Here is a 57,671-nt window from a genome sequence, read left to right on the forward strand (position 1 = left end):
GATAAGCAACAGCGCAAAGCATGGATTGAACTAAAGTAACGTTGACCGTTTCACACTGAACAATAAAGTAGGAAGCCCGCTGATATCAGCGGGCTTCTATTTTGGGAGATCTAAAACTTAATGTTGGGCTCACAATCTAGTGAACTGAGAGAGACAAAAGTATCTGTTTTGGCATAGTACAAGCCACAGGTTTCACCTCTTATCTGCAACGTATATTGGTCTGGAAGATCCGTATAGCTGCCATCCAACAGTTGATTGTTGTTCCCTTTTACTCGTCCTTTTTCAATCAACAAATGCGGTGAGGATTCAAATACGTTATTTGCGATTCTAGGTGCTGGTGTCCCTTGGATTTCTGCGATCGCGTTTTGAATCTCTATGACTGTTTCCGGAGAGTTCTTTTTACTCAATGCTTCAACGGGTTCTTGTGACATAGCTTGGCATCCTATCAAAGAAATCGAAGTGCTTAAGAAAAGCGCAACCCGAATCAGCATTCGTAAAAAGTTAGTTGATCTCAACATGAATTGCCTCTGTTCGTAGCGGAGAGCGAAGATCGCTTAACTCCGGAGATGAAATGTTACGCGGCATGGCGTTGAAACTTGAAGGGGATACTGGCGGACAGGTTCCAGTTTCCATGTAGTTTAATGCCGCAGAAAGCATACCTTCAGATGGATCGCCTAATGGTTTTGTTAGGTCGTCATTGACCCAGCAACCTTCCACTCTATTGTTTAAGCCTAGCTCGGTATTGATTTGGCTCTTTGGAGTAGGAATAAAACCATCAGCGAAGTCGCCAAATTTTTTCTCGTTCGCCGACTTGAACTGAATAGTGTAGTACATAGTGCCGCAGTTTTGTTCTGGTGAGAACCCGTACGGTTTACCTGTGGTTGTTGAGCCTATTTGGATAACCTCCACATCAATGCCGCGCAAAGCGTTGATTAGCAGTTCACTTGAGGAAGCCGTGCCTCCTGAAGTCAGCACATATACGCGCTTTTTGTTCAGTGTCGGAAGCACTTGATCCGAATATTTCTGTGCTGCCCAGTCTATTGCTAGATTCGTAAAGCGATAGATGTTATCCCCATCTTTAATGGTACGCATCACTTTGTCATTATGAATCAACTCACTGAAGACTCGGTTCTGACCAGCACCGCTTAGCATGTAGCCTACTTGCGAGGACTGAAGGACTAAGCCACCGCCGTTGTAACGTAAATCAACGACGATCTCGTCAATATTCTCTGCTGAGAGCGTACTAAACGCCTCAATAAGCGGGGCTTGAGCGCTTGGTTCAAAGGAGTTGTATTGCAGATAGCCGATCCGCATACCATTGTGTGTAATCACTTTGGCATTTTTAACTGGAGAGGTCATGACATCAGAGGCGGTAAGCGTCACGGTTTTCTCTAGACCGTCAACACTCTCAAATGTGAAGGTGTAATCTTGATTGATGTCAGGGTTAAAGAGCGTTTTGTTAATAAAATCAATGTCGGACTGACTATCGGTGTTAACCAAATCAATATTATTGATTTTTAGAAGCTTATCACCGCGAGCAATGCCGTTTCTATCAGCTGGAGAAGCTTCTTCAGTATAGGAGATACGAACGTCTCTAGGTTGTACGCCGCGTAGGAATGCCCAGTTAAAACCAAATCCAGCGACTAAACCAGATTGCGATGATTTCATCTCATCTTCATAAGGGACGGTAAAGTGGAAGCGATCTTTCGGTTTACCAGTCGTGGTAGTAGCAGAGGTGACTAATGTGTTGAAGTAATCCGTCACGGTTTTGTAGTTTGCTGGATTATTATCAGGAACTTCGTCATACCAAAGGTAAGTTTCGTTAGTAAAAGCTCTTAAAAAGAGTTTTTCGTGTAAAGCAGAACCTAATTTATCTGGATAGGCGGCATAATTGTTATATGGGTCTCGACCCACTCGTGGGGTTTCACATTGGTTGACAAACGAGCTTGATGGTTGGCTAAAATCACCGGCTTTCCATGTTGGTCCGGTTGCGCTGCTAGTTGACGGAGTAGATGAACCATCACCGCCGCCACCGCCACAACCTTGTAATAATGCGAGAGTGACTGCCGTTGCTAAAGAATACTTAAATTTCACTTTTCTATGTCCTTATAAATAATAGAATTATAATTATCTGTTTTGCTTTTGTTTTTATTAGCTAAGTGAATGTATTAATTTAATTCGTTCGTCTGCAAATTTATAGTTAAAGAGTGTGAGGTAAATAACGTAAAAATGTTTATCTTTTATTCTTATAAATCCATTAGTTATTCCTTAAGTTCCTTAGTAGTTTCAGCGTAATAATAAGGAAAAAACAAAGATGAAATGGAGGGTTCTCTTAGTCGACTAATTGTTGTTTGCTAAATAGAAAGTAAGTTTCGGGACGGGAAACTCTACTTATTAGAGATTTGGCGGGAATAAATAATGCGTTCTAGGTTTGGGGTAAATTTTTAATCTGATGTTTTAATTTATTTTAGTCAATTGGGCGACGTGCTTTAACAGGCTTCCATCAATATCCGGCAAGTCATCTGCGAAAAATATCTGAGCGCCAGGAGTGCAGCGCATTAATATATTTGTTAGTTCACCTTCGTTGTTGGAAGTGTTAACTGCGTTAAGTTTCGCTAATTTATTACAAAGCTCGTCCTCTATTTGCACTTTTTGCTCTTCGGTGAGCCTAATGCGACCCACACACACACCTGGGTTGATGTTATGAGAAAGCGACTCTTGTTGAAATCGCTCTTTGAATAAGGTGTCTAATGCCGTACCTTCTTCCATAATAAATCGACGACCAGAACGGTAAAACAAGCCGTCTCCGAAGTTTTCGACGTATCCTAGAATTTCCGCGATACGCAAATAGAATCGTAAGCTTGTATCAGAAAGTCCGTAAGTTTGGGCTATCTCTTGCGGTTTAATATCGCGAGAAGTCAGCATATAAATAAAATCAAGTAAATAGGGATGCTCAACGAAAAGGGCGCTCTCTTCATCTGTTAGCATTTGCTCGTTTTGGTGCTGAAGCTCGTTGGCTAAGGTTGCGAGTTCGATGAGATCGGTATTCAGGTAGTTCAGATAAATAAGTACTTTATCCAAACCTAAAGCTGGATTATGTAGGTGGCGTTTTATACTAGATAAAGGGATGCCACTTTTCTCTGACAAGGAATTATAGCAAAGCCCTTCTTCTTTAATCTTTTGTCGTAGCGCTGCGAGTAAAAACTTTGGTCCAACATTCATCCTTGAATATCACCTTATTCGTTATTCCGTTTACTGGCTGATATTTTGCCTTTCAAGCAGCAGGTTTCGAATCGCAGTGCCTGCTTCTAGAATGTGTTTTTTCAGCAGGTACTTGGCGCCTTCTATATCGCGATTTTGGCACATTTCAAACAAGCTTAAGTGCTCTTCTTCTGCCTTTTTAATGCCTGTTGTAAACAATAGCTGCATGCGTATGTATCGGTCACACTTTGTGTTCAGGCTGTAAATGACGTCCATAGTTTCAGGCATGTTGGCTGGCGCATATAGGGCTTTATGGAATTCGTAGTTGTAGTTGCTCCATTCTTCTACTTCGTCGCCACTGTTCACTACTGACTCGAAACGTTCGCGAACTTCGCGCGCGCGTTCAAGGTCAGCGTCCGTCATGTTTTGAATCGCACGCTCTAAAATGTGGCACTCCACGACAGCGCGCAGTTCAAATAGCTCATTGATTTTTTCTGGAGATAGCTCGGTGACCGTCGCACCTTTGTGAGGTTCAAAGCTAACGAGTCCTTGTGCTTCCAATTGAACTAAAGCTTCACGCACAGGAATGCGGCTAACATTAAACTCTTTTGCTAACGCATCTTGACGTAAAGGTTGACCAGTTTTTAACTCGCCCTTCAAGATCTGAGTTCGAATTGCTTCCTCAACGAGCTGAGTGCGCGTTTTAAAAACAGGTTTCTGTGACATTGAAGTCTCCCGTGAAATTAATATTGTATCCAATCCATTTTACTTTAGTAGTTTATTGTTTTTCTGGCACAAACCAACTAGGAAAGAAGGTTTTGAGAAGTAGAGTGAAATAAAAGGCATCAGTTGATGCCTTTTTGAGCCATTTGGTGATCTTATTGGGACACACTGCCATCTATGGCGCGTTGAATACCCAGTGGGTTCGACGCTTTTAATGAATCCGGCAATAAAGATTCTGGTAAAGCTTGATAAGCGACGGGACGCAACCAACGATGAATAGCCTCTGCCCCGACAGATGTTGAGGCAGAATTGGTTGAAGCCGGATATGGTCCACCATGAACCATAGCGTAACCAACCTCGACGCCAGTTGGCCAACCGTTGAATACAAGGCGTCCGGCGATTTCTTCCAAACTTGGAAGCAGTTGCTTGGCTTGTTCTTCGTCTTCAGCGGTAGCGTGAAGGGTTGCGGTGAGCGAGCCAGTCAGTGAATCACTCAGTTTCAACATGTCATCGAAATCTTCACAGATTACGATTAACGATTGAGGACCAAATATTTCTTCCTCCCATTGTGGGTTTTTACGCCAGTTTTTACTGTCCGTCACGAACAGTACTGGTGCGACATTGGTCACTTCTGCTTGTTCAGAGCGAGTTACATTAATGCCCGTTTCGGAAGCTCGTTTGTTAACTTCTGATTCATACGTTTCTCGGATTCCTTGCGTTAGCAAAGTGGCCGTTGATTGTTGTCGAATTAACCCTTGAGCAGTTTCGATAAAGGCTTGCGTTTCTGGGCTATTCAAGACAAATACAACGCCTGGTTTTGTACAAAATTGTCCACAGCCCAAAGTCATAGAAGCCACAAACTCTTCAGCCAATGATGCGTTTGCTCGTATGGCTGAAGGGAGAATAAATGTTGGGTTAATCGCCCCTAGTTCGCCATAGAAGGGGATTGGCTCTGGTCTTTGCTGAGCTAGGTTAAACAGCGCACGGCCACCACCGACTGAGCCTGTAAAACCAACCCCTTTAATTTTTGGATGGGTAACGAGTGCTTGGCCAAGTGCGCGTTTGTTGCCTTGCAATAGCGTGAAGATGGCTTGCGGTAAGCACTCTTTCTCAAGTGCAGCCTCAATACACTCAGCAACAAGTTGACTGGTGCCAGGGTGGGCGGTATGGCCTTTTACAATCACAGGACAGCCAGCTGCCAGTGCCGAAGCCGTATCACCACCTGCAGTAGAAAATGCGAGCGGAAAATTAGACGCACCAAACACGGCGACAGGGCCAATTGCGATTTGCTGACGACGAATATCTGGTTTCGGCAGTGGTTGACGGTCTGGGTTTGGCGTATCGAAAATTGCTTGATGGTGATTACCCGAGCTCACAACCTCGGCAAATAGTCGTAATTGGTTGGCGGTACGTCCTATTTCACCGCTTAAACGTGCTTCGGGAAGGGCAGTTTCTAAATGAGCACGAGCAACGATTTCTTCACTCTTCACTTCCAATTCAGAGGCGATAGAGCAAAGTAAGCTCGCTCGCTTTGCATTGCTTAGTTGGCGAAACTCACGCGCAACGTTTTGGGCGGCTGAGGCGGCTTGATTAACTTCTTGCTCCCCATGCACCGGAAACGCTGTGGGTAGAGGCTCACCAGTAAAGGCGTTGACTGCGTAAAAAGTGGTTGGTTCTTGTGGGTTCATCATTCTTCCTTACTATCCTTATTATTTCACTTCAAATCCGTACGCATATGGGTCTTCATCGTCTACCCATATCGTGTTGTGACCGTATACTTGTGCCCATCCTTCAATACTTGGCAAAATAGCGGCTTTGCTATTCACTTCGGTAATGCCTTCTATACGTCCTTGAAATAGGCTGCCGATGATACTTTCGTGAACAAAGTCTTCCCCTTGATTGAGTTTGCCTCTTGCATGCCATTGCGCCATGCGTGCACTTGTTCCCGTACCACATGGCGAGCGATCCAACGCTTTGTCGCCGTAAAACACAGCATTTCGAGCGGTAGCGTTTTCTTGAGTGGGCTCTCCGGTCCATAGCACGTGAGAAACACCGCACACTGTTGGATCTTCTGGATGTACGCACTCAACCGCTCGAGATACCGCTTCGCGAACTTTTGGAGAAAGCATCAAAATTTCATCTGGAGAGTAGTGTTCAAGTCCGGCGTAGTTTTCTTGAGGGTCGACGATTACGTAATAGTTTCCGCCATAAGCAACATCGACAGTGAGCTCACCTAAGCCTTCTATGTCCACGGTTACGTCTTGGTGGGCAAGGTAAGCTGGTACGTTAAATATCTTTACCGACGTGACCTTGTCACCTTTTGTTTGGTAGTGCACTTCGATTTGTCCTGCTGGGACATCAAGTATCAAACGACCTTCTTTTTTGGGAGTGATAAGGCGATTCTCGATAGCGGTGGTGACGGTTCCAATGGTGCCGTGGCCACACATTGGTAAGCAGCCACTGGTTTCAATAAACAGAATAGAAGCGTCTGCGTTATCACTGCAAGGAGGCAAGACAACTGACCCCGACATCATTGAGTGTCCGCGAGGCTCAAACATGAGTGCCTGACGAATCCAATCATAATGCTCAAGAAAGTATTGGCGCTTTTCGCTCATGGTATTGCCTTCGAGTGGAGGCACACCGCCTGCTACCAGCCTAACTGGGTTGCCGCAGGTGTGGGCATCAATACAGAAAAAAGTTCCTTGTCTCATTTTTCGCTCCTTGCTGAAAAAATGGTTGAATTAAACAATAGTGATGTTAACGTAATGTAAAATATATTGTATACAATCTACGTTTTCAAGTGTGACTCGGAGCATATTTATGTTGGTCAAGGATGAAACTAAAAAGGAAAGGATCGCTGTGATAGGTGCGGGGATTATTGGCTTATCAATTGGCTTGAAATTGCAGCAGCAAGGTTATCAAGTCACGATTTTTGATCCCAATGGCGTGGGGAATGGATGCTCTAAAGGAAATGCAGGTCATATCGCGACTGAGCAAATCTTCCCTCTTGCAACGCCAGCGCTGCTTCCACAATTACCTAAAATGCTGCTAGATCCCAAAAGTCCGGTTTCGATCCGTTGGCAAGATATTCCAAACACAATCGGGTGGATGATTCGTTTTCTATTACAAACAAAGCCATCAGCCGCGGAGCGGGCAAAAAACGCGATTAAGAGTCTTAACGAGCGGTCAGTGGCAAGTTGGCGTGGCGTGCTTGATTCAATCGGAAAAGCGCATCTAATAAAAATGAATGGTTCATTGCTCACTTTTGAAAACGAGAAACTGTTTCAGAATTATCAAAGCACGCTTAACTCACTGGTTAAAAACGGTGTGACGTATCAAGTTTGGACACAAGAGGAGATTCGAGAGCGGATACCTGATCTCAGCCATAAGGTTCGTGTCGGAGTCTTTTTTCCCGAAACAGGTCATACGCTAGACCCTTATCAGCTCTGTGCTGAGCTAAGTGAAGCCTTTGAAGTTCTTGGCGGTAAGGTTTTACAAAAAGGTGTATCTGCGTTGGCGAAAAATGGCGATGTGCTGGTTGAGTCTCAAACTCATTCATTTGACCGAATCATTGTTGCCGCTGGTGTACATTCTAAGCCTTTGATACGGCAACTAACCGGAGTCAAAGTGCCTATTCAAGCCGAGCGTGGTTATCACCTAATGGTGGATGACAAGCGTGAAGTATTGCCATTTCCTATTAGCTCTGCCGATAGAAAATTCATCATGACTCCGATGTCTGGTGGGTTACGCTTGGCAGGCACTGTTGAGTATGCCGATGTAGAGTCACCACCCAATATGAAACGTTCAGAAATGCTTTTTCAGTTAGGTGATGAGATGTTTGAATCGGGGTTACATCCACTCAAGCAAGGAGAAAAGTGGATGGGGAATCGGCCTTCAACAGTCGACTCGTTACCGGTTATTGATAGCATTTGGGATGGAAATGTATTACTGGCATTTGGCCACCAACACCTTGGATTAACTCAAGCGGCGATTACGGCAGATCTCCTTTTAGAGCTTATCGAAGGAAAGCCGACATCGATTGATCTTTCACCTTTTTCATTACAACGATTTGCCTGAAAAATTTAATATTAAATATTGTATAAAATATATTAAATGCTAATGTTAACTTAATTTTAACAAAAACTGGTATCCAACAGCCGTACTCGGATGCCTCCAGAAAAACAACCAAAAGGAGTAAAACATGTCACGAATGACCAAAGCACCATTGGCGCTGTTGATTTCAGGAATGCTGTTGGGGACCTCTGCTTATGCTGAAGACAAATTGACGGTCGTATCTTGGGGTGGTGCATTCACCAAGAGCCAAGTGGAGGCATATCATAAGCCTTTCATTAAAAAAACAGGTGTTGAGATCGTATCCGAGGATTTCAGTGGCGGATTAGCCGAAATTAAAGCGCAGGTGGAAGCGAACAACGTGCGCTGGGATTTGGTTTCTCTCGACAAGCCGGACATTGTTCGTGGTTGCGCCGAAGGGTTACTAGAACCAGTGAACCCAAGTATTTTGCCTCCGGGCGCAGATGGAACACCAGCACAAGAGGATTTCATTGATGGTGCGATTCACGAATGCGCAATCAATACCATCGTAGTGTCCACTGTATTAGCGGTGAACGAAGACGCGTTTAAAGGTAAGGCTTTGCCTAGCAAGTTGACCGATCTCTTTGACCTAAAAACTTTTCCAGGTCGACGTGCATTGCAAAAACAACCTCAGGGTAATCTTGAGTGGGCACTATTGGCTGATGGTGTAAAACCAGAAGAGGTCTACAGCTTGCTCGAAACCGAAGCCGGGCGTGAGCGTGCGTTTGCTAAGTTGGATACGATCAAATCAGAAGTGCTGTGGTGGACAACCGGTGCCCAGCCACCTCAAATGCTTGCTGACAAAGAAGTGGTGATCGCCTCGGCGTTTAACGGCCGAATTCACAATGCCCGTAAAGATGAGGGTCAACCATTTCGGATTATATGGGACCGTCAAATGGGTTACATGAATGGATGGGCAATACCTAAAGGGAGTGAGAACACAAAGCTTGCATTGGACTTCATCGCTTTTTCTTCAGGAACAAAACCATTAGCTGATCAAGCTAAGTACGTTGCCTACGGGCCTACGCGTAAATCCTCTTCGGCGGAGGTGAACCCAGACATTTTAGCGAACCTTCCTACCGCACCTCAAAACTTCCAAACCGCCTTCCTGATTAACGATGAATGGTGGTCAGACTACGCGGATGAACTAAATGAAGAGTTCAATACCTGGCTGCTTAACTAGGCGTTAATTTATGTATGGGGCCGAGTTTTCATCCATAAGCGAGGTTCCGTACTTTTTCTCAACTGTATTTATGTTTTCGGAGAAATGATGAAAGTCATCGAAGCACAGCAAGTCGCGCAATGTTTAACAATGAAGTCTCTTATTGAAACGATGCGTGAAATGTACTCGCGGCCAGCAACAATACCTCAACGCCGAGTCATGCCCTTAGAAGAGGGAGAATACGAGGCGTTTGCGCTACTTCCTGCTTGGAACCAGGAGTTAATTGCGGTGAAAGCCTTTACATATTTCCCGCATAACCCCGAGCAAGGCAAAGATACGCTTGCATCTAAGCTACTTGTTTTTAGACGAAACGATGGTGAGCCGCTCGCACTCGTGGACGGTAAAGTTTTAACGTTTTGGCGCACCGCCGCAGCTTCTGCGTTGGCAGCGGACTATTTAGCGCGTCCCGATGCTGATCGTCTGTTGATCTGCGGAACGGGCAATCTTGCGCCTTATTTTGCGTGGGCATACGCTGCGGTTCGCCCACTTAAGCAGGTTTATATTTGGGGGCGTAACTCAGATAAAGCCGAGGCGACGGTAGATGCCATTGTGTCATCTTCAGAGTATCAGTCGCTTCCTGATGAGCGTCGGTTTCGCGTTTCAGTCGTAGAAAATGTGGACCAAGTTATCAAACACGTTGACATCATCAGTTGTATCACTGCATCAGCTGAGCCTTTGTTTAATGGCGCGGACGTGCAGCCGGGTACCCATATTGATTTGGTCGGTAATCATGACTTGGATAAGCGTGAATGCGACTCCGAAGCAGTGCAACGAGCGCAGGTGTATGTCGATAGCCGCATTAACGTATTAGCCGAAGCGGGCGATCTTCTCATTCCAATTCAAGAGGGCGTGTTCACGTCAGACGATATCAAAGGGGAGTTACCGCAGCTTTGCGCCCAACAAATCTCAGGACGTCAAAACGATGAGGTCATTACTTTATACAAATCAGTTGGCAGTGCTTTGGCTGATTTGGCCGCTGTAAAGGCGGTGTTGTTAGAAAATGGCATAGATAGCCATGCCTGAGCATTTTTGCTCGTTTGTTTAAATTGCATACAATATACATATAAGGAAAGTAGTTCATGAAAATTGATTGGAAAGGTGTTTATCCGGCGGTCAGTACGCAATTTCGTCAAGATCAGTCAATTGACTTAGACGCAACGCAAACCGTTATAGACAACCAGATTAAAGATGGTGTGAATGGTATTATCTGCTTGGGTACCGTCGGTGAGAACTGTGCGTTGTACCCGGAGGAGAAACGCCAGGTCTTGCAAGCGGCAAAAGAAGTCGTAAATGGCCGTGTGCCTTTGATTGCTGGTACAGCAGAGTCTATTACCACAGCAGCTGTTGATTACATGCAGGATGCGTACAAAATTGGTATCGATGGTTGTATGGTGATGCCTGCCATGGTTTACCGCACGTCTGAGAGCGAAACGTTCGAATATTACCGCACGCTAGCAGAAGCAACGCCAGAAATGCCAATCATGATTTACAACAACCCGGTAGCTTATGGTGTAGATGTAAACCTCGATATCATGGCGAAACTGGCAGAGTTTGAAAGCATTGTAGCTATCAAAGAGTCGACCACTGATACTCGTCGTATCACCGAGCTTTACAATAAATTTGATGACCGATTTACCGTGTTCAGTGGTGTTGATGACATCGCTCTTGAATCATTGATGCTAGGTGCGACCGGCTGGATTTCTGGTTTAACCAACGCATTCCCAGAAGAATCCGTCGCGATTTATAAACTGGCAAGCCAAGGTCGTTATGCTGAAGCGTTAGAAATCTACCGTTGGTTCTTACCGCTACTGCGTTTAGACACCATTCCTACGCTGGTTCAGTGCATAAAATTGGCCGAGCAAGTCTGCGGACGTGGCTCTGAACAGGTTCGTGCGCCACGCCAACTCTTACAAGGTGAAGAGCGTCAACAAGTCATTCAAATGGTTGAACATGCGTTAGAAACCCGCTTAGACCTATCCAAATACAATCTGTAATTGTGCTGTTTAGTAGAGCGTTAACTGACGCTCTACTTATTCGTAATATTCAAAAAATGAGAAGAGGGAAGTCATGAGCACGGAAAACAAGGACTATGTCAGCTTTCAACACGTTAAGAAAACCTACGATGGCACGAATTTGGTGGTGAAAGACTTCAACTTAGATATTGCTCCTGGAGAGTTTGTTACTATGTTGGGGCCGTCAGGATCGGGCAAGACCACTTGCTTGATGATGCTAGCAGGCTTTGAAACTGCGACCGGTGGAGACATTTATATTGATGGCGTTCCTGTTAATCATCTCGCGCCGCACAAGCGCGATATTGGTATGGTGTTTCAAAACTATGCGTTGTTTCCACATATGACCATTGCTGAGAATCTTGCGTTTCCTTTAAAGGTGCGAAAACTCGACAGTGACACGATTCAAAGCAAAGTTCAGAGTGTATTAGAAATGGTCGAGCTTGAGCATGTTGCGACTCGATACCCGAAGCAGTTATCAGGTGGTCAACAACAGCGTGTTGCGTTAGCGCGAGCATTAGTGTTTGAGCCTAAACTCGTGTTGATGGATGAACCACTAGGCGCGTTAGATAAGCAGCTGCGTGAGCAAATGCAGATGGAAATTAAACATTTGCATGAAAAGCTTGGCATTACCATTTTGTATGTGACGCACGATCAAGACGAAGCTCTCACTATGTCCGACCGTATTGCGGTTTTTAATCACGGCGAAGTGCAACAACTCGCGACACCAACCGAGCTTTATGAATCTCCGAGTAATACGTTTGTTGCGCAGTTTATCGGAGAAAACAACCAACTCTCAGGTTTAGTCAAAGAGTGGGACGGAAAGTATTGCCAAGTGCTCGTTGGGAAAGAGTTATTTACTGCGAAACCTGTCAGAGTCTCTGAGCAAGGGCAGAGAACAACACTTTCCATTCGACCAGAAAAGATTGTTATTCAACCAGAGAAAGCGTCTTGTGAGAACCAAGTCTCGGGCGTCCTACGAGAATTGATTTATCACGGTGATCATTATCGTCTGGTAGTCGAAGTAGAGAGCGTTGGTCACTTCATCGTTAAAGTACCTAACGATAATCGTAAACACTTGCAGTTAACGCCTGGCTCAATTTGTCGTATTGGTTGGCAAAGTGACGATTGCCATGCTCTTGATGGGACACAAACTCAAAGTAGCGAGGTAGCAGCATGAGTCGAGAGCTAACCGCATTAGATTCTGTATTGGAAATCGAACGCCAAGTTCATGAGCAAGAAACCAATTTGAAAGCGCAGTTGCAAAAGGCCGAGCGCCGAAAAAAGCTTCGCTCCATTATGCTCACAACGCCATTGGTGTGTTTTGTTCTGCTTACGTTTGCTTTTCCTATCCTCGACATGCTTTATCGAAGCGTGGATAACCGAGAAATATCCCTGTCACTACCACAAACTATTCAAGCCTTAGAAAGTTGGGATTATCAAGGTCAGCCTCATCAAGAAGTCATTGAGGCATTCTCTGTTGAAGTACTTGCGCTTTATCAAAGCAAAGAGCTGCCGAAAATAGCCAACCGGATGAATATTGAAGAGTCAGGTATGCGCAGTTTACTCATGAAAACCGGCAGAAAGTTGTCTCGTTTGACGTCGCTGCCGAGCTCGGTGACACAGTTGGCTAAGCTGGATAAGCGATGGACTAATCCTAAATATTGGGCGGCGTTTAAGAATCTTAGTGGCGCATTAACATTCAGTCACTATCTTGCAGCGCTAGACTTGCAAGTGAATGAGTTTGGAGACATTGAGCCCCAACCAGAAAAACGCCAAATATACGTCGACCTTTTCTTTAAAACTTTTTGGATGTCTATTTCAATCACCTTAATTTGTTTGGTGATGGCGTACCCCGTTGCTTACCTGCTTGCCAATTTACCTGATAAGCGCGCGAACTTACTTTTAATCATTGTGCTGCTGCCATTTTGGACATCATTATTAGTCAGAACCACGTCTTGGATTGTTCTGCTGCAAAACCAAGGGGTCATTAATGATCTCCTTATTTGGTCGGGTTTTACTTCTGAGCGAATTCAGATGATTCACAATACCTTCGGAACGGTGGTGTCTATGGTGCACATTCTGTTGCCTTTTATGATCCTGCCTCTGTATAGCGTAATGAAAGGAATTAGCCCAACTTATTTCCGTGCCGCTCGTTCTCTAGGCGCGACGCCTTTCATTGCGTTCATCAAAGTTTATATGCCGCTTACTTTACCGGGGATAGGTGCGGGGGCTTTGCTTACTTTCATTCTTTCTATTGGTTTCTACATTACGCCCGCTTTGGTTGGTGGAAGAAGCGGACAGATGATCTCCAATATGATTGCCTATCATATGCAGACATCACTGAACTGGGGGATGGCTGGCGCATTGGGTGGACTGCTTTTGTTCGTTGTACTGGTTCTGTTTTATATGTTCAACCGTGTGGTTGGCATTAACAACCTTAAGGTAGGGGGATAACCATGGCATTACCAAACTATGCATCAAAAGTAGAGCGAGTTGCTTACGCAGGTTACTTAGCTTTTTGTGGGGTGGTGCTGTTCTTTTTAATCGCTCCAATTCTGACCATCATCCCGTTATCGTTTAATGCAACGCCTTACTTTACTTTTACCGAGGGGATGTTAAACCTTGACTCGGCAGCGTATTCTACTCGCTGGTATCAAGAAATGTTTACTAGTGATCAGTGGCTGTTGGCGCTGAAAAACAGCACGTTTATTGCTTTTATGGCGACACTCGTTGCAACAGGGCTAGGAACTCTGGCGGCGTTGGGTTTAGCAAGTAGTAACTTGCCTTTTCGCAATACGATTATGGCGCTGTTGATCTCACCCATGATCGTACCAGTCATTATCTCTGCTGCTGCGATGTACTTTTTCTACACACGCCTTGGCTTATCACAAACTTATTTAGGCGTCATTTTGGCACATGCTGCGTTAGGTACGCCTTTTGTCGTCATTACCGTTACTGCGACGTTAAGCGGCTTTGACCATAGCTTGGTAAAAGCGGCGGCTAGCTTAGGAGCAAACCCTGTTTATACTTTCAGACACATTACCTTTCCGCTGATTCGTCCGGGGATGATATCTGGCGGCTTGTTTGCTTTTGGCACCTCGTTCGACGAGGTTGTGGTGGCGTTATTCCTGACTGGGGCAGAACAAAAAACCGTTCCGAGGCAGATGTGGTCAGGAATTCGAGAGCAAATTAGTCCGACCATATTGGCGGTCGCTACGTTGCTTATTTTTATGTCGGTGTGTTTGCTCGTGACATTAGAAGTTTTACGTAGACGTAATGTACGCATTCGAGGCATTCAAGAATAACCAGACTTTTTCTTTGTTGGTCACTTTGCACTTTTGTTTAGGGGCACCTCAATTTTTGATCAAATGCGCCTCATTGTAGGCGCTTTTCTTTTGTGTTTGTCGTCAGCGATGACTGACATATCACTCTTGTAGCTTAATGCCAGCTTGCTCGAAACGTGCCAAAGGCGACTTGTTTGATTGCTGATACCAACTAGCTGGCATGTTTGATTTAAGTCGCGCTTTTTCTTCCTTGCTAATCACAACATAATGCAAAAACGTATCAAGTGTGGTTCCCATCACGTCAAATGTCATTTCCCCATCTTTGCTGATGGCTTTCAATAACCCAACCACGGCTTCCTCAGGGACTAACGGTTCAACCACCGCCTTTTTTCGCTCTTTTATTGATGTTGAAGCGGGCAGTCTTGCACGTGCCGTCTCCCAGCAAACTTTGTTGGTTTTACTGACAAGGTTGTGCTTGTAGCAGTAGTAACTGAATAAAAAGCGTGGCAGGTTTTGCCAGCGTTCGGCTTGGACTTCTAACCAAAGGTGTTGTAGCTCAATATCAGCGTCGGTCATAGGAGTTGTTTAGCAAAAAGAAAAGAAACCATTTTATAGCTTTTGTGAGGAGCAATAAAAGATATTTGAATGGAAAGATAAACAACTAGTTGATCAATATTACTAAAGCAAATCGATTTCTGGCAAGCTCGTGCAACTGCAACTCGAGTACCAAAAACTGATACCGCCACATCTATTTGTTAACAAAATGTTTCTTCTTGTCTTGCGAGTAGGTTATATGGAGATGCTCTTGCAGTAATAAGGGCAGTGGCGATGCAAAAGACGTAATGCATTTAAGGAAAACTCAATATAGAAGAAATTAGATGGAACTGAAGACTTTGAGTGTCGCGATTGCGACAACATTAACCAGCACTGGCGTATTTGCGTTAAGCGAGCCAGTTTCTCAAGTTACAGAGCAACATGCACATTCGGCTCATACACACGGTGTTGAATCCAATCGAGTTGAATACCAACCAACCGCAACTCTCCCTATTCAGCCCTCCAAGGCAACTCGAGTACAGTCACTTGAAAGCCTTGATGAGTCGAGCACTGCTTGTGATTTGGAAGCATTGGTTACCGAAAGCAGTAACCAATTGATCAGCGAAATTTTAAGTCAGGGCGCGACGTGCGTGAACCAGTTATTCTCTGCTGAAAGTCGGATTCAAGAGTCGGTATTTAGCTCCGATCATATGTACAACATCGCTAAGCACACTACGACGTTGGCGAAGGGGTATACGGGTGGCGGGAGCGATGAACTCGAAACGTTGTTCTTATACTTACGCGCGGGTTATTACGCCGAGTTTTACAATGACAACATCTCATTTATTGAATGGGTCACACCAGCGGTGAAAGAATCAGTGGATGCGTTTGTTAATAACGCAAACTTCTACGAGAACAGCGATCGTCATGGCAAAGTGCTTAGTGAAGTTATCATCACTATGGATAGTGCGGGCTTGCAGCACGTGTACTTACCACAAGTGACCCAGTGGCTTACTCGTTGGAATGATCAATACGCCCAGCACTGGTATATGCGCAATGCGGTTAACGGTGTTTTCACTATTTTGTTTGGTGGGCAGTGGAACGAGCAATTTGTGCAAATAATTGGCAACCAAACGGACCTTGCCAAAGCTTTAGGCGATTTTGCTCTAAGGGCGTCATCAATCGGTGCTGAAGATGAGTTTATGGCCGCGAATGCGGGGCGAGAGCTCGGGCGTCTGACCAAGTATACGGGTAACGCGAGTTCTGTTGTGAAGAGTCAGCTGAGTCGAATCTTTGAACAGTATGAAATGTATGGTCGGGGTGACGCGGTTTGGCTTGCGGCGGCGGACACCGCCTCATATTACGCAGATTGTAGTGAGTTCGGAATTTGTAATTTCGAAACTGAGCTAAAAGGCTTGGTGCTATCGCAAACTTATACTTGTAGCCCGACAATCCGAATTTTGTCTCAGAATATGACGCAAGAGCAACACGCGGCCGCATGTTCTAAAATGGGCTACGAAGAGGGTTACTTTCATCAGTCATTAGAAACTGGTGAACAGCCAGTAAAAGATGACCACAACACTCAGCTCCAAGTCAATATCTTCGATTCAAGCACTGATTATGGTAAGTACGCAGGGCCAATTTTCGATATTAGTACTGACAATGGCGGTATGTACTTGGAGGGCGACCCTTCCCAGCCGGGGAATATTCCCAACTTTATTGCTTATGAAGCCTCTTATGCGAACGCGGATCACTTTGTCTGGAACCTAGAGCACGAATACGTGCATTACTTAGATGGTCGATTTGATCTCTATGGAGGGTTTAGTCATCCAACTGAAAAAATAGTGTGGTGGAGTGAAGGCATTGCAGAATATGTCGCTCAAGAAAATGACAACCAAGCAGCACTTGAGACGATTTTAGACGGCTCGACGTATACCTTAAGTGAGATTTTCGAGACTACTTATGATGGGTTTGATGTCGATCGAATTTATCGTTGGGGGTACTTAGCTGTACGTTTTATGTTTGAAAATCATAAAGATGACGTAAACCAAATGCTGGTGGAAACACGCCAAGGGAATTGGAGCAATTACAAGGCCACGATCACCCAATGGGCGAATTTGTATCAAAGTGAGTTTGAGCAGTGGCAGCAAGCCCTTGTCTCAAATGGTGCACCTAATGCAGTCATAACCGCAAACAGTAAGGGGAAAGTCGGTGAAAGCATTACATTTAGCAGTGAAAACAGTACAGACCCAAACGGGAAGATCGTCAGCGTCTTATGGGACTTCGGTGATGGCTCGACAAGTACACAAACCAAGCCGACGCACCAATATGGGAGTGAAGGGGAGTATTCGGTCAGTCTAAGTGTTACAGACAGTGAAGGCTTGACGGCAACCGCCACTCATAGTGTTTTTATCTCAACGTTGGGCGGTAATGACACATTGCCACAAGACTGCGCGGTGCAAAGTAAAGTAAGCGGTGGACGCCTAACAGCAGGAGAGCCTGTTTGCTTGGCAAATCAACAAACCATTTGGCTGAGCGTGCCAGCGGTGAATGAGAGCTCAAATCTGGCGATAACGACGGGAAACGGTACGGGCAACCTAAAGCTTGAATACAGTAACTCTGGTTGGCCGGATGGTACTAATCTTCACGGGTGGTCAGATAATATTGGTAATGGAGAGTGTATTACGTTGTCAAATCAGAGTAACTACTGGGGCTACGTTAAAGTATCTGGTGATTTTGAGAATGCCGCCATCGTCGTTGATTTTGATGCTCAGAAGTGTCGTCAGTAGGGCATTTTAACTGCATCATTTTAATTTAATTGACCGCCTCGCTAACATCGCGGGGCGTTTTTGTTTTTTACGCCGTTATCTCTATAAAAAACCAGCCCGAAGGCTGGCAAACAAGGAGTTTGAGATGAAAATGAAAACGTTATAAAACTTGCTGATATCCTATTTCTCAATAAGTTGGGTTGTGCTTTGCAGCCAGTTTTTATCTTGCGCATCAAGAAAAGGGCTAAGCGCCTGATAGACACGTGAATGGTAATGATTAAGCCAGTCTAGCTCTGCTTGATCTAGCATTGATAAATCAAGGGCGTTGGTCGCAATTGGAGCAAGAGTGATGGTCTCAAAACCGTAGAACGTGCCGAACTCATTTTGTTCTACTTCTACAACTTTAAGAATGTTCTCTATTCTTACCCCGTACTCACCTTCGCGATAAACGCCTGGTTCATTAGTAATGACCATACCTGGTTTTAGCTCAACCTCGCGGTGGCTTTGCGAGAAATTTTGTGGGCCTTCGTGAACATTCAAGCAAATGCCTACGCCGTGTCCAGTGCCGCACTTGTAATCAATACCATGTTGCCATAAGACGCCACGCGCCATGATATCAAGATTGGCACCCGTAGAGCCTTTCATGAATCGAGTCTGAGTCAGTCGGATGACCGCTTTGAGCACCAAGGTATAATCTTTGCGCTGCTTAATGGTCGGTGACCCGAAGTGGAAAGTACGGGTGATGTCTGTTGTCCCGCCAAGGTATTGGCCACCAGAATCGACGAGAAAGAAGTTGCTTTCATTGACTACTGCATTGCTTTCTTCATCGGCGGCATAATGCATTTTTGCCCCGTGAGCTGCGAAGCCTGCAATAGTGCGGAAACTGTCACTTACATAATGTCGGGTTTGACGGCGATAGTGATTCAGTTGTGCCTCAGCAGATAATTCTGTAACGAGTCCGCTTGGAATTTGCTCCTCGAGCCAGTTCATAAACCTTACTATTGCCACACCATCGTCCGTTAATACCTGCTCTAGGCTGGTTAGTTCGGTCTCATTTTTTATGGCCTTCATTGCCGTTACAGGGCAAGCCATTGGTTTTAGATTCACATTCCGTTCAATCGAACTCACCAATAAGCTGTCTGTGTGGGTAGGGCTAAAAGCGAGCGATAATCCCTCACATTGCTGATTCAAATACTGACTTACGTAGTTGTAATGGCGAATGTGTACACTTTGCTCGGTCAACGACTTTTCAACGTCTTGAGGCAGTTTGGCTTTATCAATAAACAGTGTCGCAAGTGATTGATCTACGATTAGATAGGCTTCAGAAACTGGGCAGTAATTCGTATCACCACCTCGAATATTCATTGTCCACATGACATCATCTAGCGTTGACACTAATAAGCTATCTACTTGGTTCTCGGTTAACCAAGAACGGATTCTCGCTAACTTATTTTCTGTGTCAACGCCAGCAAAAGCGGTGGGGTGCTCGAATACGGGAGCACTTGGGCGAGGTGGTCGTTCAAGCCAAATCGGTGTGAGTAAATCCAGGTCGAGAATGATCTTAATGCTTTTCGTTTCAAAGGCTTGTTTGAGGCCTTGATAAAAAACGTAACTGATGGTGCGCCCGTCAACCGCGACAATACTGTTTTCTGGGAGCGTGGTAGCCAGCCATTTGGCAATTGTCGGCGTTTCTGGTTGTTTGGCTTTAAACAGTTCAAGTCCTGTGCCGTGTAACTGTTCTTCAGCTTGAATATAGTAACGACCATCAGTCCAAAGGCCACCACCTTGTTGGGTAATGACGACATCGCCTGCTGAGCCGGTAAAACCTGAAATCCAGCTTCGCGCTAACCAATGATCCGCTGAGTATTCGCTGTTATGCGGGTCATTGTTGGTCACGATATATGCAGACACGTTGTGAAAGGACATTGCCTCACGCAATAACGTAAGGCGTTGGTTTACTGAGTTAGTATTGTTCATTAAATGGTTCCTAAAGTCATATTTGAGCAATAGATATGATGCTGCTCCGAGCCTGTTTTTATTGGGTTCTGTTGCTCGCATACTTCTGTGGCTTCTGGGCATCGAGTACGAAAAACGCAACCGCTCGGTGGGTTAAGTGGAGAAGGAAGATCGCCGGGCAATAGTTGTATTTCACGGTCACGTGCTAATTGCGGATTAGCTATCGGGACGGCGGATAACAGTGCTTTGGTGTAGGGGTGTTGTGCATCATCAAATACTTTATCGTAACGTCCTACTTCCATAGGTTTACCAAGATACATCACCATAACGCGGTCGCTGATGTGGCGCACCACGCTTAAGTCGTGCGCAATCATTACCAGTGTTAACCCCATTTCTTTTTTAAGATCATCTAGAAGATTGATGACCTGAGCTTGTATGGAGACATCTAGCGCACTAACGGGTTCATCACACACGACCAAATCTGGATTGAGAATTAATGCTCTGGCAATGCCCACACGCTGGCATTGACCTCCGGAAAATTCATGTGGATAGCGGTTTCGCTGGCTCGCCAAGAGACCCACTTTATCCATCATAGCGATGACTCGCTTTTCTACCTCTGCCCGTTTAAGTTGCGGCTCGTGGGTGAGCAGTGGTTCGGGAATGCATTCTGAGATGGTTAATCTCGGATTCAAACAAGCGGATGGGTCTTGAAACACCATCTGAAATTCTCTGCGTCGAGAGGAAAGCTCTTTTTTACTAAACCCGAGCATGTCTTGACCTTTCCAAGTCAACTCGCCATGTGTAGGTTCAATTAAGCGAAGTAAGGCGCGTGCAAGCGTTGATTTTCCGCAGCCTGATTCCCCCACAATGCCAAGTGTTTCGCCTCGATAAACATCTAAGTCGATACCATTGACCGCTTTCACGATTTTACGTCGACTTGGAATAAGGTGACGCGACACAGGAAAGTGGACGTTTAAATCACGAGCAGACATGAGGACTTCTTTTTTATTCATAACGCCTCCTTAAGCTTTTATTTGAATAGGAGTGATAACACTGGGTGCGTTAACGTGACAGGCAATGGACTGGCTCGTGTTTAATGGAGAAAACCGTGGGGTTTCGTATTGGCAACGCGTCTCTCGATGCTCGCACCGCTCTCTAAACGGACACCCTTGATGGTTAATCAACGCACTTGGTGGGTTACCTGGGATGGTTGGTAAACGTGGCATATCTTCAGTGATAGAAGGAATAGCCTTTAGCAGGCCTTGAGTATAGGGGTGCGCAGGTTGAGCGAACAATGTCTCGGTATCTGATTGCTCCATTTTTTGACCACCATACATGACCAATACGCGATCACACATCTCGGCGACGACGCCCATATCGTGAGTGATCAGTAAAATAGCCGTGTTGAACTCTTGTTGTAAGTCTCGTAATAGCGTCAAAATTTGAGCCTGAACGGTTACATCTAACGCGGTGGTTGGTTCGTCTGCAATTAACAGCTCGGGCTTACACAACAACGCCATCGCTATCATGATTCGCTGACGCATTCCGCCAGATAGCTCGTGAGGGTATTGATTCATCCGAGTTTCGGGAGAGGGAATACGCACCGCATCCAACATGTGAATCGATTCAACTTTTGCTTGTTTTCGGCTCATTCCTTTATGAATCATGAGAACTTCACAAAGCTGTTTGCCAATTTTCATGAATGGATTGAGTGACGTCATCGGATCTTGAAAGATCATTCCGATTTTCTCTGCACGGATGCGGTTGAGCTGCTTTTTAGACATCGCGAGTAAATCATCACCGTGGAACATCGCGCTGCCAGACACGGCGCCGTTGTCCGCGGTTAACCCCATTAATGCGAAAACAGACTGGCTTTTTCCCGAACCTGATTCCCCAACAATCCCAAGAGTTTCGCCCGCTTTAATCGAGTAGGAGAGATTACTGACCGCTTGCACTTGCCCATCTGGCGTATCGAAGCGCACGTTCATGTTTTCAATAGATAGCATGGTTTGTCCTTATCGGTCTTTCGGGTCAAGAGCATCACGCAAGCCATCGCCGATGAAGTTAAAACAAAAGAGGGTGGCAACTAAAAACAGAGAGGGAAAAAGCAGCATCCACAATGCAACGTCAATCGTTTTTGCGCCTTCGGAGATTAGGATTCCCCAGCTTGTATCCGGTGGTTGAACACCAAGCCCTAAGAAGCTTAAAAACGATTCGAACATAATGAATCCTGGTACCATTAAGGAGGAATAAACCATCACGATACCAAGCACATTAGGCAGAACATGGCGTCGGACAATTGTCAATTTAGAAACCCCAATAGAGTGTGCGGCTTCGATGAATTCTCGCTTTTTGAGACCGAAGGTGACACCACGTACAACACGGGCAATGCCTAACCAAGATACCATTCCGATCACAATAAAGATCAGATAGATGTTGTTGCCAAAAAGGGTAACAAACAGGATAACCATAAACATAAATGGCACCGAATCGAGCACCTCAATAATGCGCATCATTACGCTATCGACAACGCCGCCAAGATAGCCGGAAATACTTCCCCAAATCGTACCAATAACAACGGCGACTAAGGCACCAACAAAACCTACCAAAATAGAAAGCCTGCCGCCTTGCATCGTGCGAGCAAAGACATCTTGCCCGAGGTCATCAGTACCAAAGTAATGGCCACTGCTCAGTGAAGGTTTCCCTAGCTCGTATGGATCGATGAGCACTTCCCAGTCAATTTCATCATGGCCAAAAGCGGCAAGAGAGGGGCCGAAGGTAATGCATAAGGTAATGAACGCCAAAACATACACTGATGTCATCGCGGCTCTGTTTTTACGAAATCGAGTCCATGCATCCTGCCAAAGACTGCGACCTTCGACGGCTTCAATATTGTCGACGACTTGATCTTGAAGAGCTTGTGTATCCAGTTTTTTTATCGTTAACATGCCGGACTCCTAAACGCGTATACGAGGGTCGATAATCGTATATAGCAAGTCGACCACAAGGTTAAAGAAGATAGTGAGTGAAGCGACAATCAGAGTAATGCCCATTACTAGGCCGTAGTCGCGGTTGAGAGCCCCAGACACAAAGTGTTGTCCCATGCCACCTGTACCAAAGAAAATGTCGATAATCACCGAGCCTGTCACGACAGAAACAAATGCAGGGCCGAGCATCGCAACGACGGGAATCAGGGATGGTCGCAAAGCGTGATGGAATAAAATGTAGGTTGTGGACAAACCTTTGGCTTTTGCCGTTCGAATGTATGGTTGGTTGAGCGTTTCAATCATTGCGCCACGCATGACGCGTGCAATACTCGCAATGGAGCCAATCGCCAGGCTGAGCACGGGAAGAACAAGAAAAGCCAGCTTTCCTCCTTCCCAACCACCAGCAGGGAACCAGCCTAGCTGAATAGCGAAGATCATGACTAAAACTGGAGCAAGCACGAAAGCCGGAACCACAACTCCAGTCATCGAAAGTGTCATCAGGCCGTAATCTAGGCGGCTATTTCGGTTCAATGCCGCAATGGTGCCAAGCAACATGCCAAGTGGAACGGAAATACAAAAGGAGAGTACGCCTAATACTGCTGAAACTGGCCATGATTGTGCGACGAGCTGTGTAACACTGAAGTCTTGATAAACGAAGCTCGGACCGAGATCTCCTTGTATGAAATTACCAATGTAAATCCAAAACTGAGTAAGGAAGGGCTGGTCCAAATGGAATTTTGCTTCGATATTCGCACGTACCACCTCTGGCATAGGCCGTTCCATATCAAATGGCCCCCCTGGTGCAATGTGCATCAGCCAAAATGATACGAGTGCGATGAATAGAAGCGTGGGGATAGCGATAGCTAATCGCTTAACAATGTACCAAATCATGATCCATCATCCTTTGGTCATCCGAAATCACTTCGAACGGTTATGAATAAAAAATGGTCTGAGCTCAGGTTGCCTTCTCCACCGAGAGATATGAGGAACGGCAAGTAAACATTGAACTTGCCGACTCAGACCGAAAACATGCTTTTAGTGGGCTTTTACATAGACATTCTTGCGGTAGTACGACGACTCAGGGTTTGTCAGTTCGTAGCCGCCCACGTAAGGCTTGATGAGGTATTGATCGTTACCCGGACGATAAATAGGAATAATGGCCATGTCTTCAATCAGCATGCTTTCTGCTTGTAGATACAGTTCTGATGGGTTGCTCATGGTCTTTGAGCGAGCCATTAACTCGTCGTATTGCGGGTTGTTATAACGAGAATCGTTGTACTCGCCACTAGAAACGAAGATATCCAACCATGTAGAGGCTTCATTGTAGTCGGCCGTCCAGCCGCCGCGAGTAATGTCGGTCGGCTCTTTAAGTGCGTAGAACACTTTCGGTTCTAGCTGTTTTATCGTGACTTGCGCACCCAATCGGCTTTTCCACATGCCTGCCATGGTGGTTGCCATTTTTACGTCCATCGAGAAAGTTGGTACGGTAAACGTTAACTTAAGCGGATTGCTTTTATCGTATCCAGCTTCTGACAGTAATTGCTGCGCTTTTTCGATACGTTTATGGCGGTTCCAAGTTGCGAACTCAGGAGTGTGAGATTTAAAACCATCTGTTTGAGGTGGCACAAGGGTATACATTGGAACCCCACCGTTTCTCAAAATAGCACTCGTTAACAGTTGACGGTCAATGGCATATGAGAGGGCTTTACGAACCCGCACGTCTTTTGTTGGCCCTTGTTGAGTGTTGAGGTAATAGAATGTGGAGCCAAGAGACGCACTGGTGCTTGCCACTTCTTGTGGGCGTTGTTGAATTAACTTTTTCTTCTGAGCGGCAGGAATGGAAACCGCTTGGTCTATCTCACCAGCTAGGTAGCGGTTTAGCACTACGTTTGCATCACCAATTGGTAGCCAGGTGACTTTTTCCAGCACTACATTGCTTGCGTCCCAATAATGTGGATTTTTAACCATCACCAGTTTTTCGTTAACTTTCCATTCAGAGACAGTAAACGCACCATTTGTAACGATATGCTCAGGCTGGGTCCAACGGTTGCCATATTTTTCTACGGTCGCTTTATGAACGGGGGCAAGTACGGGATGACTTAATAGTTTCGTAAAGAAGGGAATAGGCTCTTCGAGTGTTACCTGGAACGTTTTTTCATCCAGCGCCTTCACGCCCAAGGACTCGGGATCGGATTCGCCCTTCATAATGGCTTGCGAGTTTTCGATATTTGGAATGGCCGCAAACCAAGCGTACGGTGAAGCAGTGCTTGGATTCAGTAAGCGTTGCCAGCTGTAGACAAAATCTTGTGCAGTGACCGTTTCGCCATTTGACCATTTTGCATCACGTAAGTGGAAGGTATAAACCGTATTGTTGTCATTGACTGACCAAGACTCAGCAACACCAGGAATGGTTTTACCTTGCTTATCTTGAATGACCAGACCTTCAAACAGGTCTCGACCAAGATTAAAAGCGGGCTCTGCGGCTTGCTTGGCTGGGTCAATAGAAGTAACTTCAGCCCCATTGTTTAGCGTAATTTCTTGTGTCTCATCGAGGGTCACACCTGAGGGATACGGCGCGGCATAGCTTGATGTTGCCAGTATTGGACTCATCATCGACGCTAACAAAAGCAACTTAGGTAATTTCATCCTTGTTTCACTCTTTTCATCCTGAAAGATGCTAGAAATGTATATTGTATAAATTATCTACACAATCGAGTTTTAACAATGTTGTAACAGGGTGCCAAATGTTGGGCTATTTGGTATCAAAAAGTGAGCTGGGGGATTGATATGGAGCTGGTACTAAGTCTGCATTACGGGGTAGGCTTTGTTTCGCGCAAATAAAAAATCCCCTTCAAGCGCGCGCTAAAAGGGGAGGGTAGTTCGTCTGTTCTTCAAAAGGTACGACGTTAACTGACTAGGAAATGTTTTACGAACTCAGTGATTTTGACCATATCACTTACCGCGATAAACTCTTCTGTCGTGTGTACTTTTGCCATGCCAGTTGAAAGATTGACCGTTGTGAGACCTTTCTTGTTAAAGTTGTTAGCATCGCTACCGCCGCCAGTGCCTTTTGTGAAAGCCTCAATTCCCAACTCTGCAAACGCCGCTTTTATAGCGCTAACGTGTGGGTGGTTTTCTTCAATAACAAATGCATCGTAGGCTCGGCTAGATTCAATGTCGACTTCTGCACCGTGTTTTTCACAGACAGACTCTAATGTTGAGATCATATGATTGACCTGAGCATCTAGTTTATCGCCATTCAGGGAGCGTGCTTCTGCCACGATTTTTAATTCAGGCATGACAATGTTTGTGGCCTGACCGCCATTCACTATACCGATGTTGGCTGTCGTTTCTTCGTCGATGCGAAGCAGCTTCATTTGGTTGATAGCATCTGCCGCCACCATGATCGCACTGATGCCTTCTTCTGGCGCAAGCCCTGCATGTGCTGGTCGACCTTTGATTGTTGCCACGATTTTTTGCTGGCCTGGGGCTGCGGTCACAATAGTGCCAATAGGACCACCCGTATCTAACACGATTGCTTCCGTTGAAGTGACGTGTGACATATCGAAGTATTGTGAACCGAATAAACCGCCTTCTTCATACACGGTGAAAGCAAGCTCTAACGTTTTGTGCTCAAGGTTTTCCGCTTGAATACAACGAACGGCTTCCATGATGGCAGCAATACCAGATTTATCATCGCCACCAAGAATCGTATTGCCTTCTGAACGGATAACGCCGTCTTCGATGATTGGCTCAATGCCAATACCTGGAGTGACCGTATCCATATGACAGCTCATTAGGATAGAGCCGTCTTTTTTGCCGTCTAAACGGGCGTACACGTTAAAACCGTTAGAAATATGCTCAGGCACTGGAAGCTTGTGCACGGTAAAGCCTAGCTCGCCTAGCTGTTCTGCCAGTGTTTCTGCAATTTGTTTTTCGTTTTTTGATTCGCTGTCGATACGTACTAGTTGGCAAAAGTGTTCAACTAGGCGTTCTTGATTGATGTGTGTCATTAGATGTCTCTTTTTCTGATCGAGCGTGAAGCACTGTGGCTAGGGCTCGATAGGGAACAGAGCACCACTTATGGCACAGTTACTTTTGAATAAAACTGAGGTGAATCAATAAAGGAGTATCCATGACACGATTCTGACCGATGAGCCTTTCGAACTGTATGAAGCGTCACGAAACATTACTTTTGATGTTTTGCAGGATCAAATGAATAAATCGGATAGAGATAGGGTGCAATAGACTTTCCATCCCCTTTTACTTTTTGAGCTACGTTGCCAAGATAAAATGCCAAAGTAACAACTTGTTTACATTTTGTGTGTTGGCGTAAAGCCGAAAATATCAATCTAATATATTGAAAATAAGCAGTTTGTTTGATGTTTACGAAAGTGGGTTCGATGTGCCTACTGTGTGTAACATATATTTTACAATTGTGCGTAAAAATCGCCAAGGTAAAGATTTCTCCCCACGTATTCCAATTTCTCAAGACCTGCGCCAAGTTAGAAAAATAAGTCCAAACAAAAGCTACTGAGACAAGGAGAAAGTCATGGTTGATGCATATAACCCACTAGGAACAGACGGATTTGAGTTTGTTGAATATACCGCTGCTGACAACAAAGGCATTCAACAGCTTAAAGATCTGTTTATATCGTTAGGTTTTGCGGAAATTGCAAAGCATCGCTCAAAAGAAGCGTGGTTATATCGACAAGGTGACATTAGCTTTATTGTGAATGCGCAGCCGCATAGCCAAGCTGAGGGATTCGCCAAAGTCCACGGTCCGTCGGTTTGTGGCATGGCATTTCGAGTGAAAGACGCGACCGTTGCTCTGGCGCATGCGTTAGAGAATGGCGGTAAAGAATATAAAACGGAAATTGGGCCGATGGAGCTAAGCATTCCTGCTATTTATGGCATCGGTGAAAGCTTGCTTTATTTTGTCGATCGTTATGGAAAGCAGAGTATTTATGATGTCGATTTTCGTTTTTATGATGATGCTGATGAGCGTTTATCAAAAGCGAATGTTGGTCTTTACGAAATCGACCACTTAACGCACAACGTTAAGCAAGGCAACATGGATGTTTGGTCTGGTTTCTATGAGCGCATTGGTAACTTCCGCGAAATTCGTTATTTCGATATCGAAGGTAAGCTGACTGGTCTTGTCAGCCGTGCGATGACCGCACCTTGCGGCAAAATCCGAATTCCTATCAATGAGTCGTCAGATGATAAATCACAGATTGAAGAGTTTATCCGTGAATACAATGGTGAAGGCATTCAACATATCGCATTGACCACAGACGACATCTACGAAACGGTCAAAACATTGCGAGAGCGAGGCATGGACTTTATGCCAACGCCAGATACTTATTACGAGAAAGTCGATCAGCGTGTTGAAGGCCATGGTGAAGATGTAAGCAAGCTTCGTGATTTGCAGATTCTTATTGATGGTGCGCCAACGAAAGATGGCATCTTGCTACAAATCTTTACTCAAACCGTTATCGGCCCTGTGTTCTTCGAAATCATCCAACGTAAAGGCAATGAAGGCTTTGGCGAGGGTAACTTCAAAGCGTTGTTTGAATCGATAGAAGAAGACCAAATTCGCCGAGGAGTATTGAGCGATGCATAAATGGATCACATTCCCTCACCGGGAGGGAGTGTGCTCTAAACAAGCGCATGCTGACTTCCCGGAAGAGGCAATTTATGAACGTGAGGCAGGTCGAAGTGGTTTCTTTGGCCCCGCAACACATTTTCATCATCAACATGCCCCGACGGGATGGTCTGAGTGGGAGGGCGAGTTACGTCCACGAGCGTTCGATTTTAATCTAGTCGAGAAAGCCAGCCATATTACCCCTTGGGCAGTCCCGCATCTATTACACAACGCGAATTGTAAAGTTCGTGTTTGGCGTATGGATGAAAAAATGGACTTCTTGGTGAGAAATGCAGATGGCGACGAACTGCTATTCATCCACCAAGGTACGGCAGATCTCTACTGTGATTATGGTCATTTGAAAGTGAGCGAAGGGGATTATGTCATGATCCCGCGCTCAACGAGCTGGCGTTTAGAACCAAGCGAGTCGATGTTCATTTTGATGATCGAAAACACCGATGCGGCCTATACATTGCCCGAAAAAGGCATGGTTGGAAACCACGCGGTGTTTGATCCAGCGGTTTTGGAAACGCCGTCGATCAACGATCAGTTCCGTGATCAATATTCTGAGAATCAAACACAGGTTCAGGTGAAACGCCACGATAAAGTCAGTGTTATCACTTACCCATTCAACCCGTTGGATGCGATTGGCTGGCATGGTGATTTGGCGGTAGTAAAAGTGAACTGGCGTGATATTCGTCCACTTATGTCACATCGTTACCACTTACCGCCTTCTGCACATACTACATTTGTAGGAGCAGGATTTGTGGTGTGCACCTTTGTTCCTCGTCCGATTGAAAGTGATCCCGGAGCGCTCAAAGTACCGTTCTATCACAACAATGACGATTATGACGAAGTCTTGTTCTACCATGCCGGTGATTTCTTCAGCCGTGACAACATTGAAGCAGGCATGGTGACATTCCATCCAGCAGGCTTTACACATGGCCCTCACCCGAAAGCTTTCAAAGCAGGGCGAGAGCATAAGAAGACTTTTACCGACGAAGTCGCGGTCATGATTGATACGCGTCACGCACTTCAGTTTTCGGATGAGCTGGAAAAAGTAGAAAACAAAGAATACGTCTATAGCTGGCAAGAGAAGTAAGAGGCAAGGATGAAATTAGCAACCAAGAAAAATGGCACTCGTGACGGTTTGTTGATGGTCGTGAGCAAAGACTTAACGCGCTGCGTACCTGCGACAGAAATATTCCACCCAATGAATTTGGCACCGACGATGCAGGTGGCACTTGATAACTGGGATGCGCTAGCACCGCAACTGGAAGAGCTATACGTTGCACTGAATAATGGCACAGTTGCAGGGTATGAAGAGTTTGAAGCGCACTACTGTGAGTCGCCGCTTCCTCGCGCTTATCAGTGGGCTGATGGCAGTGCTTACGTAAACCACGTTGAGTTGGTTAGAAAAGCTCGCGGCGCTGAAATGCCTGAAAGTTTTTGGACGGATCCGTTGATGTACCAAGGAGGCTCTGATGCCTTTATTGGTCCTTGTGACAACATCGAGTTTGCCAGTGATGAATGGGGTATTGATTTCGAAGGCGAAGTTGCTGTGGTAACTGGTGACGTACCAATGGGCGCGAGTGTTGCAGAGGCTCAGGAGTCTATTCGTTTGATCATGCTGGTGAATGATGTCTCACTGCGTGGCCTAATTCCGGCAGAATTAGCTAAAGGGTTTGGTTTTTTCCAATCTAAACCTTCTTCTGCGTTTTCTCCTGTGGCAGTAACACCTGACGAACTCGGCGATGCGTGGTACGAAAACAAAGTGCATTTACCATTGGTCTCGACCTACAACCACAAGCCGTTTGGTCGCCCGAATGCAGGTATCGATATGACGTTTGATTTTGCAGACTTAATTGTTCATGCGACTAAAACGCGCCCGCTATCCGCTGGGGCGATTATTGGCTCAGGTACGGTATCTAATAAGCAAGGCACCGAACATGGCACTTCGATTGAGGAGGGTGGTGTTGGTTATTCATGTATCGCGGAAGTTCGCATGATTGAAACCATTCGTGATGGTAAACCGTCGACTAACTTCATGTCGTTTGGAGATTCAATCAGATTGGAAATGTTCGATGCGGATGGCAATAACATATTCGGTTCGATTGACCAACAAGTTAGCCAATATCTCAAGCATTAAGAGCGCCAGTTGGGAGATGATATGAGCGATGGCATGATTTTATACGGATACTGGCGATCATCGGCGGCGTATCGTGTGCGTATTTGTTTGAATCTTAAAGAGTTATCGTATGATTCAAAATCGGTACACTTGGTGCGCAATGGTGGCGAACAACACAGTGACGAGTACCATGAGTTAAACGCTTCTGAACTGGTTCCTGTGCTGGTGGATGGGGAGGTTCAGTTAACCCAGTCACTGACCATCATTCAATACTTAGAAGAACACTATCCGGATGTCACTGTGATCCCCGAGCAAACGCCGCTTCGATACCAAGCGCTAGCTTTGGCTCAGGATATTGCAATGGAGATTCATCCCCTGAATAACTTAAGAGTTCTGCAGTATTTAGAGGGGGAGTTAGCTTGCGAGCCAGAGCGCAAAGTCGCTTGGATTCATCACTGGATTCACAAAGGTTTTACAGCATTAGAAGAGAAACTTCAGAAACATCGTAAACTAAATGGTGATTGTAAGTTTAGCCTGACAAGCTCGCCATCTATTGTCGATATTTGTCTGGTACCACAATTTTATAACGCACAACGCTTTGGTGTAGATACTTCTCTTTACCCAACCATTAACGCTGTTGTGCAAGCATGTAATCAATTGCCTGCTTTTATTGATGCGATGCCAGAGAATCAGCCAGACGCTAATAGTTGATTCTTAGCATCATAATGTATTAACAAAATTTAAACGAGCCAATCCGAGTGTGTGATTGGCTCGTTTTTATTGGGGATCCAAATTTTCTGTTTCTCGCTATCGTCGTGGCTCCTCAAAATTGCGAGGTTTTGTTGCTCTGCATAGCATTTCCATTTACGCTTTGAGCAACGAGTTGTTTTGGATGCACTTTATTTATGACCAACATTTTTATCATTGTTGTTCTTCTGGTTTTATTCTTCTTTGTTATTCAAAAGTACGTGATTAAGCACGACGACACGCGTGATTATCCTTATCGCTCGAAAGGACCGCTACTCAGGGGGCAAGAGAGCGCATTCTATAATGCGTTGAGGGCAGCGGTAGGTGAACATGCGGTGGTATTCGCGAAAGTAAACATGTCCAGTTTGGTTACGCCAAAAGAAATCAAAAATAAGAAGCAGTTTTTTGTCGCGAACAATCGCATATCTCGAAGTTATTTTGATTACGTTATTTGTGATCCTAGGACGCTAGAGCCGCGTGTGATCGTTGAATTGGATAACGGGCAAGAGTTAAGCAAGGGCAAGGTAGAAAGACAAAAGTTACTGATCCATGTTTGTAAGACAGCAAACCTACCTTTAATCGGCGCTTCGATAAAGCACAGTTATCAAGTTGGGCGATTACGTCGTTTGCTTGCGGCACATATAGATTTGATTGAGCCTGATAAAGAAGTGCGCTTTTGCAAAAAATGCGGCAGTCCGATGATCATTAAAACCGCAAGCCAAGGTGAATTCAAAGGTCGACGCTTCTTTACTTGCAGCCGCCAACCAAATTGTACTTACACCGAGAATTACAATGTGGTGTTTGATTCGGACGACTAAAGACGACAGTTGAACAGCAAAACGGATGAGGCTTTGATTCGAGATGATCAAAGCCTTTTTTGTATCAGTCCCCAAGGCAAGACCTATACTTTGAAAAAGAGTGCAGAATAGGGAAGCCATATGCGATACGGATGGATTTTGTCAGCGTTGTTCATCGCATCTAATGTTAGTGCGATACCTAATTTGAAACCACTGGAGTGTGAGTTAACGGAGACACCCCAAGATCATTTCTTGTTTTACCGAGAGCAAATGGTTTACCACAGTGAGCAGTTTGTCATATTTCAAAACTTCAAAGGCAGGGTGAGCACTCAAGTGGATGTCAAAACAGGAGAGTTGATCCGTACAACCTATATCGGCGAACCATTTAAACCTAAATATCAGATTTTGTTTGGTACTTGCCCCAATGTATCGCAAACCTTACAGATTTGGATGCTCAGTGAAGTGCCTTACGACAATTAAGTGAGATAATAAAAGTTATATAGATCACACTTTTAAACCCTACAGGCCCAGTCCTTGTCGATAAAATCATCTGAAAACGCGTGTTGAGTTTACATTTTCGCCAAACGGTTCAAAGTTGGCAAATTTGTGCTTGCACCGTCGTTCGCTTATAGCTAATATCCTCGTCGTTCCAGAGAAATGCGTCCGTAGCTCAGCTGGTTAGAGTATCGCCTTGACATGGCGGGGGTCGGTGGTTCGAGTCCACTCGGACGCACCATTCTGAATTGAATGGTTAGGAACACAAAATTTGGGTCCGTAGCTCAGTTGGTTAGAGTACTACCTTGACATGGTAGGGGTCGGCGATTCGAGTTCGCCCGGACCCACCAAATTTTAGAAAAAGCCCACCAAACGGTGGGCTTTTTTGTATCCATAATTTGTTGATACTCAGATTTAAACACCTTACTTTTCCTTTGCACACTTTCTACAAATACTCCGCATTGCCATCAGTGTAAATTTGAGTGGTTTTACAAGAATTTAACTCGTTCATCTAAACATTCATTGGAGCCCATTTCGAATTCGCGGCAAATCCAAGGCCTATTTTCATAAATCGTACACATTAATGTGTCTCTGTCTAAAGCTGCACACCAACCATCATTTAGCCGCATCATGGTTTCGCCTCCATACTGGTCACGTGCAATAAACTCTTCAGGTACGCCAGTATCTGAAATAATTATAACCTCGAGACGGCAACAACAAGCCTTACAGTTAGAGCAAGATACATCAGAGGGCAGGGGAGAGGGAGTTTTAGTTGGTATAATCATGAATAACTACAATTTGGTCAATTGTGCATGGTACCGTAAATTTAACACGAATGAACTTTATTTCTAAAATAGAACACCCTATGAATGGTAAACCTAGTGAACGCATTTTATGCGTTCACTTGCGCGCCTTTCCGAGTAAGTCGGTAGAACTGACAGTGATTCACACCAATTAACCTTATAGTCAGTATAAATTTGAACGCCGATTTTTTGTTATACACGTACTTTACACAAGATCTGCTTCTGTAAAGTTTGTTTTAAATGTGAAAGCAAATGGCGTATCTCCGTTTTCGCGCAAATGCTGAAGGCGTAACAAGGCTTCTTGTGGTGTTGGTATATAACCGTCTTCTACCCACCACAGAACATAGCTATCCTCCGCTAAACGATGAAACCATTCGCTTTTTCGGCGCATGAAATCTCTATGACCGGTACGAAACATAAAGTTTTTAAGTGAGTCAGTACTTTCCCAAATAGACATGTTTACAATCATGTTCGGGTCATCAAATAATTTAATGCTTGTTGCATCGCCGGAGTCGTCTTTTAGACGCCAGATAAAGCCTTCACTTTCTTCAGCTATACCATTAATTAAGTCCAAATTGTCTACGAACTCTTTAATTTCTGGTGCATCCAAAGGGTATTTAGCAAGCGCAATATTTAATTGAGCTAATTTCATTTCATGACCCTCCCTGGTCGATAAGCCTGTAATGCTGGTCAAAAGCTCTAAGTATCTTTTCCTATTTTATCATGCAGTGTGTTGCTAGTGCCTTCAAAGGTCAATTAGAAAGTTAGTGACTGTGGCGAGTCATTGGATGGCAAAAAAGTCGTTTTATACATTGGTTATGTTGAGCATAAGCCCTTCTTTTCTCGCGATTATCGTCGGTAAGTCTCACTCAAGAGAGTTGCTATCTTGGATATGCAGCAGTACTCTCATTTTCTGTGGCAAGCCTTGCGCTTCTATACTTCTTATTGAGATTCGATCCTCACTTTTTGGTGTGTGAACGTGAGATAGTGTTCATGTCACTCTTTAATTTAAGTTGTTTGGCTGAACGTTAGGAGGAACTTTGATTACAAAGATAACAAGAAATGCCATTTTGCTTGGCCTAGTTCCCATTGCAGTTTTTGTTGTGGCTTTTAATTCAATAGCCAATTTTTACATCAGCTATATCAAAGAGACTAAAATAGACACCTATGTCGATTATTTACACCAACGATCCATGTATTTGGATGAGGCGATTGTAAAGCAGGTTTCGCAGTTAGATTTCACGTGCAGTAATAGTGATGTTAGAACATTACGCGACCCACGTTTTTATAATCGTTACATCCGTTTTATTGCGATGGAAACGAATGACGGTAAAACATGCTCCACGATTGGTCGCGAAGTATCTCATTTATCCAATGCGCAACGATTTCAGCTTGGCGAAAACTTTTTTGCATCACTTATTTTACCGGAACACCAAGATCAAGTTGAGTGGATGGTCATTTATGAAAATGAACATGTTGAAGTTGTCTGGGTTCTCGATAATAGTTGGGTCAAAGAAGTGATAAAAACGCCTTGTGAAGACTGTTTGTTCGTCGAGTTTATATATGATGAGCCTGTATTTGGAGATTTAACAATAAGTCGAGGAAAACCAGCCATTGCAGCAGAAGAAGCGGCAGTTTCAAAAGAGTTATTCTTCTCGGCTGATTCTCAAGCCAATATGCTCATCAAAATACACAGTGGCGAGAAACTGAAGAGCTATGCTCAGGAAAGAGTCTTTCTATGGGGAGGCCTAGTCAGTGTGCTTATGGGGCTGGCTCTTGCGTTTGTATATGTGTCCAGTAAGAGCTTGAGAAAGTCTATCAAAGGCTTGATCCAGAATGGGATTAATAATGCGGAATTTGTCCCTTATTACCAAGCGATAGTCGATAGCCGTGATGGTGTAACAGTGGGGTATGAAGCACTGATTCGGTGGTCTCGCCGTGATGGTATGGTGCCGCCAAACATGTTCATCGGCGCTGCAGAAGAAAGTGGTCTGATTGTCCCAATGACGAATCAGCTTATTCGTAAAATCATACAAGATCTTAGTGTGTTACCCGAGCATGTGTGGGTCAGCATCAATATTGTTTCTTCCCATTTAGAGTCAGGTGAACTCACTAAGTTACTGTCAGAACTGAATTGGCCATGTCCGAAGAGAGTGCATTTTGAGTTGACCGAGCGAATTCCTGTAAAAGATACAGAGGCAGCGAAAAAAGAGATTTTGTATCTGGCGAATAAAGGCTACAAGTTCAAAATTGACGATTTTGGGACTGGGTATGGCGGCTTTTTTTATTTGCAAGATCTGGGTATCCGATGCTTGAAAGTGGATAAGATGTTCATCGACCCAATAGGCTCTGATGACCAAAAATTGAAAGTGTTGGATTCTATTGTCTCGGCAGCAAAGAAAGCGGAATGTGAGATGATTGCAGAAGGTGTAGAGAGCGATGCTCAAGTCGCGTATTTGGCTCAGCATTCTATTTACCTTATTCAAGGGTATGTCTACGCTAAACCAGAGCCTATTAACAACCTTGTGATGACTTAAAGCAAGGCATAATGGGGCGTATTCATTATTAAAGGTGTCTTTCGGCACCTTTTTTATTGCTGAACCTTTTTGGGTTCACTGTTCCATAAAAAGCCTGTTGAAGTCTTAGAATTCAAACAGAGTTTACAGAGAATATGAACGCCCGATTTTAGCATCGGGCGTTAGGATTTTACTTAGGAAGAAAGGGCGGCTTTTTGGGTTTTTAATGAAGCGATTAATTGAGGAAGCAATGACATAACAATCATCCCTAGCATCAAGCTGTATTGGAGAGGGGTGAAAGTCTCACCTAATAGCAGCAAACCTGACACAATGCCCGCAACGGGGTTGGCAATGCCACCAAAAGTAAAGTCAACGACCGACATACGCTGCAATAGCCAAACATACATGCCGTAGCCTAATGCAGTGTTCAGAATGATCACCCACAGCAGCCCAAGGGTGTTCGTCATTGATAAGTTTTGAATGGCTGTAACGTATGGCTCTGGATTGTTTATTGCCAGCACGCTTGTTGCGACAGACATAATCACACCACCCAAAATGAGCTGCCATGTTAATACTGTCCACCAATGCATTTTCGTTCCTAGTGACTTCGTTACGCTACTGCCTACCACAATACACATGATGGCGGAGATCATCGCCAGCAAGCCCATAGGGTTGAGCGAAATAGAACTAGGATCAAATAAGAACCAAGCCAAAGCAATCAAAGTCGCTCCACTTATTGCCTGTATTGCGCTTGGCTGGCGCTTATAGACTGCCCAGCCAAACAGCATCGCAAAAACGGGCACTGATACCATACCGACACCTGAGATCGCAGAAGGAAGCGTCAACGCCATGACAAAAATGAGACCAAAGAAGCAAGCGATGTTGATAGTTCCTAAAACAAGCAGCACTTTCCATTCACTCTTTTTCGGGAAAGATGGCTTTATTGCGAGGAGCAAAAGACCCGCAGGCAATGCTCTTAGCGCACCAAGTAAAACGGGAGGCCAGTCCGGAAGCGTAAACTGAGTAACAGCATAAGTTGTCCCCCAAAAAAAAGCCGGGATCATTGCAAGCAAAATGTTCATGTTAAATATCTTTACGTTGAGATAATTAATTGTAAAGATATCGGTAAGGTTACTTTTTGTAAAGTATCTTTATGTTAAAATAAAAATTAAATGACGTTTGGAGAGAAACCATGGACGCAATTGATAGAGTGGTAGAGCAGTGGGCTAAGGAGAAACCAGAGCTCGACACTGAACCGATGGCAATTATGGGTCGGCTAATGCGAATTGCTAAGCACATGGAGTGTCGGGTCGCAGACCTACATAAGAAGTACGATCTTAAGATGGGTGAATTTGATGTGTTGGCGACACTTCGCCGAGCAGGTTCACCATATTGCCTTACTCCCTCGGCGCTAATTGATTCGATGATGCTCACTTCGGGCGCGATGACGAACCGATTAGATAAACTCGAGAAGAAAGGCTTTATTACCAGAACACACAGTAAAGAAGATAGACGCAGTGTCACCGTTGAGTTAACCGAAAAGGGCTTAACCTTAATTGACAAGTTGATCCTAGAGCATGTAGACGTTCAGCAATCGCTGCTACATGGTTTAGAAGGTAGTGAGAAAGCGCAGGTTAACCAGGCGTTAAGGCTACTATTGCCTTTGTTTGAGTAAAAGATACAGGAAGGGTGGGACGGAATGAGAAGCAAAGAGTTAGAAGGTTATTTAAGTACCTTTATGTGTGCAGAGAGTGATTTCCCATTTGGGCCAGAAGCGCTTGTATACAAAATCAAAGGTAAAATGTTTGCGATTATTGCAGAGAGAAACGGTCGGGAGTATGTCAGCGTAAAAGTAAAACCAGAAGATGGAGAAGTCTTAACATCGCAGTTTACGGACATCACTCCTGGTTATCACCTAAATAAGCGTCACTGGATAACGGTTTATTTTAATGGTGATGTGGAAGATGGATTGATTCAGGATTTATGTGAACGCTCTTATACTCTCGTCGTTGCCAAACTACCAAAAGTGCAACGAGCATTGCTTGGTCAGTAATAGCTATTACAGAAAAATTCGCACCTTTTCCATCCTCAAGCTATATAAGAATAAGTAGGCGGAAAAGTAGGAATGATATGCGAGCATTATCTGAATGGCTAAAAGAATATGGGGAGAGCCATCAAAACCCCATCAACCAAAAGATTCACACAATCGCAGTTCCGGGTATTTACCTATCTGTGGTCGGTCTAATTTGGTCAATTCCTCAAATCTCCATCTTGGGTTTCGAGTTTAACTGGGTCTGGATTGCTGTCATACCGGTATGGGTTTTCTATTTTCGTTTGTCTCTCAGCGTCTTTATGATGATGTTGGGGTATACATTAGCGTGCATCGGCCTGATATGGTCTTTGGAGGTATTGGCGCTGCCCGTACTGCATATTTCGATGCTCCTATTCGGTGTCCTGTGGATCTTGCAGTTCATTGGTCACAAAATAGAAGGGAAGAAACCGTCTTTTTTCGAAGATTTGCAGTTTCTTCTTATTGGTCCAATTTGGGTGTTCCGAAAACATTAACTCACTCCGTAATTAACAAGCTGATATCTCCCTGTATTGCGCGATCATGCTAGCGTCCATAAAGTCGTAAAATGCGCAGCATGATGTGCAGCTTTCTCATTGCCATGACAAGCATTCACTTCTAATTCACACTATCATTAGAGTGCAGCTAAAGCCTGTTACTTTGCCTGAATGTTTGTGGCTAGTGACATTGTCACTTGGGGGATGAATGTACGACCGACAACATAAATATGCCTATTGGCGAGAAGAGCGTAAAAAAGGCAAATGGCATTACATCATGAAGTCTTTTTTTATGATTTGTTGCGCACTATTGCTTGGTAAAGTCATTGGTTTATTCATTTTTGGTGAGCTGCACTCCCTGAGTGATATTTTGGAGCAACTGCCCGCGGATCTTTTTATCATGATGCTAGTGGGCTTCCCGGTTAGTGTTATCGGCTGGTATCATGAGGAGTCGAAGTTTTTCCGAGCGTTACGACGTAAAGAAAAGCGCTTGAAAATGAATCGAGATAAACAAAGCTAACTCTGCATCGATCTTTGTGTTATTTACTCGTCTGATTCACATATTTCTTCCAAGTTATTCGGTATTTTGCGTTAGGCCTCGCAAGCATGTCATTAAACTTATTGTAAAAAACGACATCATGCATTCTGTTAGCCAATCTTGACAGGAACTTGTATTGCGAGGTGTTCCAGCAGCCTGAAGCTACTGGGCAGATAGAACGGAGGATATTATGGATAGTGAATCAATGCTTCATAGTCAGAAAATATATTTTTGTAATGATGAAGCGTTAGTCGAGCAGCAAACACAGTGTTTAGAAGTTCTTTACGATTACAATCAAACTCGGCCTTCTGAATCTGAAAAGCGTACAGAAATATTACGACGTTTGCTCGGCGCTGTTGGTGACAACTGCTATTTTGAGCCGCCGCTTCGAGCGAATTGGGGGAGGCATACATACGTTGGTGATAACGTGTATGCAAACTTTAACTTAACCCTAGTCGATGATACGTATATCTACATTGGCAATAGTGTCATGATTGGGCCCAATGTGACACTAGCAACGGCAGGCCACCCGGTTGAACCGGAGCTCAGAAGAGAAGTTGCGCAATTCAATATCCCTATTCATATTGGTGATAATGTATGGATTGGCGCTAACTCAGTGGTATTGCCTGGCGTCAAGATTGGAGAAAACAGCGTAATTGGTGCTGGTAGCGTGGTAACGAAAGATATACCAAGTAATGTTGTTGCGGTAGGGAACCCGTGTCGTGTATTGCGAGAGATAGGCGAACATGACAAAGAATTCTATTACAAAGAGCGTCAAATCACGCACAACATGTATCAACGATAACAAAGGTAAATTCCCACGGTTTATACGGTGTCAGTATAGAAAAGTTAAAAAACGAAATTTAACATCAGGGTGTAAAGGTTGGCGCTGTTATCTTCTGGTATTGATGAAAACGCGCCAGTATCGTTATTGTGGGCGTTAAACTTTTGCCATTCAGCATTCAGTGACACGTTATAATCTAGGTCGTATCTCACTCCAAACAGATAGCTGTCCCCATTCTTTGTATCACTGCTATTAAACTGCTGGCCGTAAACTATGTAGGGGGTCAATTTATTCACGTTGTAACTCGTTGTTGCGTACCAAGAGGAGGAAATGTTGCTGTTTTGTCCTTCAGCCATTATCACAAGGTTATCAAGCTCATACCTTACTCCTAGAGAAAACTGGTCAATCGTGTTGCCTTTTTCTTTTAGAACCAAGCGGTCAATTAACATGGCTCCCCCTTCAGGTGTGGATTGCTTGGTATTGGAGAGAACCGTAGTTTGGTCATAATCGCCATGTAGATAAGAAAAGTTCAAACGGTAGGCATTTCCGCTGAGTGTTAAGTTTATTCCGGCTGTGTTGTCTGATTCGATCTTCAGTTCAGTATCTTCGTTGAGGGTGACATCACTGCTGTCTTTAAACCCTATAAACGGCATTGCAGTAAGCATGATTTGCTCATTGAGGTCGTGATTCCAGCGAATGGATAAACCATTGTAAGCGGTGATGCCTAATATGCTGTCATACACTTCATTTGGTGGTCGAGCTTGGGTAAAAGCGTGACCGACATAATTATACTCAGACATCAAAAACAGCGGCAGCCTCAATCGTCCCCCACGTATCTCTACATTTTTATAGGTATAAGCTAAATATGCCCACTCTAATTGGGGCGAGCTCCAATGATCTTGCGGACGCTTGACTATCTGTGCGGATGCTCGAAATGCCTTGTAAAAGTAATCAAGCTGCAGGCCGAAGGTTGTGTCACAATCGTAGCAGGCTTCATCATGAATAAAGCGGTTGACGAGAACCGTTGTGGAGTTATCCGACTTAGACCAAGATGTCGAACCAAAACCACTCAAAGACAGGTGATCTGATAACTCAATGGTGGCTAAGCTCGGAAAGGCGACAACACTCAGTGATAACATGGTCAAATATTTTTTCATATTAATCCTCCGAGTTCACCACACACAAAATGCGAGCATTTCCAGGCACGCTCGACGCAGGGGCATAACCAATCCGATTGGGCTTTTCTTGCATCCACGTGATCAGCGCATCAATGCTAGAGTTTGCAATCACTTTGGGTGGTCTCGCTTTGCCTGAAAAAGACAAGCTCGCCCAGTGCGCGTTCATTTGCGCCAAGTTTTTATTGAGAAGGTAGCGATAGAACTCCGCTCTCTCCGTTGATGTCGCTGGCCAGTCAGACAGCTCAATTCTCTGCCCTTGTAAGAGTTGCGTTTTTCCTCTGTATAACTTTCGTGCTTTATTGATGGTTAGGGGCGAGAACTCACCATTAAACGAGAAAACGGCGTAGCTCTCTGCAGCAAGTACTTGACTATCTATGGGTAGAAGGAAAACAACAATGAATAGGTAGCGTTTTATGCAGCGCAAAAGAAAACAGAGGAGAGAAATGTCGCCGCTCATCATCGCTACCTATATCGCATTTTCAATCTGGTACAACAGCTTTTCTCTACGAACAGGCTTGGGTACATAAGCGTCCATGCCTGAATCGAAGCAGCGTTGAATGTCATCATCCACAACACTTGCCGTTAGCGCGATGATGGGAGTCTTAGGAAGACCTTTACTTGCTTCGTAGGCGCGTATTTGTCGTGAGGCTTCGAACCCATCCATGATCGGCATCATGCAGTCCATCAAAATGATGTCGAACCCGCCATCTTTTTGGAACATTTCGACCGCAACCTGTCCGTTTTCGGCCACTTCAAATTGATAACCAGCTTTGGATAAAAGCAGCGAAGCGACTTTTTGATTTACTCTGTTATCTTCGACGAGCAAAATCCGTTCTGAGCGAATAGGCGTCACCGTCGCTTCTGATTGTTCTGCATGCGAGGTTTTTTCAGTAGAGTGAGTGGTGTTCGTTGCCAGTCGCTTTTCATCAAAAGCAATATTGGAAATGCGTAGTCCAATGGCTTTATCTAATTTCTCTTTCAACAAACCCGCTTTAAAAGGTTTGGGCACATAATCATCCATTCCAACATCAAAACACTTTTGAATGTCATCATCGACTACACTTGCTGTTAGCGCGATAACTGGGATTCTGACCGTCCGTTTTTCTTTTGCTTCAATTTGACGGATCATTTTGGTTGCTTCAAACCCATCCATCACCGGCATCATGCAATCCATTAAGATTAAGCAGTATTGATTCTGTTGAAACATATCTACGGCTTCTTCTCCGTTTACGGCGATATCAAAGTCGAAGCCCGCTTTTGTGACGTGTAATCCAGCGATTTTTTGATTGACGGTGTTGTCGTCGACCACCAAAATTTTTGGGAAAGTCTTAGTATTGGGTGTTGTCGTGTTCTCTTTGTTTGCTTGAGGGAAGTTTGCAGCACAAGTTTCAAGTGCTTTTACTAAGCGCTGTCCTAAGAGGGGTTGAGTGACCAATGCACTAATGCTGTTACCAAAATCACGCTGGGCACTATGAAGGTGTTTAATAAGACAAACTCGAACATTTTGCATGCAAAGTCTTTTCATTTCACCTAGATGTTTGGCTGTGGTATTTGGAGAAGTTTCTACGTTGATAACAATGATGCGCTCGTTATCAATCCACGTTGGCAGAGCATCCAGTGTATTTACTGATTGCTGAACACTGATGTGGAAAAAGCTCAACTCGTCACGCAGCTTTTGCTCCAAAGTAGAGTTGTTGCAAACTATCCATATATCGTTGTGATTAAGGGAGTGATAGCCATTGAACTCTTGAGTCACAATTGGAGCCGTAAGTTCGAAGAAAAATCGGCTACCTTTGCCTTTCTCGGATTCAAGCTGAATCTCACCGCCCATCAACTCTACCAGCTGCGTGCTAATTGCAAGCCCAAGCCCTGTCCCTCCAAACTGTCGGGTGGTGGAATTATCTTCTTGGGCGAAAGGAGCAAATATCTTTTTTTGTTGCTGCTCATCAATACCGATCCCTGAGTCTTTGACTGAAAACTCGATGCTCGCTTCACCATTTTTGATTTCTCTAGTGATGACAGAGAGTTCAACGCAGCCTTGTTCGGTGAACTTTACGGCATTGGACATGAAGTTCATGATGATTTGGCGTATACGGTGATCATCCAACATAACGTGATAGGGCGTATTGCGGCTGATGCTGACTTGAACATCGATGCCTTTTTCTTTCGCTTTCGGGGAAATAATAGAAGCAATATCGTAGATGGATTCACGAACACAGGTTGAATGAGAGCTGATAAGCAACATACCAGATTCAATTTTAGAGAAGTCCAGAACGTCATTTATTAAGCTCAACAGTAATTGCGAGGAGGTTTCTATCGTGTCGACATAATCACGTTGTGTCGCAGTTAGCGGCGTGTCTGACAAAACTTCTGAAATGCCAATAACGCCGTTTAAAGGGGTTCGAATCTCATGAGACATATTCGCCAGAAAGCTACTTTTGGCTTTGCTTGCCTCGATGGCATCATCTTTCGCCTTTTCAGCATCTTCTTTGGCTTGAGTTAACTTTTGTCTTGACTGCTCACGTTCGTAACTCAGTTTTTTTACCTCTTTAGCAAACTTACTGAGTTCATCTTTCCCTTTGGTCAACTCTGTCAGTGGTGAGTTTTCATTGTTGTCCTCTTCGTAAGTGTCTCGACTTAGGAATTCGAGGACTAAATTCAAGTTGCCAGTGACCTTGCGCACTAACCTCAGGGTTAAACTCACGACCAGCAATGTCACGAGGCTCATTAGCGCAATGAAGCCAATGCGGTGCTGTGTTGTTTCACTGATCGTCTTGGTTATATCCTCAACAAGTTGTCGTTCCATCTGGTCATCAACGTTACGTAATAAACTTAAGCGTTTATAAAGCGCAGACAACCCGTCATCTATTTGAGCGGTGGTCAACACGCTAAGGTTTGTTGGCTGCAACAAATTGGTTCGAAATGCTTGGCTTTTAACAAACACATTATCGGTAAAGGTTTCGATGAGGAGGTTGACTTGCTGCTTATTCGCATTAAGTGTGACAAAACGTTCGAACAGCAGTTGTTGGTTCTGGATTAATGATTGGATACTGGCTTGGATAGCTGGATCGTACATCTGCCCCTGTTCTGTGGATTCCACTAAGTATTTGCTGAGTCTATGTTCTTCTGTTGACCAAAACATTAACCACTCAAGCTGCATCAATGAGGAGAGGTGAGTGTTGGTTTCATAACTTACATGGCTGAAGTAGACTCTATCCAAACTCAAAAGAATCTCTTTGAATGTGTCGGCACGCCACTCAGCAGCATCTAACTTATCTTCTGTACTATTGGACGAGAGCATTGACAGTGTTGCTTCTTCGAAATTCGCGAGCTGATTTAATATATCGGCATTGTCACCAAAAACAGGTGAAGCTGTATCTTGTAAAGTGTGAACGAGTTGGCGGGTTTCTTGAGCGTTATTCGCGACCCTTGGATCGCTCGTCAAATAATACAGTGAGGAAACACGATCTATATATTGGGAGAAGAGTTGTGCTTTTTGAAGTTCTTGAGCTTGGATAGAGAGGTTTTGTACATGTTTGCCCGCCAGAAGCAATAACAATAAGATTGGTAGTAGGACCAATCCAAAAAGTTTCTGCTTTACAGACAGGTTGTTCCAAGCAAATATCCCGACCACACGCGTTTCCATATCCAAAGAGTTGATATGAAAAGTGTAGTTTACCTATCTCAAATGTTAGATTTTAAGAGGAAATTCATACTTGCGAGATGGCGAAGTGTGACCAATATTGCAGAACGAATCCCCTTTAATTAAATGAACGCGATAAATTATTCAGTTAAGCATAGTTGCTGGCGGTTGAGTCATCTATTGCTTGGCGTTGTTGCTCAAACTCTATGATTTCTTCTGCCGGCACCGGTCTACCCAAGAAAAAGCCTTGAACAACGTCGCAGTGAAGCGATTCCATCCTTGTTAGTTGGGTCTGGGTTTCTATGCCTTCAGCTACCACTCTCATTCTTAGGTTATGAGCCATGGATATAATCGCACGGACTAATGAATCATCTTGTTCATTGTTTTGGATTTGAGCGATAAATGAACGGTCAATTTTAAGCCCATCAAACGACATTTGTTGTAGGTAGGCGAGGGCTGAGTACCCAGTTCCAAAATCATCTAGCCACACTTCTACGCCGTTAGCTTGTAATTTTTTGAGCACGTACTGCGCTTTCTCAATATCATCAATAAACAGAGACTCTGTCACTTCAACATGAATGGTTTGAGGGGGGACTTGATATTGTTGTAAATATTTCGAAAAGAGCTGACTTAAATCTTGGCGGTAGATCTGCCTAGGAGACAAATTTAATGCGATATGAAAATCAGCAGTGAAATGACCCGCCCATTGTGCTCGCTGGCTAATTGCTGTCTCGATGAGGTATTCACCAAGCTCTAAAATTAAGTCACTTTGTTCTGCAATCGGGATAAATAATTCTGGGCTGATATAACCCTTCTCTGGGTGATTCCACCTAACCAATGCTTCGACACCAATCAACTGGTAGGTGTTGAGGTCGAACTGGGGTTGATACCAAAGCTCGAACTGAGATAAATCACGTATTGAGCGGCGCAGTTCCTTTTCTATGTATAAGCGCTGCTTCACGGTCTCATCAAACGCGGAATCGTATATCGTCATGATATCTTTGCCGCGTCGTTTAGATTCTTGCGCCGCCAGTGAGGAGAGTTGTAAAAGAGACTCTGCGTTTGAGCCAAATTCCGGATACACCGCGACTCCAAGGCTTGCCGTAATTTGAATATCGTTCTCTTCCAAATTAAAAGGAGAAAGCAATTGGCGATGAATATCGTCCGCTTTTTCTCTAGCGTGGAGGCTGTCTTTGCATGGAAAGACCAGCACAAATTCGTCAGCGCCGACTCGGCTTACGATGGTTGAAAGACGGTAAAGAGGCTGGAAGTAACTCGGCAAACGACCTTGAAGTTCAGAGGCGATATGACCTAGCAATTTATCCCCGATGCTATGCCCGTAGTTATCGTTAATATGTTTAAAGTCATCCAGATCAATAAAAACAACCGCGAGTGAGGGTGATTTGCGGTTCGTTATTTGCTTTTGGATATCAATGAGCAACTTTTCTCGGTTAGGCAGGGAGGTAAGAATGTCGTGATACGCCATGAACTCCACCCGGCTTGTGTATCGGTTCACTTTGTTCGACATTTTGTTATACGCCGAAATAAGATCACCCACTTCATCTTTACTTTTTATATCAGTGATTGGCAGTGCTTGAGTATTTGACTCTGTAAATTGTTCTTTAAGTTGTTTGAGTGGTTTTATTAATGAGCGACCCAAAGCATACGCGATGGCACTTCCGAGCAGAACGGATATCGCACTGATCGTGAGCAGCAAGTTAAACATCTTTTGCTTATCGTTTGAGGTAAGCGCTTGTACTTGAGCAATGTTTTGTTCTTTCTCTTCTAATAGATGCGCTAGGTTGAGTTCAAGATACACCGCGCCCAGTGTGATATTCGATTGCTGAATCGGTGCCGCAATTTCTAATTGATGTTTAGAAAAAGAAATGAGAATTCTAGACTCTTCTATTGCTTTTAAAATAAAGCGAGAACGGTAATGAGGCTGGGCAAACATACTCAGCTGAGTCGTACCGTCGTGAAAGATTAGCCCTTCATTATCAACAACGTGTATCTTCGAGACATCTGGTTGGCTTAATGTTGCTTTAATCTGCTCGTATGCTTGGCTGATATTATCCGTATAGAGTGGGTCAAAAAGTTGCTTTGATAATAACTCTGCGTAAACCAATCCTTTTTGCTTGACGTAAGACTCTGTTTTTTCTTGTGAGTTCTCGGTGATTTGGCGGGTTAAGTTATTTGAGTACGTATCGTAACCATGCATATATAGTGCGAGGTTTATCACTACGACAAACAGGACAACAAAAATGGTCGAGCAAATGTATTTAGTTTCGAGTGAGAGTTTGTGGAACATCAATCCACCTTCGGTAACAAGTGAATAGATGTTCGAACGGTATTTAAGGACGCGGACATTTCTGGCGTTAGAGCGGTGATCTTTTTCGTGTTTTGGAACTGTTTAAGTGCTAAAGCACCTTGCTGAGATGCCTCCATACCGAGCAATATTGACGTGATTTTATGTTGCTGATCTTGGCTTAAGGTCGGAGAGGCGAGAATTAAGTCTCTAGGTATTTCTACCGAGCGAGCGAAAATCGTTAGTTTGTCTTTCATGCTTTCTGGAAGATCTTTAGGGTTGCTCCAATTGAAATTGCTGAACGCTCCTGCTGCGACTCTCTGCTTATACACCCATACTGAAAGGTTGATTTCATTCGATTGAGCCAAGTGCTCGTCAAGGAATAAATATCCAATACTGTCTTTGGCTGGTTTGTCATCGGAGGAGGGGAGGTATTCTAATTTCTCCCCTTGATTAAGCAGTGTAATAGCGGGTAAGTAATAGCTGCTGGTGGATGTACGCTTTTCAAAAACAAGTGTTTTTCCGCGCAGGTCAGAAATCGACTCGATACCACTCTCTTTGTGGGTAAAGAATACCGTATGATATTTTTGTAAACCTTTTTTCCAGCGTATGGCAATGGCTTGGCTGCCAGACTCTGCCTCGAGGGTCATTGCATTGAAGGGGGTGGCTGTTGCAATTTGAACGGTGCCATTTTTTAGTGCCACCGCGAGCTGGCGATAATTTTTAAATACTTTTACAGCACCCTTGGTGTATCCGTATCCGGCCAAACCATTGGTCACGTACTGCGTAAAAGGCGTCGACTTTTTGATTTTGCTTTGAGCTTTATTGGAAACAATGCCAAACGTGAATGTTTTTTCAATATTTTCTTGTGCACTGACGACAAAAGGCGAACTCAGCAAAGTGAGTGATAACAGAGTGCAGGCAGGTTTCATCCGGCTTCAACTTCCTTCTGGTGCATGTCAGTAATATTTAGCATTTATCAATGCGCCCCAAATCAATAGTAGAAACAGTATGATGTACAAATTTCGTTTTACTAGCGCACTTTTATAATGTGACTTGGTCACTTATTCCGTTCAAATAGTACCGAATTTGAAGTTTATGTACAGGATGAATGTTTCACCGTGGGTTTTAATTCACTGGATTCTTAGTCAAGTTCAGTAGTGTCTGTGAGCGAGTACACCTTCTTTATCATGATGTCGTGTTAAGAAAATATCTCCAATTGCTTTTGATATTTCTTCTCGAGTGCTTCATTACCTGCTGCACGTTCAAGTTGAATCATGAGCTGTAAAGAGGGTTTCTTAACGCCATACATTTGATTAAATCTCATTAATCGAATTCTGGCTTCAGTGTAATTGCCGCTATCAATTTCTAGCTTGGCTAGCTGCAAAATAGATTTTGGCCTATGAGGGTCATGATCAATAGCTCGGGCGAAGTAATATTTCGCTTTGTCTTTATCTTGTGACTTCAACGCGCAAAATGCGGCGTTTTCATAACTGGCCGGAATGAGATAGTAATAAGGCTGCTCAATGGCTCGATTAAACATTTGATCGGCTTTCTCGAAGTTACCCCGCTTGCAAAGAAAGGTGCCGTAGTTATTGAGCACGTTACCGTTTTTGGTGTGTTGGCGTAGAGAGCGTTTATACATTTGCTCGGCTTTAGCATCTTCACCAACCGTTTCATAGTAGTGAGCCATCGATAACTGAGCACGATAGTATTGAGGTGCGTGGGTTAAGGCTTGTTGCAAGTTATCATGCGCGCGAATCATATTGCCGCCTTCTAAATAACCTAGGCCAAGTGCGATACGTGATTCTGCCATTGCTACAGGATCGGCTTTAACGACAGGGCTACCATCTTCTTTCACCGTCACGCAGCCCACAAGTGCAAACTGAGAGATTAATAGTAGTGCACCGAGCTTTGTTGTTTTCATTCTTTGTCCCTACATCCCTGAATCTCCCAGCATGATATGAATTACGTAGCAAAAGCCTATTGAGGAAAAAACACTATGCGATCAGGTTTGCAAACTGGTATGAAAAAGCCGCCATATGGCGGCTTGGTTCACATATTACATTTAGACATCATGAGCGCTTTGTTTACGTACTTTGAGGTTAATCGTCTTTAGTAAAAGCGTCTTCACTGAAGTGATCAAGATCATAAGGTGTTTGCTGGTAAACGCAGTAGTTCAGCCAGTTTAAAAAGAGGAGATGTCCATGACTTCTCCAACTGGCAATTGGTGGATTATCAGGATTGTTGTTTGGATAGTAGTTGACGGGAATGGCTGGTTCCATGCCTTCGCTTAAATCGCGGATATATTCGTTATGTAAGGTATGCGAATCGTATTCAGGATGCCCAGTAACAAACACATTTCTCTTGTCTTTTGTTGTAGCTAAGTAAACACCTGCAACATCCGATGTGGCTAGGATGTCTAAGTCGGTATGTTCTTCTAAAAAGTGAGGTGAAAAGTCGGCATAGCGTGAATGAGGCGCTAAAAATGTGTCATCAAACCCACGTAACATAGGATGGAATTGATGATGAATCTGGTGATGGTACACGCCTGAAAGTTTTTCTTTACGCGTTTTTTTAGGTAGATCGTAGAGCAACTTCAACCCTGCTTGTGCTGCCCAGCAGACATAAAGAGTCGATGTCACATGATCTTTTGCCCATTCCATGATGGTTTTTAGGTGGTCCCAATAAATGACATCTTCAAATTGAACCAAACCTAGTGGCGCACCAGTAATGATCATGCCATCGAAATTTTTATCTCTCACCATTTCAAATTGACGATAAAAAGTATCCAAATGTTCGGTTGGCGTATTTTTGCTTGGGCGGTTATCAATGCGCAATAACTCGACATTGACTTGTAATGGGCTGTTTGAGAGTAGACGCAAAAACTGAGTTTCAGTTTCTATTTTTTTTGGCATCAGATTCAGGATCAGCACTCGTAAAGGACGTATTTCCTGACTCGCAGCACGCGTTTCACTCATTACGAAGATGTTCTCTGTCCTTAGCACATCGGTAGCTGGTAATTGATCTGGAATTCTAATTGGCACGACTTTCTCTCCCTAAGTATAGTCAATCTAGACGTCTATACTTCTAAAGCTAACTTAATTAAGTTTAGATGTCGATACGAAATATGACTTTTCAATCTACTCTTTACATTATGGTAAACCGAGCTCGAAGCTGTCACACAATTGTGACTAGAGCGGAGTTTCTGATGAGATATGTTTGAAACGCTGGTCGTACTATTTGCTGGTAATTATGTGATCACGTTAATATGCGAAAGTGACTTCGTTGTAAGGAAGTCTCAGATTAATGAGCCATACTAAAAACAATCAGCTCACCAATATGCATTAAAGTGTGTATTTGGAAACATCGTCAGTGGAGGACATTATGTTCGGTATTTTTAAAAGAAAGACAAAAATTCAGAGCATCGCTCAAGAGGTTCCTAGCGTACTATTGCGCTTGTTTGGCGATAACGACACTTATACGCCGAAAGAAATTGATCAAGCCCTTCAAGAGCTTGGTTATGATAAGAGCAAGGATCTAAGTCATTATCAGTATGCCTATGGAATGTTTGCCAATGAAGCTTCTTACGAGCAGCTAGGGCTGACGGATGAGTTAGGTAATTATGGTCACTTTCAACGAGAAGTGGGCAAGATGCTACTCAATACACCAGAGCCAATTGATATGCACATCTACTTTGAAATTGCTCGGCAGCACCAAAAAGCAGGCCTGTCGCTTACTCATCAAGAAGTGAGTGAAAGCGATGGCGTGTGAATGTCTCTATATTCAAGTGATCACGCTGTGAATCCTGCATTTTGAAGCTGCTTGAGTAAGAGGTATTCCATCGAGAGATGAGTTGGGTATAATGCGCGACCTAATTATCCGGACGTGTTGTCGGTTACATTTCTGTTGAGCGTTAATGCCTTATGTTCAAAATGCTTGTCTCTATGCCGCCAATGTTGGCGCTGTCGATCGCGATTGTATGCGAAGTGATTGCCACTTCCTATATTCCCAAAACAGAGCAATTTACGAAAATGATGCCGAGTACAGTCGTTCTGATTGGTTACGGCATTGCTTTCTTCTTGCTTTCCGTCACGGTAAAAACGATGCCTGTTGGGGTTGTTTACGCCATATGGAGTGGGGCGGGTATTGTTTTAGTTGCGACGATTGGCTGCTTTGTTTATGGACAGCGGCTAGATTTGCCGGCGCTTGTTGGTATTGGGTTTATCCTCACTGGTGTGATGATCGTTAACCTGTTATCCAGGACTGTAGGACACGGATAACCAATACTACTTGTGATGCCAAATAAAAAGCCGTAGCGAGAAATTGCTGCGGCTTTTTAATGTCAACCCAATAGTTAACTTACTAGTACCTCAAGCATTTTGCTTTGTTGACGATGTTTTCGAGTGCGATACATCACGGCGGCGAACGCTGGGAGGCTAAATGTGATAAACCCTAATATCAGTGCATATGCCCCAGTTTTTGCGCTAATTCCTGCTGGCACGTCAAAAGATACAACAATCGTCACCAAGCAACTTATCAAGCCTAACCCTGCCACTAAACACATTCCTATTTTTCCGCCCGCAACTCGAAATGGGCGCTCAATATCTGCGTGTTTGTATCGTGAGACCAAAAAGCTAACAAAAATACAGATGTACATCACCATATAGAGCTGAGTCATCAGGATATTCAATAGCCACATGCCTTGATTGACGTTAGGAACAAAAACGAAAACCAAAGAGAGCACGCTAACAATCGCGCCTTGCAAGAGCAACAATGAGACGGGGGCTTGGTTGCGGTTTTCTTTGGCGAGCGACATCGGCATGAAACTATCTTTTGCGGCAACATGCAGACTTTTAGTTGGGGCGATTATCCAGTTATTCAGGCTTGCAAGCGTGCCAAAAACAATAGCAAGGGCAATGACAGGCAGCAGGAATGAGAGGTGCAGATCATCAAAAAAAGCTTTGAAGGCAAGTATCACTCCTTCACTCAAACTAGAATGGTCACTTGAGACGACCGAAGAAATAGACAGTGAGCACGCCGTCAGAGAAACCAAGATTAAGATTGTGGAGATCAGCAGAGCTTTGGGATAGGCTTTTTGCGGATTTTCGACTTCGCTTGCATAAGAGGTCGTGATTTCAAGGCCTGTCAGTGAAAGAACTACCGCAGTAAAACCCGCTCCGATCCCATCTTGAGAAAGGTCCGGCAACCAGTCAGATACGTGGCGAAGCGAGATATGAGACTCACCAGAGTGGGTATACGCCCAGTACCCGCCTAATCCGATAATCAATAGAATCGGAAATATCAAACCTAGGGTGCCGAATACATTTGTAATCAGGGAAGAGAGGCGCAAGCCAAAGATATTAACTAAAGTTAACGCCCAAAAAATCACATTAATCATCAACAACATAAACATGTTGTTTTGCGCCAGATCTGGGAAAAAAGGGTAGGCTCCCGTTGCAACAATGAATGAAATTAACGGTGGATAGTAAACAATATTTTCAGCGTATTGATACCACACGGTGGCAAAGCCAAAGTTTGGCCCTAGTGTTTCTTTGCCCCAAAGATATACACCACCTTGCTCTGGATAAGTGGTACTTAGCTCAGCACACACTAGCGCTGTAGGGACAAAAAAACAAAGTCCAGCAAGTAAGAAGAAAGAAATGGCATGGCTACCAAACAAAGCCGCCCCAGGAATGTTCCTTATGCTGTCGACCGAAGTTACGGTAATCATGATGATAGAGAAAACACTCAATTTAACGGCGGATTTAACGATATTGCTCATTCGATACCTTTAATGGATGAGCGCACAACTTCTAGGTTGTAAAAGTAGCGTGCTACAAGTAAGACTCGCGTATTGTAGATTCCTCATAAATAGTGGGTATATAGCGAAAAACGGTATGTATTTATCCGAAAATGAGCTGAAAACAACGCGCTTTATTTCCATGGGATATAAACGAGTGATATGTCGGATAAATAAACACTTATAGCGATAAATTAGAACCTTTAGGTAAAGGTTTGACTTTCCCCTAAGGTCAAGGAGTACATTAACGCCATATCGAAATGAAACGATGGAGAAACACAATGGGATGCTGTAACCAAGCGCCAAAAGGTGGCACCGGAAAGTTGTCCTACTTGTTCAGGGTAATGGTTATCATGTTTATTGTTATTTTCATGATAGCTGCATTATGGGGTTAAAAAAACACCATTATCTAGAGCATTGAAAACACAAAGTTATGTTTGTCCAAACTTTATGAAAGTGCGGTAGATTAATCACTCCAATCGATGTTAACGTGGTGATTCATCTTTGCTGCTTTTTCATCCCCCTACATATTTCTGCAAAGTTCTTATTGTGTAGTGTGTCGAAGAACCATAGAATCCGCGCGCTTTAATTTATGTTATTAGCGCTATCAATGATAAAAGTGCAGTCCATTATCATTGTTTTTATCACTTATAGATGGGCACATCTGACAATACTCACATGAATAAATACCAAAAGCCTGAATTCAAGGCTGAATTTCTTTTGCCTCGTTACTGGGGAACCTTAATTATCATCAGCGTAATGTACTTACTCAGTCTCCTTCCTTTCAAAGTTCAGTTAGCATTAGGACGTGGCATTGGCCGTTTAGCTATGCGAATCATGAAAAAACGTCAAGTTACGATTAGGCGCAATCTTGAGCTTTGCTTTCCTCAGATGGAAGAATGCCAACGCGAAGCAATTTTAAAAGACAATATCGACAATACAGGTATTGCGCTATTTGAGACGGCGATGGCATGGTTTTGGTCTGATAAACGGGTAAACAAACACGTTACGATAAAAGGAATGGAGCACCTCGAGGCTTTAGAAAAATCAGGCAAAGGGGCATTAATGTTGGCCGTACACTCGATGAACTTAGAGTTAGGTGCTCGTGCTTTTGGCATTAAAAAGTCTGGAACTGGTGTTTATCGCCCAAACAACAATCCGTGTTTTGATTACTTTCAATACAAGGGACGTTCTCGCTCTAATCGTACGCTTATTGATCGCAAGAACGTTAAAGCCATGCTTGAAGCGCTTAGAACGGGTGAGCGGGTCTGGTATGCACCGGATCATGATTATGGAAACCGACGCTCAACGTTTGCGCCATTATTTGCCGTTAAAAATGCTTGCACGACGACAGGTACAAGTCTGCTGGTTGATTCGACAGATTGTGCCATCGTGCCTTTTACGATGGTAAGAGGAAAGGACGGACACTATACCTTGACGATTAGTGCGCCAGTCGACGGTTTCCCGAAAGAAGATCCTCAAGGTGCGGCAGTTTTCGTGAATAAGATAGTTGAAACGTCAATCATGGCAAGTCCGAGCCAATATATGTGGCTTCACCGTCGGTTTAAAACCAGACCTGAAGGCGAGGATTGTTTGTACAAGCCCAGACTTATCCCTAGCTTGGCATAGCATAGAAAGAGCTTAAAAAAGCCCAAGGAACATACGAACCTTGGGCTTTTACGTTCTATTCTTTTTCTATTTACAAGTAGCGGCCTTTTAGGTGCGCTTGGAAGTGCTTAGCATTTAGTGTTTCACCCGTTGCTTCTCTTACGAGATCATCTGTTGTTAATAAGCTGCCTTTACTCCAGATGTTCTTCGACAGCCAATGGAATATCGGCGTCAGATCGCCAGAGCGAATAACCGCGTCCACATCTACTGTTTGCTTCATTGCGGCCATGAACTGGGCTGCGTACATCGCACCGAGAGTGTAGGACGGGAAATATCCAAAACTTCCATCCGTCCAATGAATGTCCTGCATACAACCGTTTTTGAAATTGCCTTCCGTTGAGAGTCCCAAATACGCTTTCATTTTTTCGTTCCAGAGCTCTGGTACGTCTGTATGCTTGATGGCACCGTTCATAAGATCACGTTCAATCTCATATCGAAGAATAACGTGGGCAGGGTATGTTAATTCGTCCGCATCTACGCGAATAAAGCCTTTCTCTACGCGAGTGTAGATTTTGGCTAGATTGTCTTTTTCAAACTCATCTCCAGAAAAATGCTTGGAAGCCATGTGAGCAAGATGGTCGATAAATGCGTTGTTTCGTCCTATTTGCATTTCAAAGAAGAGCGACTGTGACTCATGAATTCCCATAGAGCGGGCTTGACCAGCTGGTGTTCCTGCTAAATCTTTTGGTAGCCCTTGCTCGTATCGGGCATGGCCAGTTTCGTGGACGATCCCCATCAATGATTGGACAAACTCGCTTTCATCATAACGTGTTGTAATACGCACATCTGTTGGCACACCGCCACAAAATGGGTGGACACTTTCATCAAGCCGACCGTGTTCAAAATCGAATTGAAGTAGCTTCATGACTTCCAGTCCCAGCGCTTTTTGTTTTTCCGCAGGGTAGTGCGCAGTTGGCAATAAGATGTTGTCTGATTGCTGTTTTTCAAGCGCTTCGTCTATCAAGGAAGGTAGCCACGTTTTTACGTCAGCAAAAAGCGTGTCTAACGATGCAGACGTTGTGCCTGGTTCATAAATATCAAGCATGGCATCGTAAGGGGTTGTGCCGTTTGCTTCGGCTCTAATTTGCGCTTCTTCTTGCGATAGTTTGACGACTTCTGCCCAGTTCTTTTCAAAGCCAGACCAGTCATTTTCTCCGCGTTGCGTACGCCATGCATGTTCACATTTGGAGCCAGCAAGAGATTGAGCTTGAACTAATGATTCTGGTAGCAAGTTAGCTTGTTGCCATTCACGTTTCATTTCTCGTAGGATGGACTTTTCACTTGCAGATAGCGTCTCTTCTTCTGCCTGAGCGAAAAGTTCGCCCAAGTGTGGCTGAGTCATCAATGAGTGGATGTGTACATCAAGCTCTGCCATAGCATTGGAGCGCGCTTCAGCGCCACCAGATGGCATGACCGCTGCTTGGTCCCAACCTATGATGGCAGAGAGGTGCTCAAAATTTGCCACTTTTTTGGAATGTTCAATGAGTTTTGTAAATGCTTTCATGTGACTACTCTTATTCTTTTGTTCTTTCCCTAAACACCCGATAACGGGTCCTTTACGTCGAGTTGCACGAAACAACCTGCGTTAATTTACTAATAATTAACAATTAATCGTCACTCATTGTCCATAAATTCACCCAGTTGTATAGCTCTCTTAAAAAAGAAGCTTGCGAATCTCGTGGATTGACGGTATTGATGACGGATTAACAATTAATTATCACGATAATATGGATATCTTGAATTTTGAGGCATTTATTATTGCCATCACTATTTTAACGCTAACGCCGGGTTTAGATACGGCCCTTGTTATCCGTAATACCAGTCGCGCGGGTTTAAAAGACGGATGTACAACCAGTTTAGGGATTTGCTTTGGCTTATTTGTGCATGCTTTCTTTTCAGCGGTTGGTATTTCGGCCATTCTGGCGCAATCTGCAGAGTTGTTCCAAATCGTAAAAATGATTGGTGCAGCTTATCTTATTTGGCTTGGTCTGAGCAGTTTAAAAGCCCTGATGTCGTCGAAGAATGGTTTGTCAGTGACTGAGCAGGTTCATGAAGTGTTTAATGGCAAACGCTCTTTTAGAGAGGGCTTTCTTTCTAACGTCTTGAACCCAAAAACGGCAGTTTTCTACTTGGCGTTCTTGCCACAGTTTGTGAATCCAGAAGGTTCTCCTTTGCTTCAATCAATGATGATGGCATCCGTGCACTTTATTATTGCGATGGTTTGGCAGTGTGGTTTGGCTGGCGCACTTAACTCAGCTAAGAGCCTGTTAAAGAATGCAAGCTTTATGAAGTGGATGGAAGGAGCGACGGGCGCTGTCTTAGTCGCACTTGGCGTAAAGTTATTGATTGAAAAGCCCGTGTAATGCGCAATATTTACCACCTTTTGATATTGCTCGTTGTGTTTATTACTGGCGTGGTTGGTGCCATTGTTTGGCAGACATGGCCACAGGTACAGTTTGCGCAACGTGGCATGACCTGGTCTTGGCACTGGGGCTATTTCGAGCCATTTTCCAATGGAATACAACAGACGCGAACTCAAGATACGAAACAGCTGTTACTTCGACGTGTGTATATGAATGACGGTATTGTCGTTTTTGTCTCGACAACAATGGACAATAAATTTGAAGTTGATGTTGTAAAAGAGCAAAGCTGCGAACCTAAAACGACAACTTGGGCTTCAGTATCCGTCAACCATCAACGCATGAGACATGTGCCGATGGTTTGTGATGCACTGGGGCAGAGCTACTTTTATCGCTACATCGGGAAGCATCTTGAATCGATTGAAGTTGGGGTTGGAGATTCGTTCGTAACAGAGGCGTTTTCAGACTGGCCGCTATCAGAGCTGAAGTCGGATCAATTCAAGCAAAAAAATGCGAAGTTTTTTCAAGAACGTGGAGAAAAGGTTGAGCATCAATGGTTGAGAGATTAACCGCCTAGCTTAAGATAAAATAAAGCCCGCTGAATACCAGCGGGCTTTATGTTTTTTACCATTTCCAATTTACTTTCAGCGATTGACGGTTCATTACTGAACACTTGTCATGTCACTAAGCTTTTACTGCTTCAATTTCATCAGATTGCGATGCTGAGCTAAAGAACAGCTTGGTTTCTGCCAGTACGACGTGACGCAGTGCGATCAAACCGATTAGGTTAGGAATCGCCATCAGACCATTTACGATATCGGCGAGTAGCCAAATCATGTCTAGATGGAGGAACGCGCCTGATGCCACCAAACCAACGAAAATCAGCTTATAAGGAAGCACCGCTTTTGTACCAAA

General features: G+C 44.2%; 53 protein-coding genes and 2 tRNA genes (2 of these 55 cut by a window edge). 28 read left to right on the top strand and 27 right to left on the bottom strand.

The genetic code is table 11. The features are described 5' to 3' along the window. Window positions 1-39, top strand: the 3' end of a protein-coding gene (gene rlmF / locus J8Z23_RS06670) for a 23S rRNA (adenine(1618)-N(6))-methyltransferase RlmF (protein WP_434635239.1). The gene continues 1,089 nt to the left of window position 1, outside the view; only the last 39 of its 1,128 coding nucleotides appear in the window; the start codon falls outside the window, past its left edge; it ends in the stop codon at window positions 37-39. 71 nt (window positions 40-110) lie between these two features. Here the strand turns inward: rlmF and J8Z23_RS06675 are convergent, their stop codons facing one another. The 6 genes from J8Z23_RS06675 to J8Z23_RS06700 all read right to left on the bottom strand — a co-directional run bounded on the left by J8Z23_RS06675 (window position 111) and on the right by J8Z23_RS06700 (window position 6,635). Then, the gene (locus J8Z23_RS06675; RefSeq protein WP_213871599.1) at window positions 111-431 is read right to left on the bottom strand and encodes a hypothetical protein; all 321 of its coding nucleotides are present in this window, start codon (window positions 429-431) and stop codon (window positions 111-113) included. A gap of 70 nt (window positions 432-501) precedes the next feature. Next, a complete protein-coding gene (locus tag J8Z23_RS06680; protein WP_434635240.1) occupies window positions 502-2,094 on the bottom strand; it encodes a S41 family peptidase in 1,593 nt (530 codons plus the stop codon). Between the two features lie 363 nt (window positions 2,095-2,457). After that, window positions 2,458-3,222: a transcriptional regulator gene (locus J8Z23_RS06685; protein WP_301579177.1), complete on the bottom strand. Its 765-nt coding sequence runs from the start codon at window positions 3,220-3,222 to the stop codon at window positions 2,458-2,460. A 30-nt stretch (window positions 3,223-3,252) separates the two neighbouring features. Continuing rightward, window positions 3,253-3,927 carry a GntR family transcriptional regulator gene (locus tag J8Z23_RS06690; protein WP_005393513.1) on the bottom strand — a complete coding sequence of 225 codons (675 nt, stop codon included), beginning with the start codon at window positions 3,925-3,927 and terminating at the stop codon, window positions 3,253-3,255. A 152-nt stretch (window positions 3,928-4,079) separates the two neighbouring features. Beyond that, complete coding sequence (locus J8Z23_RS06695; protein ID WP_432604004.1) at window positions 4,080-5,612, bottom strand: aldehyde dehydrogenase (NADP(+)); 1,533 nt, start codon at window positions 5,610-5,612, stop codon at window positions 4,080-4,082. Window positions 5,613-5,633: 21 nt separating this feature from the next. Continuing rightward, on the bottom strand, window positions 5,634-6,635 hold the full coding sequence (locus J8Z23_RS06700; RefSeq protein ID WP_256898997.1) for a 4-hydroxyproline epimerase: 1,002 nt from the start codon (window positions 6,633-6,635) through the stop codon (window positions 5,634-5,636). Between the two features lie 109 nt (window positions 6,636-6,744). Here J8Z23_RS06700 and J8Z23_RS06705 point away from each other — a divergent pair, with 109 nt between their 5' ends. The 7 genes from J8Z23_RS06705 to J8Z23_RS06735 all read left to right on the top strand — a co-directional run bounded on the left by J8Z23_RS06705 (window position 6,745) and on the right by J8Z23_RS06735 (window position 14,555). Then, window positions 6,745-8,001, top strand: a complete 1,257-nt coding sequence (locus tag J8Z23_RS06705; RefSeq protein ID WP_434635241.1) for an NAD(P)/FAD-dependent oxidoreductase — start codon at window positions 6,745-6,747, stop codon at window positions 7,999-8,001. Between the two features lie 124 nt (window positions 8,002-8,125). After that, window positions 8,126-9,199 carry a polyamine ABC transporter substrate-binding protein gene (locus J8Z23_RS06710; RefSeq protein ID WP_054576452.1) on the top strand — a complete coding sequence of 358 codons (1,074 nt, stop codon included), beginning with the start codon at window positions 8,126-8,128 and terminating at the stop codon, window positions 9,197-9,199. 87 nt (window positions 9,200-9,286) lie between these two features. After that, entirely contained in the window at window positions 9,287-10,261 is a 975-nt protein-coding gene (locus J8Z23_RS06715; RefSeq protein ID WP_434635288.1) for an ornithine cyclodeaminase family protein, read from the top strand. A gap of 56 nt (window positions 10,262-10,317) precedes the next feature. After that, on the top strand, window positions 10,318-11,232 hold the full coding sequence (locus tag J8Z23_RS06720) for a dihydrodipicolinate synthase family protein (protein WP_005377851.1): 915 nt from the start codon (window positions 10,318-10,320) through the stop codon (window positions 11,230-11,232). A 73-nt stretch (window positions 11,233-11,305) separates the two neighbouring features. Then, window positions 11,306-12,427 carry an ABC transporter ATP-binding protein gene (locus J8Z23_RS06725; protein WP_054866064.1) on the top strand — a complete coding sequence of 374 codons (1,122 nt, stop codon included), beginning with the start codon at window positions 11,306-11,308 and terminating at the stop codon, window positions 12,425-12,427. After that, window positions 12,424-13,704, top strand: a complete 1,281-nt coding sequence (locus J8Z23_RS06730) for an ABC transporter permease (RefSeq protein ID WP_213893801.1) — start codon at window positions 12,424-12,426, stop codon at window positions 13,702-13,704. The genes J8Z23_RS06725 and J8Z23_RS06730 overlap by 4 nt, the downstream gene beginning before the upstream one ends. A gap of 2 nt (window positions 13,705-13,706) precedes the next feature. Further along, on the top strand, window positions 13,707-14,555 hold the full coding sequence (locus J8Z23_RS06735; RefSeq protein ID WP_006741629.1) for an ABC transporter permease: 849 nt from the start codon (window positions 13,707-13,709) through the stop codon (window positions 14,553-14,555). 120 nt (window positions 14,556-14,675) lie between these two features. Here J8Z23_RS06735 and J8Z23_RS06740 read toward each other — a convergent pair whose 3' ends face one another. Continuing rightward, window positions 14,676-15,110: a hypothetical protein gene (locus J8Z23_RS06740; RefSeq protein WP_149191858.1), complete on the bottom strand. Its 435-nt coding sequence runs from the start codon at window positions 15,108-15,110 to the stop codon at window positions 14,676-14,678. A 302-nt stretch (window positions 15,111-15,412) separates the two neighbouring features. Here J8Z23_RS06740 and J8Z23_RS06745 point away from each other — a divergent pair, with 302 nt between their 5' ends. Next, complete coding sequence (locus J8Z23_RS06745; RefSeq protein WP_434635242.1) at window positions 15,413-17,857, top strand: collagenase; 2,445 nt, start codon at window positions 15,413-15,415, stop codon at window positions 17,855-17,857. 159 nt (window positions 17,858-18,016) lie between these two features. On the opposite strand, the gene J8Z23_RS06750 is transcribed toward J8Z23_RS06745, so the two are convergent. The 7 genes from J8Z23_RS06750 to J8Z23_RS06780 all read right to left on the bottom strand — a co-directional run bounded on the left by J8Z23_RS06750 (window position 18,017) and on the right by J8Z23_RS06780 (window position 26,792). After that, window positions 18,017-19,813 carry an aminopeptidase P family protein gene (locus J8Z23_RS06750; RefSeq protein ID WP_434635243.1) on the bottom strand — a complete coding sequence of 599 codons (1,797 nt, stop codon included), beginning with the start codon at window positions 19,811-19,813 and terminating at the stop codon, window positions 18,017-18,019. Next, a complete protein-coding gene (locus J8Z23_RS06755; RefSeq protein WP_434635244.1) occupies window positions 19,813-20,805 on the bottom strand; it encodes an ABC transporter ATP-binding protein in 993 nt (330 codons plus the stop codon). The genes J8Z23_RS06750 and J8Z23_RS06755 overlap by 1 nt, the downstream gene beginning before the upstream one ends. 9 nt (window positions 20,806-20,814) lie before the next feature. Then, complete coding sequence (locus J8Z23_RS06760) at window positions 20,815-21,798, bottom strand: ABC transporter ATP-binding protein (protein WP_182034924.1); 984 nt, start codon at window positions 21,796-21,798, stop codon at window positions 20,815-20,817. A gap of 9 nt (window positions 21,799-21,807) precedes the next feature. Then, window positions 21,808-22,740: an ABC transporter permease subunit gene (locus J8Z23_RS06765; protein ID WP_005377839.1), complete on the bottom strand. Its 933-nt coding sequence runs from the start codon at window positions 22,738-22,740 to the stop codon at window positions 21,808-21,810. 9 nt (window positions 22,741-22,749) lie between these two features. Beyond that, window positions 22,750-23,670 carry an oligopeptide ABC transporter permease OppB gene (gene oppB, locus J8Z23_RS06770; RefSeq protein ID WP_005377838.1) on the bottom strand — a complete coding sequence of 307 codons (921 nt, stop codon included), beginning with the start codon at window positions 23,668-23,670 and terminating at the stop codon, window positions 22,750-22,752. Window positions 23,671-23,814: 144 nt separating this feature from the next. Next, a complete protein-coding gene (locus tag J8Z23_RS06775; RefSeq protein ID WP_434635245.1) occupies window positions 23,815-25,425 on the bottom strand; it encodes a peptide ABC transporter substrate-binding protein in 1,611 nt (536 codons plus the stop codon). Window positions 25,426-25,685: 260 nt separating this feature from the next. Continuing rightward, on the bottom strand, window positions 25,686-26,792 hold the full coding sequence (locus J8Z23_RS06780; protein ID WP_253658544.1) for a M20/M25/M40 family metallo-hydrolase: 1,107 nt from the start codon (window positions 26,790-26,792) through the stop codon (window positions 25,686-25,688). 539 nt (window positions 26,793-27,331) lie between these two features. On the opposite strand from J8Z23_RS06780, the gene hppD reads away from it, so the two are divergent. The 8 genes from hppD (at window position 27,332) to J8Z23_RS06820 (ending at window position 32,943) form a co-directional block, all read left to right on the top strand. Then, window positions 27,332-28,405 carry a 4-hydroxyphenylpyruvate dioxygenase gene (gene hppD / locus J8Z23_RS06785; RefSeq protein WP_005377835.1) on the top strand — a complete coding sequence of 358 codons (1,074 nt, stop codon included), beginning with the start codon at window positions 27,332-27,334 and terminating at the stop codon, window positions 28,403-28,405. Next, window positions 28,398-29,528: a homogentisate 1,2-dioxygenase gene (locus tag J8Z23_RS06790; protein ID WP_434635246.1), complete on the top strand. Its 1,131-nt coding sequence runs from the start codon at window positions 28,398-28,400 to the stop codon at window positions 29,526-29,528. The genes hppD and J8Z23_RS06790 overlap by 8 nt, the downstream gene beginning before the upstream one ends. 9 nt (window positions 29,529-29,537) lie before the next feature. Next, window positions 29,538-30,575 (top strand): fumarylacetoacetate hydrolase family protein, encoded by a 1,038-nt coding sequence (locus J8Z23_RS06795; protein ID WP_047008690.1) that lies wholly within the window; start codon window positions 29,538-29,540, stop codon window positions 30,573-30,575. Window positions 30,576-30,596: 21 nt separating this feature from the next. Continuing rightward, window positions 30,597-31,265 (top strand): maleylacetoacetate isomerase, encoded by a 669-nt coding sequence (gene maiA, locus J8Z23_RS06800; protein ID WP_006741619.1) that lies wholly within the window; start codon window positions 30,597-30,599, stop codon window positions 31,263-31,265. Between the two features lie 194 nt (window positions 31,266-31,459). Beyond that, window positions 31,460-32,119, top strand: coding sequence for a DUF2726 domain-containing protein (locus J8Z23_RS06805; RefSeq protein WP_005393459.1), 660 nt, complete (start codon window positions 31,460-31,462; stop codon window positions 32,117-32,119). Between the two features lie 120 nt (window positions 32,120-32,239). Continuing rightward, window positions 32,240-32,578 carry a hypothetical protein gene (locus J8Z23_RS06810; protein ID WP_046874875.1) on the top strand — a complete coding sequence of 113 codons (339 nt, stop codon included), beginning with the start codon at window positions 32,240-32,242 and terminating at the stop codon, window positions 32,576-32,578. A 179-nt stretch (window positions 32,579-32,757) separates the two neighbouring features. Then, window positions 32,758-32,834: transfer RNA gene (locus J8Z23_RS06815), tRNA-Val, on the top strand. 32 nt (window positions 32,835-32,866) lie between these two features. Further along, window positions 32,867-32,943, top strand: a tRNA-Val gene (locus J8Z23_RS06820). A 138-nt stretch (window positions 32,944-33,081) separates the two neighbouring features. On the opposite strand, the gene J8Z23_RS06825 is transcribed toward J8Z23_RS06820, so the two are convergent. Then, window positions 33,082-33,378 (bottom strand): YkgJ family cysteine cluster protein, encoded by a 297-nt coding sequence (locus J8Z23_RS06825; protein WP_134646746.1) that lies wholly within the window; start codon window positions 33,376-33,378, stop codon window positions 33,082-33,084. Between the two features lie 223 nt (window positions 33,379-33,601). After that, a complete protein-coding gene (locus J8Z23_RS06830) occupies window positions 33,602-34,048 on the bottom strand; it encodes a DUF3291 domain-containing protein (protein WP_046874876.1) in 447 nt (148 codons plus the stop codon). Window positions 34,049-34,436: 388 nt separating this feature from the next. On the opposite strand from J8Z23_RS06830, the gene J8Z23_RS06835 reads away from it, so the two are divergent. Further along, window positions 34,437-35,933, top strand: a complete 1,497-nt coding sequence (locus tag J8Z23_RS06835; RefSeq protein WP_434635247.1) for an EAL domain-containing protein — start codon at window positions 34,437-34,439, stop codon at window positions 35,931-35,933. 173 nt (window positions 35,934-36,106) lie between these two features. Here the strand turns inward: J8Z23_RS06835 and J8Z23_RS06840 are convergent, their stop codons facing one another. Beyond that, window positions 36,107-36,994 (bottom strand): DMT family transporter, encoded by an 888-nt coding sequence (locus tag J8Z23_RS06840; RefSeq protein ID WP_114322406.1) that lies wholly within the window; start codon window positions 36,992-36,994, stop codon window positions 36,107-36,109. 110 nt (window positions 36,995-37,104) lie between these two features. On the opposite strand from J8Z23_RS06840, the gene J8Z23_RS06845 reads away from it, so the two are divergent. The 5 genes from J8Z23_RS06845 (at window position 37,105) to J8Z23_RS06865 (ending at window position 39,820) form a co-directional block, all read left to right on the top strand. Next, window positions 37,105-37,587 (top strand): MarR family winged helix-turn-helix transcriptional regulator, encoded by a 483-nt coding sequence (locus J8Z23_RS06845; RefSeq protein ID WP_046874878.1) that lies wholly within the window; start codon window positions 37,105-37,107, stop codon window positions 37,585-37,587. Window positions 37,588-37,611: 24 nt separating this feature from the next. Then, window positions 37,612-37,965 carry an MmcQ/YjbR family DNA-binding protein gene (locus tag J8Z23_RS06850; RefSeq protein ID WP_005393450.1) on the top strand — a complete coding sequence of 118 codons (354 nt, stop codon included), beginning with the start codon at window positions 37,612-37,614 and terminating at the stop codon, window positions 37,963-37,965. 77 nt (window positions 37,966-38,042) lie between these two features. After that, window positions 38,043-38,477 carry a DUF962 domain-containing protein gene (locus tag J8Z23_RS06855; protein ID WP_012841889.1) on the top strand — a complete coding sequence of 145 codons (435 nt, stop codon included), beginning with the start codon at window positions 38,043-38,045 and terminating at the stop codon, window positions 38,475-38,477. Between the two features lie 208 nt (window positions 38,478-38,685). After that, entirely contained in the window at window positions 38,686-38,997 is a 312-nt protein-coding gene (locus J8Z23_RS06860; RefSeq protein WP_005393448.1) for a hypothetical protein, read from the top strand. 208 nt (window positions 38,998-39,205) lie between these two features. Continuing rightward, complete coding sequence (locus tag J8Z23_RS06865) at window positions 39,206-39,820, top strand: sugar O-acetyltransferase (protein WP_109168409.1); 615 nt, start codon at window positions 39,206-39,208, stop codon at window positions 39,818-39,820. 44 nt (window positions 39,821-39,864) lie between these two features. Here J8Z23_RS06865 and J8Z23_RS06870 read toward each other — a convergent pair whose 3' ends face one another. From J8Z23_RS06870 to metA, 7 genes are all read right to left on the bottom strand, one after another. After that, window positions 39,865-40,956, bottom strand: a complete 1,092-nt coding sequence (locus tag J8Z23_RS06870; protein ID WP_114322404.1) for an outer membrane protein — start codon at window positions 40,954-40,956, stop codon at window positions 39,865-39,867. Between the two features lies 1 nt (window position 40,957). Beyond that, window positions 40,958-41,434: a hypothetical protein gene (locus J8Z23_RS06875; protein WP_434635289.1), complete on the bottom strand. Its 477-nt coding sequence runs from the start codon at window positions 41,432-41,434 to the stop codon at window positions 40,958-40,960. Between the two features lie 9 nt (window positions 41,435-41,443). Further along, complete coding sequence (locus tag J8Z23_RS06880; RefSeq protein ID WP_434635248.1) at window positions 41,444-44,611, bottom strand: response regulator; 3,168 nt, start codon at window positions 44,609-44,611, stop codon at window positions 41,444-41,446. 157 nt (window positions 44,612-44,768) lie between these two features. Next, complete coding sequence (locus J8Z23_RS06885) at window positions 44,769-46,928, bottom strand: EAL domain-containing protein (protein ID WP_434635249.1); 2,160 nt, start codon at window positions 46,926-46,928, stop codon at window positions 44,769-44,771. After that, entirely contained in the window at window positions 46,928-47,857 is a 930-nt protein-coding gene (locus J8Z23_RS06890) for a phosphate/phosphite/phosphonate ABC transporter substrate-binding protein (RefSeq protein ID WP_114322401.1), read from the bottom strand. Before J8Z23_RS06890 ends, J8Z23_RS06885 begins: the two co-directional genes overlap by 1 nt. A 269-nt stretch (window positions 47,858-48,126) precedes the next feature. Then, complete coding sequence (pilW, locus tag J8Z23_RS06895) at window positions 48,127-48,852, bottom strand: type IV pilus biogenesis/stability protein PilW (protein WP_301658805.1); 726 nt, start codon at window positions 48,850-48,852, stop codon at window positions 48,127-48,129. Window positions 48,853-49,030: 178 nt separating this feature from the next. Then, window positions 49,031-49,972 (bottom strand): homoserine O-acetyltransferase MetA, encoded by a 942-nt coding sequence (gene metA / locus J8Z23_RS06900; RefSeq protein WP_006741610.1) that lies wholly within the window; start codon window positions 49,970-49,972, stop codon window positions 49,031-49,033. Between the two features lie 340 nt (window positions 49,973-50,312). Between metA and J8Z23_RS06905 the strand changes: the two genes are divergently transcribed. Beyond that, a complete protein-coding gene (locus tag J8Z23_RS06905) occupies window positions 50,313-50,699 on the top strand; it encodes a hypothetical protein (protein ID WP_268844983.1) in 387 nt (128 codons plus the stop codon). 173 nt (window positions 50,700-50,872) lie between these two features. Beyond that, on the top strand, window positions 50,873-51,208 hold the full coding sequence (locus J8Z23_RS06910) for a DMT family transporter (RefSeq protein ID WP_434635290.1): 336 nt from the start codon (window positions 50,873-50,875) through the stop codon (window positions 51,206-51,208). A gap of 74 nt (window positions 51,209-51,282) precedes the next feature. Here the strand turns inward: J8Z23_RS06910 and J8Z23_RS06915 are convergent, their stop codons facing one another. Next, entirely contained in the window at window positions 51,283-52,710 is a 1,428-nt protein-coding gene (locus tag J8Z23_RS06915) for an APC family permease (protein ID WP_301658806.1), read from the bottom strand. Window positions 52,711-53,406: 696 nt separating this feature from the next. Between J8Z23_RS06915 and J8Z23_RS06920 the strand changes: the two genes are divergently transcribed. Next, window positions 53,407-54,357: an LpxL/LpxP family Kdo(2)-lipid IV(A) lauroyl/palmitoleoyl acyltransferase gene (locus J8Z23_RS06920; RefSeq protein ID WP_041853039.1), complete on the top strand. Its 951-nt coding sequence runs from the start codon at window positions 53,407-53,409 to the stop codon at window positions 54,355-54,357. A gap of 70 nt (window positions 54,358-54,427) precedes the next feature. Here J8Z23_RS06920 and J8Z23_RS06925 read toward each other — a convergent pair whose 3' ends face one another. Beyond that, on the bottom strand, window positions 54,428-55,900 hold the full coding sequence (locus tag J8Z23_RS06925; protein WP_182036546.1) for a carboxypeptidase M32: 1,473 nt from the start codon (window positions 55,898-55,900) through the stop codon (window positions 54,428-54,430). Between the two features lie 223 nt (window positions 55,901-56,123). Here J8Z23_RS06925 and J8Z23_RS06930 point away from each other — a divergent pair, with 223 nt between their 5' ends. Beyond that, on the top strand, window positions 56,124-56,759 hold the full coding sequence (locus J8Z23_RS06930) for a LysE family translocator (protein WP_005393419.1): 636 nt from the start codon (window positions 56,124-56,126) through the stop codon (window positions 56,757-56,759). Continuing rightward, window positions 56,759-57,325, top strand: a complete 567-nt coding sequence (locus tag J8Z23_RS06935; RefSeq protein WP_005393418.1) for a hypothetical protein — start codon at window positions 56,759-56,761, stop codon at window positions 57,323-57,325. Before J8Z23_RS06930 ends, J8Z23_RS06935 begins: the two co-directional genes overlap by 1 nt. 115 nt (window positions 57,326-57,440) lie before the next feature. Here the strand turns inward: J8Z23_RS06935 and J8Z23_RS06940 are convergent, their stop codons facing one another. Further along, window positions 57,441-57,671 carry the end of an alanine/glycine:cation symporter family protein gene (locus J8Z23_RS06940; RefSeq protein WP_434635250.1) on the bottom strand. Its footprint extends 1,146 nt past the window's final position, so the window shows 231 of its 1,377 coding nt (coding positions 1,147-1,377); the start codon falls outside the window, past its right edge; the stop codon is at window positions 57,441-57,443.

This window comes from Vibrio sp. SCSIO 43086 (assembly GCF_051132235.1).
Lineage (GTDB): Bacteria > Pseudomonadota > Gammaproteobacteria > Enterobacterales > Vibrionaceae > Vibrio > Vibrio diabolicus.

Coding starts and splice junctions, on each gene's coding strand:
- J8Z23_RS06675 (WP_213871599.1), bottom strand. CDS start 431: ATGTCACAAGAACCCGTTGAAGCATTGAGTAAAAAGAACTCTCCGGAA.
- J8Z23_RS06685 (WP_301579177.1), bottom strand. CDS start 3,222: ATGAATGTTGGACCAAAGTTTTTACTCGCAGCGCTACGACAAAAGATT.
- J8Z23_RS06690 (WP_005393513.1), bottom strand. CDS start 3,927: ATGTCACAGAAACCTGTTTTTAAAACGCGCACTCAGCTCGTTGAGGAA.
- J8Z23_RS06695 (WP_432604004.1), bottom strand. CDS start 5,612: ATGAACCCACAAGAACCAACCACTTTTTACGCAGTCAACGCCTTTACT.
- J8Z23_RS06700 (WP_256898997.1), bottom strand. CDS start 6,635: ATGAGACAAGGAACTTTTTTCTGTATTGATGCCCACACCTGCGGCAAC.
- J8Z23_RS06705 (WP_434635241.1), top strand. CDS start 6,745: ATGTTGGTCAAGGATGAAACTAAAAAGGAAAGGATCGCTGTGATAGGT.
- J8Z23_RS06710 (WP_054576452.1), top strand. CDS start 8,126: ATGTCACGAATGACCAAAGCACCATTGGCGCTGTTGATTTCAGGAATG.
- J8Z23_RS06715 (WP_434635288.1), top strand. CDS start 9,287: ATGAAAGTCATCGAAGCACAGCAAGTCGCGCAATGTTTAACAATGAAG.
- J8Z23_RS06720 (WP_005377851.1), top strand. CDS start 10,318: ATGAAAATTGATTGGAAAGGTGTTTATCCGGCGGTCAGTACGCAATTT.
- J8Z23_RS06725 (WP_054866064.1), top strand. CDS start 11,306: ATGAGCACGGAAAACAAGGACTATGTCAGCTTTCAACACGTTAAGAAA.
- J8Z23_RS06730 (WP_213893801.1), top strand. CDS start 12,424: ATGAGTCGAGAGCTAACCGCATTAGATTCTGTATTGGAAATCGAACGC.
- J8Z23_RS06735 (WP_006741629.1), top strand. CDS start 13,707: ATGGCATTACCAAACTATGCATCAAAAGTAGAGCGAGTTGCTTACGCA.
- J8Z23_RS06740 (WP_149191858.1), bottom strand. CDS start 15,110: ATGACCGACGCTGATATTGAGCTACAACACCTTTGGTTAGAAGTCCAA.
- J8Z23_RS06745 (WP_434635242.1), top strand. CDS start 15,413: ATGGAACTGAAGACTTTGAGTGTCGCGATTGCGACAACATTAACCAGC.
- J8Z23_RS06750 (WP_434635243.1), bottom strand. CDS start 19,813: ATGAACAATACTAACTCAGTAAACCAACGCCTTACGTTATTGCGTGAG.
- J8Z23_RS06755 (WP_434635244.1), bottom strand. CDS start 20,805: ATGAATAAAAAAGAAGTCCTCATGTCTGCTCGTGATTTAAACGTCCAC.
- J8Z23_RS06760 (WP_182034924.1), bottom strand. CDS start 21,798: ATGCTATCTATTGAAAACATGAACGTGCGCTTCGATACGCCAGATGGG.
- J8Z23_RS06765 (WP_005377839.1), bottom strand. CDS start 22,740: ATGTTAACGATAAAAAAACTGGATACACAAGCTCTTCAAGATCAAGTC.
- oppB (WP_005377838.1), bottom strand. CDS start 23,670: ATGATTTGGTACATTGTTAAGCGATTAGCTATCGCTATCCCCACGCTT.
- J8Z23_RS06775 (WP_434635245.1), bottom strand. CDS start 25,425: ATGAAATTACCTAAGTTGCTTTTGTTAGCGTCGATGATGAGTCCAATA.
- J8Z23_RS06780 (WP_253658544.1), bottom strand. CDS start 26,792: ATGACACACATCAATCAAGAACGCCTAGTTGAACACTTTTGCCAACTA.
- hppD (WP_005377835.1), top strand. CDS start 27,332: ATGGTTGATGCATATAACCCACTAGGAACAGACGGATTTGAGTTTGTT.
- J8Z23_RS06790 (WP_434635246.1), top strand. CDS start 28,398: ATGCATAAATGGATCACATTCCCTCACCGGGAGGGAGTGTGCTCTAAA.
- J8Z23_RS06795 (WP_047008690.1), top strand. CDS start 29,538: ATGAAATTAGCAACCAAGAAAAATGGCACTCGTGACGGTTTGTTGATG.
- maiA (WP_006741619.1), top strand. CDS start 30,597: ATGAGCGATGGCATGATTTTATACGGATACTGGCGATCATCGGCGGCG.
- J8Z23_RS06805 (WP_005393459.1), top strand. CDS start 31,460: ATGACCAACATTTTTATCATTGTTGTTCTTCTGGTTTTATTCTTCTTT.
- J8Z23_RS06810 (WP_046874875.1), top strand. CDS start 32,240: ATGCGATACGGATGGATTTTGTCAGCGTTGTTCATCGCATCTAATGTT.
- J8Z23_RS06825 (WP_134646746.1), bottom strand. CDS start 33,378: ATGATTATACCAACTAAAACTCCCTCTCCCCTGCCCTCTGATGTATCT.
- J8Z23_RS06830 (WP_046874876.1), bottom strand. CDS start 34,048: ATGAAATTAGCTCAATTAAATATTGCGCTTGCTAAATACCCTTTGGAT.
- J8Z23_RS06840 (WP_114322406.1), bottom strand. CDS start 36,994: ATGAACATTTTGCTTGCAATGATCCCGGCTTTTTTTTGGGGGACAACT.
- J8Z23_RS06845 (WP_046874878.1), top strand. CDS start 37,105: ATGGACGCAATTGATAGAGTGGTAGAGCAGTGGGCTAAGGAGAAACCA.
- J8Z23_RS06850 (WP_005393450.1), top strand. CDS start 37,612: ATGAGAAGCAAAGAGTTAGAAGGTTATTTAAGTACCTTTATGTGTGCA.
- J8Z23_RS06855 (WP_012841889.1), top strand. CDS start 38,043: ATGCGAGCATTATCTGAATGGCTAAAAGAATATGGGGAGAGCCATCAA.
- J8Z23_RS06860 (WP_005393448.1), top strand. CDS start 38,686: ATGTACGACCGACAACATAAATATGCCTATTGGCGAGAAGAGCGTAAA.
- J8Z23_RS06865 (WP_109168409.1), top strand. CDS start 39,206: ATGGATAGTGAATCAATGCTTCATAGTCAGAAAATATATTTTTGTAAT.
- J8Z23_RS06870 (WP_114322404.1), bottom strand. CDS start 40,956: ATGAAAAAATATTTGACCATGTTATCACTGAGTGTTGTCGCCTTTCCG.
- J8Z23_RS06875 (WP_434635289.1), bottom strand. CDS start 41,434: ATGAGCGGCGACATTTCTCTCCTCTGTTTTCTTTTGCGCTGCATAAAA.
- J8Z23_RS06885 (WP_434635249.1), bottom strand. CDS start 46,928: ATGTTCCACAAACTCTCACTCGAAACTAAATACATTTGCTCGACCATT.
- J8Z23_RS06890 (WP_114322401.1), bottom strand. CDS start 47,857: ATGAAACCTGCCTGCACTCTGTTATCACTCACTTTGCTGAGTTCGCCT.
- pilW (WP_301658805.1), bottom strand. CDS start 48,852: ATGAAAACAACAAAGCTCGGTGCACTACTATTAATCTCTCAGTTTGCA.
- J8Z23_RS06905 (WP_268844983.1), top strand. CDS start 50,313: ATGTTCGGTATTTTTAAAAGAAAGACAAAAATTCAGAGCATCGCTCAA.
- J8Z23_RS06910 (WP_434635290.1), top strand. CDS start 50,873: ATGCCGCCAATGTTGGCGCTGTCGATCGCGATTGTATGCGAAGTGATT.
- J8Z23_RS06915 (WP_301658806.1), bottom strand. CDS start 52,710: ATGAGCAATATCGTTAAATCCGCCGTTAAATTGAGTGTTTTCTCTATC.
- J8Z23_RS06920 (WP_041853039.1), top strand. CDS start 53,407: ATGAATAAATACCAAAAGCCTGAATTCAAGGCTGAATTTCTTTTGCCT.
- J8Z23_RS06925 (WP_182036546.1), bottom strand. CDS start 55,900: ATGAAAGCATTTACAAAACTCATTGAACATTCCAAAAAAGTGGCAAAT.
- J8Z23_RS06930 (WP_005393419.1), top strand. CDS start 56,124: ATGGATATCTTGAATTTTGAGGCATTTATTATTGCCATCACTATTTTA.
- J8Z23_RS06935 (WP_005393418.1), top strand. CDS start 56,759: ATGCGCAATATTTACCACCTTTTGATATTGCTCGTTGTGTTTATTACT.